Origin of the sequence: Streptomyces sp. NPDC007808, from assembly GCF_042868655.1 — a bacterium.
In the GTDB taxonomy this organism is placed as follows: domain Bacteria; phylum Actinomycetota; class Actinomycetes; order Streptomycetales; family Streptomycetaceae; genus Streptomyces.
Genome location: NZ_JBIAEQ010000006.1, coordinates 456,463 through 511,931, shown reverse-complemented (window position 1 = coordinate 511,931; position 55,469 = coordinate 456,463). Strand labels below are relative to the sequence as shown.

Genomic DNA, 55,469 nt, shown 5'->3' with positions numbered 1-55,469 from the left:
CGCTGGCCTTCCTGGGCCTCTATGCCGCCCGCGTCCTGGCCGAGAACATGCCGCACGGCCTGCGAACCCTGTGCTGGGTCTCGATGCTCGTGCTCTGGGCGCTGTTCGCCGCGGACTACCTGGTGCGCCGACACCTCAGTGGCGAGCGCTTCGCGCGCTTCGTCAGGACGCACGTCCTGCACACGGTGGTGGTCCTCCTGCCGCTGCTGCGGCCGCTGCGGATCGTGCCGCTCTACGACGCCATCCAGCGCCGGCAAGGGGAGCCCCGGCTCTCCCTGCACGCGCGCGTGATCGCCTACGCGAGCCTGTCGACCCTGCTCCTCGGCTTCGCCGGTGCCCTCGCGGTCTACCAGCAGGAGCGCGGAGCACCCGGTGCCACCATGCGGACCTTCGGGGACGCGGTGTGGTGGGCCGCGGCGACCCTCAGCACGGTCGGCTACGGCGACATCACCCCGGTGACCTCGGGCGGCCGGGTGATCGCGACCGGGATGATGGCCGGCGGGCTGGCCCTGCTCGGCGCGGTGACGGGCTCGTTCTCCTCGTGGCTCCTTCAGGTCTTCTCCCGTGAGAGCGACAAGAGGCCCCCGGAGAGCTGAACTCCGGGGGCCCTTTCGTCACGGCCTGATCAGACCTGCGTCCGCTCCTCGACGACCTGCGCGATCTTCGCGATGGCCTCGTCGAACGGGATGCCGTTCTCCTGCGAGCCGTCGCGGTAGCGGAAGGAGACGGCGTTGTTGGCCATGTCCTCGTCGCCCGCGATGACCATGAAGGGCACCTTCTGCTTCTGCGCGTTGCGGATCTTCTTCTGCATGCGGTCGGAGGAGGAGTCGACCTCGACGCGCAGGCCCTTCTTCTTGGCGGCCGCGGCGAACTTCTCCAGGTAGTCCACGTGCCCGTCGCCGATCGGGATGCCGATGGCCTGGACGGGGGCCAGCCACGCCGGGAAGGCGCCCGCGTAGTGCTCCAGGAGCACGGCGAAGAACCGCTCGATCGAGCCGAAGAGGGCCCGGTGGATCATGACGGGACGCTGCTTGGAGCCGTCCGCGGAGGTGTACTCCAGGTCGAAGCGCTCGGGCAGGTTGAAGTCGAGCTGGATCGTCGACATCTGCCAGGTGCGGCCGATGGCGTCCTTGGCCTGGACGGAGATCTTCGGGCCGTAGAAGGCGGCGCCGCCCGGGTCCGGGACCAGCGGCAGGCCCTGCTTCTCGGCGACCTCGCGCAGCGTCTCCGTGGCCTCCTCCCAGACCTCGTCGGAGCCGACGAACTTCTCCGGGTCCTTCGTCGACAGTTCGAGGTAGAAGTCGGTCAGGCCGTAGTCGCGCAGCAGGCCGAGGACGAAGGTGAGCGTCTTGTCGAGCTCCTCCGACATCTGCTCGCGCGTGCAGTAGATGTGCGCGTCGTCCTGCGTGAAACCGCGGGCGCGGGTGAGGCCGTGCACGACGCCCGACTTCTCGTACCGGTACACGGTCCCGAACTCGAAGAGGCGCAGCGGCAGTTCACGGTAGGAGCGGCCGCGCGCGTCGAAGATCAGGTTGTGCATCGGGCAGTTCATGGGCTTGAGGTAGTAGTCCACGCCCTCGTCGAGCTGCATGGGCGGGTACATGCCCTCGGCGTACCAGTCGAGGTGGCCGGACGTCTCGAAGAGCTTCCCCTTCGTGGCGTGCGGGGTGTAGACGAACTCGTAGCCCTCTTCCTCGTGGCGGCGCCGCGAGTAGTCCTCCATGACGCGGCGGACGATGCCGCCCTTGGGGTGGAAGACCGCGAGGCCGGAGCCGATCTGCTCCGGGACGGAGAACAGGTCGAGCTCGTTGCCGAGCTTGCGGTGGTCGCGCTTCTCGGCCTCGGCGAGGAAGTCCAGGTACTGCTTCAGCTCGTCCTTCGACGGCCAGGCGGTGCCGTAGATGCGCTGGAGCATCGGGTTCTTCTCGCTGCCCCGCCAGTAGGCGGCGGCGTTGCGCATCAGCTTGAAGGCCGGGATCGCGCGGGTCGACGGCAGGTGCGGACCGCGGCAGAGGTCCTTCCAGCACAGGTCGCCGGTCTTGGCGTCCAGGTTGTCGTAGATCGTGAGCTCACCGGCACCGACCTCGACGTCCGCGCCGTCGTCGCTGGAGGCGGCGCCCTTGAGGCCGATCAGCTCCAGCTTGTAGGGCTCGTTCGCGAGCTCCTCGCGGGCGCCCTCGTCGGTCACGACACGGCGGGCGAACTTCTGGCCCCGCTTCTGGATCTCCTGCATCTTCTTCTCGATGGCCTTGAGATCCTCGGGCGTGAACGGCTTCTCGACATCGAAGTCGTAGTAGAAGCCGTCCTTGACGGGCGGCCCGATGCCCAGCTTGGCCTCGGGGAAGAGCTCCTGCACGGCCTGCGCCATCACATGCGCGGTGGAGTGGCGCAGGATGTTCAGACCGTCCTCGGAGGAGATCTCGACGCCCTCGACCTCCTCGCCTTCGGAGAGCACGTACGACAGGTCCTTGAGCTCGCCGCCCACGCGCGCGGCGATGATCGAGCGCTCGCCGGCGAAGAGGTCGGCGGCCGTAGTGCCCGTCGTCACCACGCGCTCTTCCCGCTCGGAATCGCGTTGGATGATCACACGGACGTCTGACACCGGTCTCTCCTGACTGAAGGGGGAATGCGGCGCCATACCAGGAGCGCGCGCATTACGCGATCGTACCGACCCCGGACGGTCGACCGCGAAACGGTCACCCTTGGCCCCTGGGGGACTGCCGTCGGCGGCCGTCGGGATCTGCCCTCAGTCCTCCCGTTCCTCCCCGCCGAACGTCTCCTCGAAGAAGGCCGTCACGTCCGCCGTCTCCTGCAGCGACTTCATCAGCCGGTCCCGCTCCGCCTCGTCCACCTGTACCGGTGCGACCCCGCAGGCCCCGGTGAGCCTGCGGAAGCCGCCTCGGCTCTCCAGCCGCCCGTGCACCCGCACCGGCAACCCGACCAGGTGCGCGTGCCCGGCGATGCGGTACGCCTCCTCGTCCAGCGTCATCCGGACGTGCGGCACCTCGACGCCCGCGATGACCCGCAGCCGTACGGTGCCCTCCCCACGCGTGCCCGACCTGCGCATCCGCACGACCGCGCCCGTGAGCTTGACCGGCACGGAGGGTTCCGCGCGCAGATAGCGGGCCCCGGCCTCGCGCAGCACGGGCAGGTCCCCCGGCGAGAACTCGACGCTCTCCCCGCCGGCCGCGCAGTCCTCGGGCACCCCGGCCGCGGGCGCCCACTCGACGGCGATCCGCGCGCCCTCGGTGCCGCGTACCAGCGCGACCAGCGCCTCCGTGAGTTCACGGCTGACACCCGCCTCGACGGCACCGTCGAAGGCGTCCATGCCGCCGGTGGCCCGGCGGTAGTCGATGGCCTCCCGAGCCGCGTACAGGGCCTGGTGCAGGCGTACGGCGAGCGGGCGCCCGGTGCCCACGGGGACGAAGGCCGTGAGGCCGCGCCCGCCGGCGGCGGATCCGACGAGGACGTTCTCCAGCAGCGCGGCGGCCGAGCGGCGATGCCGGGCGCCGTGGTAGCCGGCCCGTGCGCGGGTGGCGAGCGCGGCGGCGAGGAGGGTCCGGCGGGCCGCGGTACGCAGCTCTTCCTCGGCGACCCAGGAGGCGGCACCGGCAGGTCCGGCGGGCGCGTCCCGCCACCAGCGGATCTCGTCGCTGGGCACGGCGAGCCCGACCAGCACCTCGCGCGCGCAGGGCAGGCCGCTGCGGGAGAGGGCGAGCAGGGCCTCGCCGAGCAGGTCGTCGCTGTCCGGGAAGGCGCGGGACTCGGGCACGAGCAGACTGGTGCCGTTGCCGCCCGGCCCGGGCGGGGTCCAGCGGCCGTAGCGCCCCGCCGCTCCCCCGCGTCGCTGCCAGCCGTGCCGGTGCAGCAGGGCGCTGAACACGGCCGGGTCGACCTCGCAGGCCTCGGGGGGACGGTCCCAGGCGGCGTCAACGGGGTGCGGTCTGGCCGGCCGTGCCGGCTCCTCCAGCGGGCGGTGGGTCATGGTCTGCCTCCCGTCCCGACCCGCGTCATGATCTCGCAGAGCGCCCGGTCGTCGAAGATGCGTGACGTCGGTATCCGCACATTGGTCCGGCGCCGGCCGTTGATCGGGTGGCCGGCCAGGTTGACCCAGTAGCAGCAGTGCCGCAGATCGAGCCGGTCGTGGCCGGCCCGCAGCCACTGCTCCCGGGACCGGGGGACGATCATCACGACCAGGATCTTGTGCACCGAGACGGGGGTGCGGGCGAGTTTCGCCAGGTGGTCGTTGTCGAGCGTGAAGGAGAAGAACCGGCCCGGTGGGTTCGGCGGCACCTGGAACGTGGCCTTGAGCTGCACCTTGATGGTGACCTCGTCGTCGACCGTGTGGCCGGGCGCGCTGTGGCTGACGTGCCAGTCGATGCCGTTGTCCGGGAACGGCTGCGACAGCGAGCACCCGGCGGCCGCCGCGACGGCGTGCAGATAGCCCACCTGCAGTGTCTCCATGCACGCGGTGGTGGCGAGTGAACCGCGATGAGGGCCCGTCCGCTCGGGCAGCAGCCCGCCCCGCTCGGGCTGCGCTATCACCATGACCAACAGCCTTCCAAGCAAAGTGAATCCCCGTTGCGGACCGCTGAACTGCAAGGACCCGCACTCCTGTTGTGTCCTTCCGGCGTACGGCGCAAACGGTCCGGGTATCACCAAACGGGCAGAAGACGGAACGTCAGCTGCCGTCGGTGAACGAGGGGTTGTGTAGGTATGGCGTGCTGGTATGAGGGCCCGCTGGCGGCATTCGACACGGAGACGACAGGCGTGGACGTCGAGACCGACCGGATCGTTTCGGCGGCCGTCGTCGTCCAGGACGCCCCGGGGACCCGGCCGCGGGTGACCCGGTGGCTGGTGAACCCGGGTGTGCCGGTGCCGGAAGCGGCGACGGCGGTGCACGGGCTGACGGAGGAGCACCTTCAGCGCAACGGCCGCTGGCCGGCGCCGGTGATCCACGAGATAGCCGCCGAACTGGCGGAACACGCGGCCCGGGGGCGGCCGGTGGTGGTGATGAACGCCCCGTTCGATCTGACGCTGCTGGACCGGGAGTTGCGTCGGCACCGGGCTTCGTCGCTCGACCGCTGGTTCGAGGCGACACCGCTGCTGGTGCTCGACCCGCGGGTCCTGGACAAGCATCTGGACCGCTACCGCAAGGGTCGCCGTACCCTGACCGACCTGTGCGCGCACTACGGCGTGACACTGGACGGCGCGCACGACGCGGCGGCCGACGCGCTGGCCTCCCTGGAGGTCGTCCGGGCGGTGGGGCGCCGTTTCGCCGCCCGTCTGGAGCGCCTGTCCCCCGCCGAACTGCACACGCTCCAGGCGGTGTGGCACGCGGCGCAGGCCCGCGGGCTGCAGGCGTGGTTCGCGCGCAGCGGCTCGGAGGAGGCGGTGGACCCGGCGTGGCCCCTGCGGCCGGACCTGCCGGCGGCTGCCGCCTAGCCAGGGCTCGTCGTTCGGATCGGGTCGGCCGAGACGAACGGTTCTGCTGAGCCGGCCCGGGCAGGGCCCGCGACGCCGGCATGGCTCGAACGACGGTCCTGGGCGGAACCACGGCCCCGGGCGGGTCGAGCACACGAAAAAGCCGGTCCGCTGCTGCGGACCGGCCCTTCCCGGTGGGCGATACTGGGTTCGAACCAGTGACCTCTTCGGTGTGAACGAAGCGCTCTCCCACTGAGCTAATCGCCCGGGAACGCACTGAACAATACAGGTCCCCGCGCGGTTCCTTCAAACCGCTTGCCGTCCGTCGGCGAGGTACGCGAGAAGCCCGCGCCGGCCGGCCCGCATCATCAGCCGGTGATTGACGCGGAAGACGGGCCGCCCGGGTACGGCGAGCCGCCTCAGCAGCGGCTTGTTCACGTCGACGACCTGGTCGTAGCGGGCGAGGCTCCCGCCGCCGCGCGGGAGGACGGTCCAGCGCGCCCAGCCGTCGATGTCGCCGGAGATGGTGATCTCCAGCACTCCCGCTTCCGGATCCCGCCGCGCCTCGCGCGCGGTGAAGGTCATGGCGTACGGCAGGGCGGAGCGGATCGTGATCACGCCGCTCGTCTCGTCGATCCGGTCCACCTGACGGACCTGGGGCCACCAGCGGGGGTAGTCCTCGGGCCGGGCCAGCACGTCGTAGACGGTGCCGGGGGCAACGGGCAGCGCCCACAGGCTGCGGAAGCGGTAGTGGCTCCAGTCCATGGCCCGAGTCTGCACCCGACCAGCGGGTTTCCGCCGCACTTGAGTACGTTCTGAGTACGCGCACTCATGCCGTACGACGTGACGCGAACCACACTGCAGCCATGACGCATTTTCCGCCACCGGCCGAGGAGTTGCGGCTCCTCGACGCCGAGCTGCTTCAACTGGACGCCCGCCGGGCCCAGTTGCTGCACCGCCGTGCCTGGCTGGTCTCCGCCCTGCACGCGGCGGCCGGGGTCGCCCCGGCTCCTGTCGCCACGCCACGTCCCGAAGCCTCGGCGCCCCGGGTCCAGAACGTCCTGCTGGTGCTCGGCGGTGTCCTGCTCACCATCGCCGCGGTGGCGTTCACGCTGGTCAGCTGGGGGCACATGGGGATCACCGGCAGGGCCCTGGTCCTCGGCGGGGTCACGGTGGCGGTGCTCGCCGCGCCCGTGATGCTGCTGAAGCGCGGGCTGCGCTCGACGGCGGAGTCGGTGGCGGGCCTCGGCCTCGCGCTGACCGTGCTCGACGCGTACGCGCTGCACGCGGTCATGTCGGCCGACGTGGACGCCACCGGGTACGTCGCGGCCGCTTCGGCGGCGCTGGCGGCGCTGTGGACGGCGTACGGTCTGCTGCCGCGCCTGTCCGGGCTGCGTCTGCCCCTGCCCGCCGCACTGGTCGTCGCCCAGCTTCCCCTGGCGCTCTGGGCGGTCGCCGCCGACCTGGGCCTCTACGCCGTCACGGCCGCCGTGCTCGTGACGGCCGGGATCGACGCGGGTGTGGCGCTCCGGGTGCCCGCCAGGTCCGTACGGATCACCGCGGTGATCGGTGCGTACGTCCTGGGCGCCTGGGGTGTGTGGGCCGCCGGCTGGCTGTCCTGGACGGCCACCGGCCCGAGCGCCGCCGCCCGTGCGGCGGCGCTCCTCCTCCTCGCGGCGGGCGTCGCGCTGGCGGTGGCGTGGCAGGAGACCGCCGCGAAGCACGCGGACGGCCTGGCGGTCGCCGCCGGTCTGCTCACGGTGGCCGCGTTCGGCGGCACGGCTCGCTCGGCGGTGCCGGACGGATGGACGGTTCCGGCCTGTCTGGCGTGCGGTGTCGCGCTGCTGGCGGCGGTACGGCCGGACCGGCTGCCGGACGCGGTACGGCGTGGGCTCGTCAGGGCCTCCGCAGTCGTACAGGGGCTCGCGCTGCTGTGGACGCTGCCCCTGCTGGGGATCGTGCTGCTGGGTCCGGTGGCGTGGGCGGAGCGGGTGTGGTCCGGTGCCCCGGCGGACCTGCGGCAGGCGGTGACGGTGGACGCGCCGTGGCCACCGGACGCCGCGGCGGTACCCGTCGTCTCGGCGGTCGTCGCCGCCGTGCTGTTCCTCGCGGTGCGGGACGCGGTGTGGCGGCCCCGGGCCCTGACCGGTGTGCTGGTCCTGGCGTGGGCGACGGTGCTGGTCCTTCCGGTGGTGCTCGAAGTCCCGTACGGGGTGGGCCTGGTGACGCTCGGGCTCACGACGGCGGGCGCGCTCGCGGCGGCCGCGTGGCTGCGTCCGGCCGCGGCCCCGGAGGCGGAACCGGCCCCTGAGCCGGCCACGGCTCCCGCCCCGGACGTCCCCGCCCCCGCCGCGACCGCCACGGTCCTCGCCCTGCTCACCTCTGTCCCCCTCGTCTTCCTCTCCTTGACCTCCGAGCCCGCGACCATCGCCGTACTGTGCGCGATGACGGCACTGTTCTCGCTCGCCTCCTCGAAGCCGCGCCTCGCCCCGGTGACGGCCCCGGCCGCACTCGCGTACGCCGCCGCGCTGGCCTGCTCGGTGGGTGCCGCGGCCGGCTGGCAGCCTCAGTACACCGCTCTGCTGGTGCTGGCCGTCCCGGTGGCGGCGGCCCTGCTCGCCGCACGGCTCGGGGGCTCGTCTGCGACGGTCCCGGTGGAGATCGCCGGCGCGGTCGCCGCGCTGCTCGCCGTCGTCCTGGTCGCGGCCGCGGCCGACCTGCCGATGCTCGCGCTGGTCCTGGCGCTGTGCGGGGTGATCACCGCCGGGACGGCGATCCGCCCCGACCGCCGTCCCGTCGCCTACGCCTCCGCCGCCCTGTTCGTCCTGGCCGCCTGGGTGCGCCTGGCGGCCTGGGACCTCGGGACGCCGGAGGCGTACACGCTCCCGGTCACCGCCCCCGCGCTGCTCGTCGGTGCCCTGCGCAGGCGAGCCGACACGCAGGTCTCGTCCTGGACGGCGTACGGCCCCGGACTGGCCGCCACGCTGCTGCCGAGCCTCGTCACGGCCTGGGGCGACCCGCACTGGACCCGCCCCCTGCTGCTGGGCGTCGCGGCCCTGGCGGTGACCCTGCTCGGCGCCCGGCACCACCTCCAGGCGCCCCTGCTGCTCGGCGGCGCGGTGCTCGCCCTGGACGCGCTGCACGAACTGGCCCCCTACCTGGTGCAGGTGACCGACGCGCTCCCCCGGTGGGTGCCGCCGGCCCTCGCCGGACTCCTGCTGCTGGCGATCGGAGCGACGTACGAGCAGCGCCTCAGGGACGCCCGGAGGATGCGGGACTTCCTGGGAACGATGCGCTGAGCCGCCCTACGGCATCCGGTCCCCGAGCAGCGCCAGGTTCTCGATGGCGGCGAGGCCGTACAGCGCGGTGTCGTTCGTCGACACCCACGCGGCCTCGTCGCCCGGCACCAGCGCGTCCGGACCGCTCAGCTTCTCCGTCCGCCAGGGGGCCGACTCCTTGTAACCGTCGGAGTTGTAGAACTTCTCCCACGCCCGCTTGGCGAGCTTCTCGTCACCGGTCTGCACGGCGGCGTACGCGTCCAGGCGCGAGTGGCCCTGGAACAGGATGAGGCTGCCGAAGTGGGAGCCGTAGCGCGCCGCCTGCTCGGCCTTGGTGGCGTTGAAGTAGCGGCAGTAGTCGAAGTAGGCCTCGTTGAACTTCGGCATGTCGACGAGGTCGATGAGCTCGGCGCACAGTTCGTTGAGGCCGAACACGGCGGAGAGGTGGGAGACGCTGACGACCGGCTTGTCGGCGACGGCGAACCTGCCCGTGTCGAGGTCGTACAGCCCGGTGCCCTGCACGAAGCCGTTGGGCTGGGCGGCGATCGTCTCCATGGTCGACAGCACGCGCGCCTTGGCCTTCTCCCATTTGGGGCCCTTGCGCTCCCACTCGGTCAGCCACGCCGACACGAGCCCGCTCCAGTCCGTGCCGAAGCCGATCGACAGGGCGTGCCGGTCGGGGGTGTACGGCTCGGTGCGGATCTTGCGGATCGGGTCGAGGACGAGGAAGGTCTCGTCGGAGTCGACGTTGGCGTGCATGAGGTCCCCGACGCGTTCGTCGGCGGTGAGGAAGTAGTAGTAGCGGCGATACGTGGTGTTGGCGATGCGCTGCTGCTTGGCGCTGTCGGCGTAGTGCTGCACGCCGTGCCGGGTGCCGAGTCCGGCCCACTTGCCCAGGTGGTAGACGTCGACCTCGCCGGTGTGCCGGGTCATCGCCTCGGCGAACCGGAAGATGTCCGCGCGGCCGGAGCGAAGGTAGGCGAACCACAGCCACAGGTCCGGCGACAGCTCGGAGTTGTCCCAGGCGTAGCCGCCGACGTCGTACCGCCACTGGTGCCGGACGGTGTCGTACGTGTGCATGATGTCGCCGTGGTCCCAGAAGCCGTACCAACGGCGCATCTCCACCTGGTCCTTGTAGTAGGTGAAGAGGAAGTCCAGGTGGTCCTCGATCTTCGCCTTGGCCGGGGTGGACCGGTCCGGCTCGGCGTACAGGCCGGGGCCGAAGACCTTGGCCTTGATGAGCTGCTCGGGCGGAGCGGCCAGCTGCGGCAGCACCCGGACGGCCTCGACCTGCCGGGCGAGCGTCTCGGGGCTCGGGGTGGACGCGTTGGCCCAGAAGAGGAGTTCGCTGGTGCGGGCGATGCCGTACGGCGTGCCGAAGCCGGGCTCGTAGTCCTCGTAGGTGATGTTGAGGCCTTCGAGCTGTTCGGGGTAGGTGTCCTGGCCCATGCCGTCGTGGTAGAAGCGCAGGTCCATGGGCTGTGCCTCGGGCGACCAGAGCCACAGGGTGACCTGGGCCTCGTCGGTGTGGGCGTCGCGGATGTCGAGCTGGGCGGGGAACCTCTCCCAGAAGTCCCGCAGCCCGAAGGAGAGTCCGCCGCCGACCCCGCCGACGTAGCCGAAGCCGGAGGCTCGCCGGCCGCCGCCCGCGCCGATCCAGCCGTGGCCCTTCTTGGTGCGCTTGCGCAGGGTGAAGCCGTCGGCGGACAGTTGGGAGAGGGTGTAGTCGCCCCACTCGGGGATGTACTGCAGGCGGGTCGTCACCCGCTGGTCCCAGGTGGCGGGGTCGGGCAGCTTCTGCCCCGCGAACTGCGCCGCCTGCACGGCCGCCCCCGGGTCGCGGCGCAGTCCGGTGATGCCCTTGACCGCCTCGCGGAGCATGCCGGTGCCCTCGCCGCCGATGCGGATGTGGCGGTCGTAGGACTCGTCGCGCATCGGCACGCTGAAGCGGACGCCGATGCCGCGGATGAAGTCGCCGCTCGCCTTGCCCGGCTCCTGGGTGCCGTCGTAGGTGAGGGTGTGCACCATGCGGAAGGAGTCGGCGCCCGCGTAGAAGTAGAGCCGGATGGAGAAGGGGAGCCAGCTGCGGCTGCCCTTGCGGTGCTTGCCGTCGATCTTGACGACCGCCCGGACCGGGCCCTCCTGTTCGACCTCGACCTTGGAGATGGCCCCCTCGAAGCGCTCGGTCCTGACCGCGCCCTGGTCCTCGTCCTCGATCTCCGGCTGGCGGATCAGCACCAGCCGCCCGTTCCTGGCGATCTCCGTGGAACCACGGGTGACCGACTTGACGAGGGTCGCGCCCGACTTGCCGATCTTCGCGGTGATGACGCCGGTGGACACGGTGATCACGCCACCGCCGGTGTCGACGGTCACCTTCCTGTCCGGTACCGCGGCCTTTCCGGCGGCGAGGGTGAGCTTGCCGTCGCCCGAGCTCACGGCGTGCGCGGTCCACTTGAGGGAGCCGTCCGGCCAGTACGCGATCGGCCAGGACTGCACCGGCACGGCTCTGCCGTCCGCGTCGGTCACCGCGAAGGCCTGGCCCGGCTGGTGCGTGCCCCTCGGCCACGGCACACCGACGGTGGAGCCGGGTGCGGCACCCAGGCCGCCGTCCTCCAGCCAGTTCAGGGTCACGGGGCCGTCGTCGGCCCCGGCGGCTCCGGGCGCGGCCTGCGCGGTCTTGGCTCCCGGTGCCCAGCTGAGCTGTGCTGCGGCTCCGGCGACGGCGGCCGCCTTGAGGAGGGACCTGCGGGGGATGGGGGACATGGCCTTTCCTTTCCGTGCGAGTGGCAAGGTGGTCAGGGGCATGACAGTGAGGGCTTCCGCACGGCCCTCGGGTTCTGTGCCGCGTGCGGGGCACCGCCGCTTCAGCGGTGCCGGTACCGCTCCTCCACGGCGACGGCGGCCGCCGCGACGGCCCCCAGGACGGGGACCGCCAGCGGGGTGACGAACCAGGCGGACAGGGCCACGACCGCCAGCCCGCAGACGATCAGGAACGACCCCGCGGGATCGAGCGCGGTCCGCCGGCCGGCGGCCGCGAGCAACGCCCGCCAGGCCGCGCCCGGCGTCCAGACCGCGGCCGCCCGCAGCAGGGCCACCGCGACCCCGATCAGGGCGAAGACGCCGACCGCCCCGACGACGGGTCCACCGGGAATCCCGGCGCGGGCGGCCAGGACGTCCACCCACACGGCGACGGCGACCGCCCACCCGCCGAGCCCGACGACCCAGCCGCGCCGCACGGCCGCCCGGAAGTCCTCGGCGAACTCCCGCAGGCCACCGCCGTCGTGGGCCGTACGACGCCGCAGATGCCGTGCTCCGGCGGCGAAGGCCGCGGGGTAGGTGACGACCCCGAGGCAGGCCACCGCGATCCAGACGCCGGTGAGCAGGCATTCGGCGAAGACCGCGAACCGCTCGCCGAACACCGACTCCCCGCGCGGGGCACGGGCCTTCACACGTGCGTGCGCCATGGTGACCGCCTCAGCCCTTCAGCCCGGAGGTCGCCATGCCGTCGATGAGGTACCGCTGGAAGGCCATGAAGAAGGCGATGACCGGCACGAGCGCCACCAGCGACATCGCGATCATGCTGCCGTAGTTGGAGATGCCCTCCTGGTCGCGGAACATCATCAGACCGAGCGAGACGGTGTACTTCTCGGGGGTGTTGAGGTAGATCAGCGGCCCCATGAAGTCGTTCCAGGCGTTGATGAAGGTGAAGATGGCGCTGGTGATGAGGGCGGGGCGGCTCAGCGGAAGCACGATGGACCAGTAGGTCCTGAGGTGCCCGCAGCCGTCGAGCTTGGCGGCCTCGTCCAGCTCGCGCGGCAGTCCGCGCATGAACTGCACCATCAGGAACACGAAGAACGCCTCCGTGGCCAGGAACTTGCCCGCCACGAGCGGCACCAGGGTGTCGGTGAGTTCGAGGTTGCGGAAGAGCACGTACTGCGGGATGAGCAGCACGTGGTACGGCAGCAGCAGCGTGCCGATCATCAGCGTGAAGAGCAGGTTCCGCCCGGCGAACCCGATCTTGGCGAAGGCGTACGCGGTCAGCGAGCTGGACAGCACCACACCGACCACGGCGAGCAGGGCGTACACCAGCGAGTTCCAGAAGAAGCTGCCGATGGAGATGCCCGAGATGCCGTCGGCGAGCCCGGAGAAGTTGGCCCAGACCGGCGCGGTGGGCAACAGGTCGAGGCTGGCGATGATGTCCTTGCTCGGCTTGAAGGAGGCGCCGACCACCCAGACCACGGGATACAGGACGACCGCGAGGACGACGAGCGCGCCCACGTGCCAGGCGATCGATCCGGCGCGCCGCCGCTCGTTCGCGGTGTGCGCGGCGGGGCTGGTGGCAGTGGTCACTTGGCGGCCTCCTCGTAGTGCACCCACTTCTTCTGCGACCAGAACAGGACCGCCGTGACGAGCGCCACCGCGACCACCAGCGTCCAGGCCATCGCGGAGGCGAAGCCCATCTGGGCCTCCTTGAAGCCCTTCTGGTAGAGGTAGCAGGTGTAGACGAGCGTGGCGTCGGCGGGCCCGCACCGGGTGTCGGAGACGACGTAGGCGGAACCGAACACCTGGAACGCGTGGATGGACTCCAGCAGCACGTTGAAGAACAGCACCGGGGAGATCATCGGCAGCGTGATGTTCCAGAAGCGGCGCAGGGGGCCCGCGCCGTCCACCTCGGCGGCCTCGTACAGCTCCTGCGGGACCTGCTTGAGCCCTGCCAGGAAGATGACCATGGGGGCGCCGAACTGCCAGATGCTCAGGGCCACGAGGGCGTAGATGACGTAGTCCGGGTTGCCGATCCAGCCGCCCACGTCGAGACCGAAGACCTTCTGCGTACGGTCCACGATCGCGTCGTCCGAGAACAGCGCCCGCCACACGAAGCCGACGGAGACGCTGGCGCCGATGAGCGAGGGCATGTAGAACGCGGCCCGGTACAGGCCCTGTCCGCGCCGCTTCTGCGCGAGCAGCAGCGCGACGCCGAGCGCCAGCAGCAGCTTCAGGGGGGTGGCCACGACGACGTACTTCAGCGTGACCTCGACCGACTTCTGCCAGCGCGGGTCCTGGAACATCGTCGTGAAGTTGTCCAGCCCCACCCACTTCGGCGGCGTGAACAGGTTGTAGCTGGTGAACGCGTAATACAGCGACGCGATCACCGGCCCCGCCGTGAGCAGCAGGAACCCCGCGATCCACGGCGACATGAAGAGGTAGCCGGCGAGGTTCTCGCGGCGCCGCCCGCGCCGCCCGGCGACGGGAGCGGCGGGCCGCCTCCCGGCCGGGCGCGCGGGCGCTTCCTTGACGAGCGTCATGGTGGTACGTCCCCTCAGCCCGCGAACGCGGCCTTGGCCTCGCTGAACAGCGCCTTGGCGGCGTCGGTCGGCTTGGTCTTGCCCTGGGCGACCTCGCCGCCGATGCGCAGGAACGCCGCCTCGATGACGTCGGCGCCCGACGGGTGCGGGGTGATCTTCCCGAGGACGCCGGCCTCGGCGACCTCCTCCTCGTACGCCTTGACGCCCTTGTTGTTGGCGTCGGTGGGCGTGAAGGCGTCGTACTGCTCGGTCGTGGCGAGGATGCCGCGGTCGTAGCCCATGATCTTTCCGACCTCGGGGTCGTGGACCATGAAGTCGATGAACTGGGCGACCTCCTTGGGGTGCTTGGTCCCGGAGAAGGCGCTCAGCATCAGCGAGCCGAGGTACTGGCCGGTCTGCTTGCCGTCCGTGGTGGGGATCGGCGCGAGCCCGTAGTCCGACTCGCCCTCACCCTCGTAGCGGATGGAGAAGTTGTCCCAGGTGAACTCGGACGCGGCGAGGCCCGCCGAGAGCGCGGACTTGGGCTTGACCTGCTCGACCTTCTTGGGGTCGGCGACGAGCCCGGACTTCACGCGCTTGTAGCCGTCCTCCCACCACTCGGTCAGGTCGTCCTCGGTGAAGCCGAGAGCGGTGTCGGTGAAGAAGGCCTTGCCGTTCTGACGCAGGTACAGGTCGTAGAGGTACATGATGCTGAAGTAGCCGGTGTCCCCGGCGATCTTCAGCTTGTCCTGGATCGTCTGGAGCGCGTCGAAGTACTCGTCCCAGGTCCAGCCGAACTTCGCCTCCACGCCGGCCTTCTCGAAGGCCTTGAGGTCGATGACGAGCGCCATGGTGTTGGCGCCGACGGGGATGCCGATCTGCTTGCCGTCGACCTGGCCGTTCGCCAGGACGCCGTTGCGGAAGCCGTCCAGGCTCAGATTCCCGGCGTCCGCCTGCGCCTTGAGGTCCATCAGGACACCGCGCTTGTCGTACTTGCGCAGGAAACCCACCGCATTCTGGAAAACGTCCGGCGGATTCCCGCCGGATGCCTGGGTCTGGAACTTCTCCCAGAACGCTTCGTAGTCGGTGAATTCAGGCTTGATCTTGATCTTCGGATACTTCTTCTCGAAGAGCGCGATCGTCTTCTTGATGGCGATGGTGCGCGGCTCACCACCCCACCACGCGTAACGGAGGGTGACCGTCCCGTCTCCGGAGCCGCTGTCACCGCCGCAGGCGGTCGTCGCACCCAGGCCGAGCACGGCCGCGGAGGCCCCCGCCGCCTTCAGGATCGTACGCCTCTCAACATTCCTGCTGGTTCCCATGGTTGGGCCCCCTCCCCGCAGCGTCGTCACCGACGGCATGAATCGTTTCAAGTAAGCGCTTGCTGGCACAAGCTACGAGGGGGCCAGTGGTGCGTCAATGATTCGGACAGGAATTTCTCGCGGGCCGGGACGGCGACTTGACGGGCCGTCGACAGGCGCCCCGGGACTCGGGCCACCCAACTCCGCAGGCAGGACGGGCGCGACCGAGGAACCGAACGTCAACCGGACCTGCGCACACGGCTGTCGGTCGGCCAGAACCGGCCCGTCCGGGCAACGCCACCGCAGGGCCCTCGCACACGGGGAGCGCACATACGACGGCGGCCCGTCCGCTCTGTCGCAGACGGGCCGCCGTATCCGGGTGGGCGATACTGGGTTCGAACCAGTGACCTCTTCGGTGTGAACGAAGCGCTCTCCCACTGAGCTAATCGCCCGGGCGCAGGGAGAACATTACCCCATGTCAGGGGGTGCGGGTGACCAGCGCGAAGCCGCAGCGACCGAGGCCCGCACCCCGTCGCGGATCACTGGTTCTCGATCTTCCAGGGCATCACGATGCCGAACTTCCACAGGTAGATCCCGACGAGCACGCCCACGATCACGAGACCGATCGACGTCAGGATGATGTTGCGGCGGCGCACCTTCGGGTCGAGGGCGCGCTGCGCAGCCTCGGTCACCTTGCGCTTGGTCCAGCGCAGGACGAGCTGGGCCCAGACGAACTCGGTCGCCCAGACCGCCATGCCGCCGAAGATCACGACCCAGCCGGGACCGGGCAGCGGCAGCATGATGATGCCGGCGACCACGATCGCCAAGCCGATGACGAAGACGCCCACCTGCCAGCTCAGGTGCAGCACCCGGCGCGCCTTGATGAACTCCGGCGCTCTGGAGCCGAGGCCCTGTTCGCTGTCGCCCTTCACACCGTCCACTTCAGCCTCGTCCGCCGCCACGGCAACCTCGCCCGGCTCGTCACTCCCCGTATTCATACGGCCAAACCCTACCGGACCGAAACCAGTCACCGGAATGGCCGTACCTCGCAAACGGGTTCTCGGCCGGAAGAGTTACGTAAACACACGCAAAACACTCAGAGGGGTTTACAACGGCACCGTAGGTGGCATGTCGATTTCGCCGACGTGCGAATCCCCGAGCGCACACTGAGCGAAAGGCCCTGGCGCTTATGAACACCACGGTCAGCTGCGAGCTGCACCTGCGCCTCGTTGTGTCGAGCGAGTCCTCCCTGCCTGTCCCCGCAGGCCTGCGGTACGACACGGCCGACCCCTACGCCGTGCACGCCACCTTCCACACCGGAGCCGAGGAGACCGTCGAGTGGGTGTTCGCCCGCGACCTCCTCGCGGAGGGCCTGCACCGGCCCACCGGAACCGGCGACGTCCGCGTCTGGCCGTCGCGCAGCCATGGCCAGGGCGTCGTGTGCATCGCCCTGAGCTCCCCGGAGGGCGAGGCCCTGCTTGAGGCACCTGCGCGCGCCCTGGAGTCCTTCCTGAAGCGAACAGACGCCGCCGTGCCTCCCGGCACGGAGCACCGGCACTTCGATCTCGATCAGGAGCTCTCGCACATCCTGGCGGAGAGCTAGGGCGAGGCCGCACAAGCCGCCCGGTGCCGTCGACTCGGGGAGACGGCTCGGGCCAAGACAGCCGTACAGCGGCATGCAGCAGCGCCGTCTCCGTTCCGCGGAGACGGCGCTGCTGCGCGTGCACGCCCATCCGTCGGGCCAGGGGCCCCGCGGGAACCGTCGGCGCTCCCCCGGCGTTGTAATCGACGTCACCAGTAGGGCCTGGGCCGGTACAGCCCGGGCAGATGCCGTTACCATCGGCCACCATCGGCGGGCGCCCGCCCGACCCTCAGGCCAGGGAGCGAAACGTGCTGATCACCCATGACACCCGGTGTGCGCTCGATGCCGTGGTGGACCTGGTGAACACCGCCCCGGAGGACGACACCGCCCCGGACGGCCTGCCGGACGTCACGGCCCTGGCCGAATTCGTACGAAAGCACGAAATCAGCGATGTCGGGGTGCTCTCGGAGCTCGATCTCTCGGCGGTGCGCAAGGTGCGCGGCCGGTTCGCCTCGATCTTCGAGGCGGCGGACGCGCGTGCCGCGGCCGGGTTGATCAACGAGCTGGTCGCCGCCGCGGGCACCACCCCCCGCCTCACGGACCACGACGGGTACGACTGGCACGTGCACTACTTCGCGCCCGGTGCCTCCGTCGCCGACCACCTGGCGGCCGACTGCGGGATGGCACTGGCGTTCTTCGTGGTGGCCGGGGAGCAGGAGCGACTGCGGCGCTGTGAGGCTCCGGACTGCCGCCATGCCTTCGTGGATCTCTCCCGCAACCGCTCACGGCGGTACTGCGACAGCCGTACCTGCGGAAACCGCCTGCATGTGGCCGCCTACCGGGCGCGCCGCAAGGAGGCGGCCGGCTGAGCGGCAGGGGCCCTGGACTGCGGGCACGGCCAGTGTGTCGACGCGGACCCCGGCGGGTGGCGCCGGGGACCGCGAGTACGGCTCAGAGCAGCAGCAGATCGTGCAGCGCAGCCATGAGCAGCAGACACCCGATCACCGCAAGGAAGATCATCAGCGGTGGCTGGGAAAGGGCGAAGAGGCACCCGCGAGGCTCGTCCTGAGGGGGCGCGGCCTCGCTTTGAGTCGTGTCCAGCATCTCGCGGCGATGATGACGCAGTTGCCCCTCACCGCGCGATCACCACACCCGCGATGAGCGGGTCTTCGCTGATTTCCGCGATCTCCGGTCCGAGTCGTGATCGCTTACGGACGCGCAGCGACCCACTGTGTCGTTTCCCCTCTGCCGAGGGGGTTCAGCCAAGGCTCATATGCCGTGCTTCTTGAGGATGGCCTCGATGTCGCTGAAGTCGTCCCCGGCGTCGGCTCGGGGGGCGGTCCCCGGGCGCTTCGCCTGCCCCGAGCCGGGGCCCAGGGAGGGCGCCGAGGCCGACGGGGCCACCGCCTCGCGCTGACGGGCCGCGCGCGCTTCCCCGCGCTCCTTGCCGGTGCCGCCGCGACGGCGCTCCACCGCCCGGGTGCCGGCGAACAGCAGCCAGGACGCGCCGAGGACTCCGAAGCCCGCCCATGCCGTCGGGCTGAACGCGGTGTCGGCCAGCCAGTCGACGACCCCGGTCATCACCAGGCCGAGCGGCACCAGGGAGTACGCAACCAGACGCGTGGCCGCGAGGAACCTCTTGCGGTAGGCCGTGACCGCCGCGATGCCCAGGCCGGCCGCGGCGACGGCGGAACAGACTGTCTCGGCAATCATCCGGGCCTCCAGGGCAGGCAGGGTCGAGGTCACGGCACTTCGTCCCTTCCATCCTGCACCGCGGCCACCCCGCCCGGCCATGCCTGGCCCCGACATCAGGGACATCTCCGGGTCGCCTCCTCCGCAGGTGCCGGTACGACGGGCCTGCCGGCACGGCCCGGCCCGGGGCGCCTGCGCGATCGGACCGTGCCTCCCTGCGCAGAGGCACGGCCAAGGGGGGCGTCCCAGCGCGGGCTCCCGCTTCGGCCTCAGCCCGCCCGTGTCCCCGCGGCGGTGCCGGCCCTCGTCCGCGCCGGATCCGCCCTCGGAGGGCCTCTCGTCGACAGCGGTCCCCGCCGGTGAGTCCCGGCGCCTCACATCCCGCGGTTCGGGCCGTGCCCAGCCTCGGGTACGGACGCCGGTCCGCCCGCGGCGGAGCACGAGGCCGGGTTGGGCCGTCCGCGCCGGTGCTGGGAGACTGGCGCCATGAGCGACTCCTTGCCCTACCGTCCCGCCGCCGTACTGGAGGTCTGGTGCGAGCTGCAGTGCCCGGACTGCCGCAGCGCCCTGGACGATCTGCGTGCCCTGCGCGCCCGCTACGGCGACCGGCTGGAGCTGCGGCTGCGGCACTTCCCGCTGGAGAAGCACAAGCATGCCTTCGCCGCCGCCCAGGCCGCCGAGGAGGCCCTGGAGCAGGGGCAGGGGTGGCCCTACGTCGAGGCCGTGCTGGACCAGGTCGAGGAACTGGACCGCAAGGGAGAGTCGTTCCTGGTCGAGGTGGCGCGCCGGCTCGGCCTGGACGCCGAGGAGTTCGACACGGCCCTGATCGACGGCCGGCACACCCTGATCGTCGACGCCGACCAGGCCGAGGGCAAGGCCATCGGCGTGACCGGCACCCCGACGTACGTGATCGACGGCGAGCGCCTCGACGGCGGCAAGAGCCAGGAGGGGCTGCGCCGGCGCATCGAGGAGATCGCCGACCGGCTGCTCGCCGAACAGACGGCCTGACCGAACCCCTCCGGCCCCGGCGCCGACCGCCTTCCGCTACAGCAGCGTCTTGTAGAGGCTGTACTGCTTCGTCTCGTAACCGAGCGACGCGTAGAGCCGCTCGGCCGGGGTGTTGTCCGCGAAGACGTTCAGACCGAGGATCCGCTGCCCGGCGGCGATCGCCTGGGCCTCGGCCAGCAGCATCAGCGTGCGGCCGTGGCCCCTGCCGCGGTGGGGCGCCTCGGTCTCGACGTCGAAGACGTAGGCGCGGCCCTCGACCGAGGCCAACCACAGCGTGCCGACCCGTGTCCCCTCGTGTTCGAGGACGCTGAGGTACACGTCCGGCGTGCGCGGGCCGTCCGGCAGCAGCGCGGCGTGGTCGCGCTCGGACCTGGCCCGGGCCTCGTCCTGCGGGACCCCGCGCCGCACCCAGTCCCGGATGTAGTTCTCGCGCCCCCTGGCGAGCCACGGCCCGTACTCGGCGTCCGTCATGGGGCGCGCCCGGCTGCCCGCCGGCAGTCGGGGCGCAGTGTCGCCGAGCGCCTTCTCCATGCCGCGGTTGCGCACGACATAGCCCAGCGCCGTCGCGAGCCGGAGTGCCGCGGCGGCGTCCGCGGGGACCGCCACCTCGATGCGCTTGCAGCCCCAGCCGCGCGCCACCTCCTCCGCCGCGAGGGCCGCCACGGTGCCCCGGCCGCGCCGTCGGTCCGGCACCTCGATGCACAGCCGCGTCACCCGGGCCACCGCGTCCCCGAAGACAGGGTGCGTGCCGAGGTGGAGGCCGCCCACGGGACGGCCGTTCACACACACCTGGTAGCGGCGCGAGCGCGTCCCGTCCGCATTGCGCTGAAGCGGCTCGGTCGGCCGCAGGGTCGTGGTCATCAGGGGTGTTCTACCCACCGTTGCGGACCACGGCAGCCCCTTTTCCCGACGCTTACGGGTCCAGGTCGTCGCCGGACCGCTCGTCGAAGACGCGCATCGCCTTGGCGGTCACCGGGCCCGGGGCGCCCGGCAGTTCGCGAGCGTCGACGCGGTGCACGGCCTGGACGTCGCGCAGGGTGGAGGTGAGGAAGATCTCGTCGGCCCGCTGGAGGACGTCCAGCGGCAGGTCGGTCTCCCTGGCGCCGGTCCACTCGATCGTCAACTGGCGGGTGATGCCCGCGAGACAGCCCGAGGCGAGCGGCGGGGTGTGGATCTCGCCGTCCAGGACGACGAAGACGTTCGACCCCGTGCCCTCGCAGAGTTGCCCCACCGTGTTGCCGAACAGGGCCTCGCTGGCGCCGTGTTGGTGGGCGCGAGCGAGTGCGACGACGTTCTCGGCGTACGAGGTGGTCTTCAGGCCGGTGAGGGCGCCACGCTCGTTACGGGTCCAGGGAACGGTGATCACAGCCGTGGAGGCGGCGTGCCGGGTCGTCTCGCCGAGGGCGACGACGAGGGTCGGGCCGTGCTCGCCGCGGTCGGAGCCGAGGGGGCCGTGGCCGCCGGTGTAGGTGATGCGCAGCCGGCCCAGCGGCATCGGGTTGGCGTCGATGACGGCGGCGCAGGCGCGGCGCACCTCGTCGTGGTCGGGCTCGGGCAGACCGAGCCCGTTCGCCGAGCGGGTCAGCCGGTCCAGGTGCCGGGTCAGCGCGAACGGACGGCCGTCCACCACCTTCAGCGTCTCGAAGATGCCGTCGCCCACGGTCAGCCCGTGGTCGAAGACGGAGACACGGGCGGACTCGATGTCCTGCAGTCCGCCGTCGAGCCAGATCCTCACGATTGCAGTCCCTCTCCACTCACCTCGTACGCTCCCGACGCTACCGCGAGCAGCCGGGCGGCCTTCAGCTCGGTCTCCCGCCACTCCCCCTCGGGGTCCGACCCCCAGGTGATCCCGGCGCCGGTTCCGAACCGCAGCACCCCCTCGGCGCGGTCGATCCAGAAGGTACGGATCCCCACGGCCAGCTCGCCCACGCCCCGGTCGGCGTCGACCCAGCCGATGCCGCCGCAGTAGGGCCCGCGGGGCGCCGTCTCCAGCGCGTCGATGATCCGCAGGGCGCTGGACTTGGGCGCGCCGGTCACCGAGCCGGGCGGGAAGGCGGCGTCGAGCAGCTGCGGCCAGCCGGCACCGGGGCGCAGCTCACCCCGGACGGTGGACACCAGGTGGACGAGCCCCGGGTGCTTCTCCACGGCGCACAGGTCGGGGACGGTGACGGTCCCGGTGGCGCACACCCGGCCGATGTCGTTGCGCACGAGGTCCACGATCATCACGTTCTCGGCGTAGTCCTTGTCCAGCAGGTCCGCCTCGGTACGTCCGGTGCCCTTGATCGGCCCGGACTCGACGGTCCGCCCGCCCCGCCGCAGGAAGAGCTCGGGGGACGCGGTGGCGATCTCCACACCGTGCCGCGGCAGCCGAATCGTTCCGGCGTACGGCGCCGGATTGCCGCGCGCGAGCAGCGCGGTCAGGGCGTCCACGTCCGCCTGCGGACCGATCGGCGCGCTCAGTACGCGGCAGAGGTTCGCCTGGTAGACCTCGCCGGCCGCTATGTACGCGCGGATGCGCCGCACGCCCTCCGTGTACGCGGCGCGGTCGAGCGAGGACGTCCAGTCCCCGTCGGCCGGGCCCCGCCAGTGCCCGGGGACCGGCGCCGGGACCGGTTCCTCTCGTACGTCGCGGAAGCGCGCGCAGGTCAGACGGCCCTCGAAGTCGGCACAGACCGCCCAGAAGCCGCTGGAGTCCAGGGCGGCGGGATCGCTGGTGACGTCGAGGAGACCGGTGGCGACACGGTCGCCGAAGCGGGCGAGAGGAGCAAGGTCGGGCACGCAGTCGAGTCTATGGCGGGCGTCCCCCGGGTGACCTGGCCATGTCGGTTCCGGGACCGTCGGCCGGTCCCGGAGCGGGTGCAGCGCAGCACGCTGCACAAACGCGTTTTTGTACTGGCCCCGGAATCCGCTAGAGTTCAACTCGTCGCCGGGCCGCGAGAGCGGAACGAAACGACAAGCGGACGTAGCTCAGTTGGTAGAGCGCAACCTTGCCAAGGTTGAGGTCGCGAGTTCGAGCCTCGTCGTCCGCTCGAAGGAACAAGGGGATCTTCCCGAACCCCTACACTCCTGGTGGAGTGGCCGAGAGGCGAGGCAACGGCCTGCAAAGCCGTCTACACGGGTTCAAATCCCGTCTCCACCTCCAAGGACGATTAGCTCAGCGGGAGAGCGCTTCCCTGACACGGAAGAGGTCACTGGTTCAATCCCAGTATCGTCCACTGGATCTTCGACAGATCATCGAAGGTCTGACCCGCGCGATTAGCTCAGCGGGAGAGCGCTTCCCTGACACGGAAGAGGTCACTGGTTCAATCCCAGTATCGCGCACGCAGTAGTCCGTGATCTTCGGTTCGATGGTCGATCACGGTCCCGAGGACGATTAGCTCAGCGGGAGAGCGCTTCCCTGACACGGAAGAGGTCACTGGTTCAATCCCAGTATCGTCCACAGCCAGAAGCCCCCGGTCGTGACCGGGGGCTTCTTCGTTGCTCGGTGCTCAGCTGGAGAACAGCATGTGACCGAAGCTCTTGTGGCGGCGGTGGCCGTGGTGACCGCCGTGGTGGCCGCCGTGCGGGGCACCCCAGGCCGGGGCCTGCGGGGCCGCCGGGTAGGCCTGCGGGGCGGGGGCGGCCGGAGGCGGCGGGGCCGGCTGCGACCACTGGGACTCCAGGCGGGTCAGCGCCTCCAGCTCCCCGTAGTCGAGAAAGATGCCGCGGCAGCCGCTGCACTGCTCGATCTGGACGCCGTTGCGGTTGTACGTGTGCATCGGGGCTCGGCACTTCGGACACTGCATGGTCGGGTCAACTCCTCGCCGGTCGGTCCTGTTTCGCGTATCGCCAGGACAGACTCTGTCCGGCTGCGGTCGGTTGCACCCTACTTTGCGTATCCCTGGGTCAACTCAAGGGGGACGGAAGTCATTCGGTCACAGGCGTCGACGAGGCACTGCTCGACCTCGTCCAGGAGACGGCCTTCGGCCAGGGCTTTGGTGATCGCCCGAGCGGCGGTCTGCACGGTGAGGGCGCGGGCCGGAACGTCCAGGGCGGGCCAGGGGTCGGCGTCGTGTGGGACGGCAGGGCCGCCGGCGTCGCGGTACGCGGTGAGGAAGCGGTCCCATTCGTCCGGCGGGAGCAGCCCGACGGCGTACCAGGCCGCGGGCCGCCCGAGGTCCCAGGTGGGCACGCCCACACCGAGGTCGTCGACGTCGATGAGGAGCCAGGGGCCGTCCGGGGCCGGGTGGCGGACGAGTTGCCCGAGGTGGAGGTCGCCGTGGCAGAGGGTGCTGGTGTCGGGCTGGGGCGCCTCGGCGCGCGCCCAGGCGGGGAGGGTGTCCCAGGCGCGGAGAACGGCGGTGGCCTCGGCGGTGAGGGCGGTGCCGGGCGCGGCCGCCGCGGTGGCCGTGCGCAGACGGGACACCGCGAGCGCGGCCTTGACGGGGCCGCGCATGGGAGGAAGGGGGGCCGGGGCGGGCGTTCGATGCAGGCGGGCGAGAAGGCCGGCGGCGGCTTCCCAGGGGGCCGAGTCGGGATCGGCCGGGTCCACCGGGGCGCCGTACGGCCAGCAGGTCACCAGCCTGCCGTGCAGGTCGACGGGGGTGGGGGTGAGCGGGGGGAGGAGAAGGCCGGGAAGGTGAGCGGCGGCGGTGAGGCGGGGTGTGAGATCGGCGGGGGTGCTGTCGGGGGCGTGGGCCTTGGCGACGGTGTCGGCATGGCGGACGACGGTCGCGTCGGGGCGGTCGGCGAGGGTGACGGTGGCTCCGCAGGGACAGGCGGAGGTACGGGAGTGTGCCGCTGCTTCGGCTCGTGCGGTGAGGGCGGGCAGCAGGGGGTTCGCGGTCACTGGGATCCCTTGGGTGCGGATGCTCTGGCGCGAGGGTACGCGGGAGGGCCGGTGAGCCGACCCGCGGGTGCACGGGGCCACGTGTCCCGCGGAGCCATCGCTCGCGGGCAAGAGCAATGCCGGCGCAGCTCCCCAGCTGCGCCGGCATCTGTGCCGTCCGCCGCACCCCCGTCCCCACGGGGTTTCATGGGTGGATGTCCCCGCCCGGACCGCTCTTCCGGGCCTGGGGTCGCCGCTCAGCGCCCCAGCATCACGCCCACGGACGACGCCTGTGTGGCCACTGTCTCCCAGCCGTCGAAGACGACGAGGAGCAGGACCGCCAGGGGAAGGGCCATGATCGTCGCCACCAAGGGGTGGCGGCGGCCCTGGCGACGGGGGCGCAGCGTGATGCGCTGCTGCGTGCGGATCAGCGTCCGCGGTGCCGTCTGGGCCATGGCCCCTCTCCCGACCTGTGTCAGTTGTCGTTGGCAGCGGCGGGTGTCTGACCTCGGGGGACGAGTGCTGCACCCGCCGCTTGACCTCAAATCTAGGCGGGCGACGCCTCCGGCACGTCATGCCCTCGTACCCATTGCCGGGCCTCCCCGAGGATGAGCCATGACGTGCGGAGTACTCCCCTGGGTGGAGACGAGGTCCCGGGTCTCGGGGTCTTCCCCGAGGGGACGCCCGGAACGGTCAGCTTTGCCCTACTTCGCCTCCGACCTCTTCTCCGGACCGTCCTCCCGCGGAACCGGCTGTTCGACCAGGGCGAGCACCCGGTTCGCCATGAAGCGGGCGGTACGGACCACCGCCCCACTTCGGGTGACTTCGCTCACTTCGACGACACCCCGGCGCACCGCCGTCTCCACCCTGCGGCCCGCCCTGCTCGCCACCACCTCGTACGTGCGCGTCGTGTCCCCCGCGTCCACGACTATCTCCACGCGGTCACCCTTCACAGGATCAATCCCCCTTCTGCGATGGCTGGTTGGGGGCGCCGAACAGGTTAAGTCGCCCTGCTCACCCGCCCTCTGACCACTCTTCAAGTCTCTCACCCACCACTGACAATCGATCGCGTCGAGAGGGCGCGGCCTCTGCGCACCGCGGCCCGTGGAAACGTAAGCTGTGGCTCGTCAGACGGACCGGGCAGCGGGGATGAACATGGCGATGATGCGCCTGAGGCGCGAGGACCCGCGCGTCGTCGGCTCCTTCAGGCTTCACAGACGGCTCGGCGCGGGCGGAATGGGCGTCGTCTACCTGGGTTCCGACAAGAAGGGGCAGCGGGTCGCACTGAAGGTGATCCGGCCCGACCTGGCGGAGGACCAGGAGTTCCGCTCGCGGTTCGCGCGTGAGGTCTCGGCGGCACGGCGGATTCGCGGCGGCTGTACGGCACGGCTGGTGGCCGCCGACCTGGAAGCGGACCGCCCCTGGTTCGCCACCCAGTACGTACCCGGCCCCTCCCTGCACGACAAGGTCGTGGACGAGGGCCCGCTCGGTGCGGCGGAGGTCGCCGCCATCGGCGCGGCCCTGTCCGAGGGCCTGGTCGCCGTGCACGAGGCCGGGGTCGTCCACCGCGACCTGAAGCCCTCGAACATCCTGCTGTCCCCCAAGGGCCCACGGATCATCGACTTCGGCATCGCCTGGGCGACGGGGGCCTCGACCCTCACCCACGTCGGTACGGCGGTCGGCTCCCCCGGCTTCCTCGCCCCTGAGCAGGTGCGCGGCGCCGCCGTCACCCCGGCCACGGACGTCTTCTCCCTGGGCGCCACGCTCGCGTACGCGTCGATGGCCGACTCACCCTTCGGGCACGGCAGTTCGGAGGTGATGCTGTACCGCGTCGTCCACGAGGAGCCCCAGCTGTACGGCGTACCCGACGCACTGGCTCCGCTGGTCCGGGCCTGTCTGGCGAAGGACCCCGAGGAGCGGCCCAGCACGCTCCAGCTGTCGCTTCGCCTCAAGGAGATCGCGGCCCGGGAGGCGCAGGGACTGTCGGACGTACGTCCGCCCGCGCCTCGTAGCGCCGAGGCGGACCGCCCCACCGGGCGGCTCGCCGACACCTACGCGCAGCAGCCGCGCGCCCAGCGACGCGCTCAGGGCACTCCCCCGCCGCGCGGCGCCGGGATGTCGCGGGGCAGCGGCGCTCCGCGCGTGCCCGGGCCCGCCCGCGACGGGGCCACCTCACGCGGCGGCGGTGCCCCGCACAGCGGTACCGGGGCGTCCCGGTCCGGCGCGCGGCCGATTCCCGCCTCGCGGAACCAGCCACGGTCCGGCAGCGGGAACCGGCCCGCGCCGCGCAGCGGCACCGGTCGTCCGGCGCCGCGGAACACCGGGACCGGGCGCCGGCCCGCCAACCCGCAGCTGCTGCGGCAGCGGCTGTTCGTGTTCGTCGTGGTCACGCTGCTCGTGGCGCTCGGCATCGCCGCGGCGCAGGGCTGCCAGGGCCCGCAGCGCGGGCTCGGCGACGACGGGAACGGCGTACGGGAGCGGCAGGAGCACGTGGACCCGGGCTATGTGCCGCTCGACGGGGACTCGATGTCCGAGCGGTACGACTCGACGTTCGAGATCACCGAGTAGCCCTCCCCCGGGGAATGCGAGGCTTCACAGGCCGGGCAGGACGCGCTCGAAGAACTCGCGGTCGCCGTCGAAGACGGGGTCCAGGGCCAGGAACTCCCGCGGGGTGACCCAGCGGGCCTCGGCGACCTCACCCGGGTCGGGGACCACCTCGCCGGCGTCGGCCCGTGCCGTCCACCAGTGCAGGCGGAACGACCCGTCGTCGGTCTCGGACTCCCAGACCTTCGCCAGGGGTACGACGGTGAGCCCCACCTCTTCGCGGACCTCCCGGACGACGGCCTCCCGCTGCGTCTCCCCCGGTTCGATCCTGCCGCTGACCGGCTGCCAGTACCCGGGGCGGGGCACGGCGGGGCCGCGGCGGATCGCGAGGATCCGGTCCGCGCGCAGCAGCACCGCGACCACCGCCTGACGCCGCGCCGTCACCGAGCTCTCACTCCCGCGGGCGGCCCGACGCCACGGCGTAGAAGGCGACCGCGGCCGCCGCGCCGACGTTGAGGGAGTCGACGCCGTGGGACATCGGGATGCGCACCCATTCGTCGGCGGCCACCAGGGCCTGGGTGGACAGCCCGTCCCCCTCGGCGCCGAGCATCAGCGCGACCCGGTCCATCCGGTGCGGGGCGGCCTCGTCCAGGGTCTTGGCCTTCTCGTCGGGGGTCAGGGCGAGGAGGGTGAAGCCGGCCTCGCGGACCGACTCAAGGCTCTTGGGCCAGGTGTCCAGGCGGGCGTAGGGGACGGAGAAGACCGCGCCCATGGAGACCTTGACGCTGCGTCGGTAGAGCGGGTCGGCACAGTCCGGTGAGAGCAGGACCGCGTCCATGCCGAGGGCGGCCGCCGAGCGGAAGATGGCGCCTATGTTGGTGTGGTCGTTGACCGACTCCATGACCACCACGCGGCGGGCGCCGCGCAGGAGTTCGGTGGCGGTCGGCAACGGCTTGCGCTGCATGGAGGCGAGCGCACCGCGGTGCACGTGGTAGCCGGTGACCTGCTCGGCGAGGTCCGGGCTGACCGCGTACACCGGAGCCGGGAGCTCGTCGATGACGTCGCGCATGACGTCGACCCACTTCGCCGAGAGCAGCATGGACCGCATCTCGTAGCCGGCTTCCTTGGCTCGTCTGATGACCTTCTCGCCCTCGGCGATGAACAGGCCCTCGGCCGGCTCGCGCTTACGGCGCAGGTCGACGTCGGTCAGGCCCGTGTAGTCGCGCAGGCGCGGGTCGGCGGGGTCATCGACGGTGATGAGATCGGCCACAGGGTGATACTGCCTTGTCCTGGGTGCGGTGCCAACGGCTCGGTACGGGTTGTGTTACCCGGGGTTACTCGCGGGGCGCGACGGCTTCGGGGCCGACCTTGACGACGTCGCCGATGACGATGACCGCCGGGGGCTTCACGTCCTCGGCACGTACGGTCTCCCCGACCGTCGCCAGGGTCGCGTCGACACGACGCTGGGTCGCCGTCGTGCCCTCCTGGATCAGGGCGACGGGCGCGTCCGGGGACTTGCCGTGCGCGATGAGCGTCTCGGCGACCTTCCCGATGGTGCCGACGCCCATGAGGATCACCAGGGTGCCGGTCAGCTTGGCGAGGGACGGCCAGTCGACCAGGGAGCGCTCGTCGTCGGGGGCGACGTGGCCGCTGACCACCGTGAACTCATGGGCGACGCCCCGGTGGGTGACCGGGATGCCGGCGGCGCCGGGCACCGAGATCGAGCTGGAGATGCCGGGGACGACCGTGCACGGGATGCCGGCCTCGGCCAGCGCCTGGACCTCCTCCATCCCGCGCCCGTAGACGAAGGGGTCGCCGCCCTTGAGGCGCACGACCGACTTGCCCTGCTTGGCGTACTCGATCAGCGCGTTGTTGATGGCCTCCTGGGCCATGAACCGGCCGTACGGCAGCTTCGCCGCGTCGATCACCTCGACGTGCGGGGAGAGTTCCGCGAGGAGGTCGCGGGGGCCCAGGTGGTCGGTGATGACCACGTCGGCCGCGGCGAGCAGGCGGCGGCCGCGGACGGTGATGAGATCCGGATCGCCGGGGCCGCCGCCGACCAGGGCGACTCCGGGGGTGCGGGTGCGGTGGTGCGGGGCGACCAGAGTGCCGTCGCGCAGTCCTTCCACGACCGCGTCACGGATGGCGGCGGTGTGACGGGGGTCGCGGTCGCTCGCCTCGGTCGTCAGGACGGCGACGGTGACGCCTTCGCTGTGACCGGTGGCGGGGGTCCAGGCCGTCGCCTCGTCGGCGTCGTCGGAGCGGACGCACCAGACGCGGTGGCGCTCGGCCTCGGCGGAAGCCCGGGTGTTCGCCTCCGTGTCGCCGGTGGCGATCAGCGCGTACCAGGAGTCGGCGAGGTCGCCTTCCTCGTAGCGGCGGGGGAGCCAGGTGAGTTCACCCGCGTCCGCCATCGCCTCCACGGAGGGAGTCACCTCGGGGGACACGAGGAGGATGTCGGCGCCCGCTGCGATGAGGGCCGGAAGGCGGCGCTGGGCGACCTGACCGCCGCCGAGGACGACGACCTTGCGGCCGGTGAGGCGGAGGCCTACCGGGTAGGCGGGGTTTTCGGCCATGAGGGTGCGGCTCCTCTGGTGCGCGGTGCGAGGCCCTGACGTGCGGATTTTACGGTGCGTGCGGAAGGGGCGGTTCGGGTGTCCGGTGGCTGGGCGCCGTCGCCCGGGCGGCGGTGGGTCCGTGCCGTCCGCTCCACGGTGCGCAAACGACCGGCCACGGACCCGCGGACCGCCCGGGAGCCACCGGCGAAGGAGGCTCGGAACCTGTGGTGCGGCTCCCGCTACTTCTCGGTCACTCCCGCCGAGTCGAACGTCGCCACCTCGTGCATCGCCCTCGCCGTGCTCTGCACCAGCGGCAGGGCCAGCAGCGCTCCGGTGCCCTCACCGAGGCGGAGGTCGAGGTCGACCAGCGGGCGCAGACCCAGCTTGTTGAGCGCGGCCACGTGACCGGGCTCGGCACTGCGGTGGCCGGCGATACAGGCCGCGAGGACCTCGGGGGCGATCGCCCGGGCGACCAGGGCCGCGGCGCCCGCGCTCACGCCGTCCAGGATCACCGGGGTGCGCAGGGAGGCGCCGCCCAGCAGGAGGCCGACCAGCGCTGCGTGCTCGAAGCCGCCGATCGCCGCCAGGACGCCGACGGGGTCGGCGGGGTCGGGCTGGTGGAGCTCGATCGCCCGGCGCACGACCTCGGTCTTGCGGGCGAGGGTCTCGTCGTTGATGCCGGTGCCACGGCCCGTCACCTCGGCCGGGTCGGTGTCGGTGAAGACCGAGATCAGGGCCGCCGACGCGGTCGTGTTGGCGATGCCCATCTCGCCCGTCAGCAGCGCCTTGTTGCCGGCCGCGACCAGGTCACGGGCCGTCTCGATGCCGACCTCGATGGCCTGCTTGGCCTCCTCACGGGTCATCGCGGGACCGGTCGTCATGTCCGAGGTGCCCGCGCGGACCTTGCGGGGCAGCAGACCGGGGGTGGCCGGCAGATCGGCCGCCACGCCCACGTCGACGACGCACACCTCCGCGCCCACCTGGCCGGCGAAGGCGTTGCACACCGCTCCCCCGCCGAGGAAGTTGGCGACCATCTGGGCCGTCACCTCCTGTGGCCAGGGCGTGACGCCCTGGGCGTGCACGCCGTGGTCGCCGGCGAAGATCGCGACGGCCGCGGGCTCCGGGATCGGCGGCGGGCACTGGCGGGACAGACCGGACAGCTGCGCGGAGATGATCTCCAGCATGCCCAGCGCGCCGGCCGGCTTCGTCATGCGCTTCTGCCGCTCCCAGGCCTCGCCGAGCGCCTTGGCGTCCAGCGGGCGGATCTGGGCGACGGTCTCGGCTAGCAGGTCGTGCGGCTCCTCGCCGGGCAGGGCGCGACGGCCGTACGTCTCCTCGTGCACGACCCACGACAGCGGGCGGCGCTTGGACCAGCCCGCCTGCATCAGCTCGGGCTCCTCCGGGAACTCGTCGACGTACCCGACGCACAGGTAGGCGATGACCTCCAGGTGCTCGGGCAGGCCGAGGGCGCGGACCATCTCGCGCTCGTCGAAGAAGCTGACCCAGCCGACGCCGAGGCCCTCGGCGCGGGCGGCGAGCCAGAGGTTCTCCACCGCGAGCGCGGCGGAGTACGGCGCCATCTGCGGCTGGGTGTGCCGGCCGAGGGTGTGGCGGCCGCCGCGGGTCGGGTCGGCGGTGACGACGATGTTCACCGGGGTGTCGAGGATCGCCTCGATCTTCAGTTCCTTGAACTGCTTGGCGCGGCCCTTGGGCAGGGACCTGGCGTACGCCTCGCGCTGGCGCTGGGCCAGTTCGTGCATCGCGCGCCGGGTGTCGGCGGACCGGATGACGACGAAGTCCCACGGCTGCGAGTGGCCGACGGAGGGCGCGGTGTGCGCCGCCTCCAGGACGCGGAGCAGCACCTCGTGCGGGATCGGGTCGCTGCGGAAGCCGTTGCGGATGTCGCGGCGCTCGCGCATGACCTTGAGGACGGCCTCGCGCTCGGCGTCGTCATATGCGGGCGCGGCCGGCCCGGTGGACCGGCGTGCTTCTTCCGCCACGGTGGTGCTCTCTTCTGCGGTGTCTTCCTGGTCGGCCACCCGGGTCTCCAGGTCCTCCGCGTGCTGGACGAGTTCGGGGTCGCCCGCACGGGGGGCGGGGACGGTCGCGTCCTCCGGGGGAAGCACGATCGGCTGCGGCGGGGTGGGCGCGAGGTGCGGGGCGGTCGGCACCGTGCCCTCCACCGGGACGAACCGACCCAGGGGCTGGTCCGGCGCGGGTTCCAGTGGCACCCCGGACGGCAGGCCCGAGACGGCCTCGCCCGTACCGGACGTGTGCTCGACCGGCGGTCCGGCCGGGACCTCGCCGGCCTGCGCGGACCGCAACTGCGGGCCGGCGGGTTCGGCGACGTACGGCTCGGGGGCCTCGGCCGCGGCGGATGCGGCGTCCGGCGCCTGCGGGTCGACCGCTTCGGGCGCGACGGCGGCCGCGGCGAGCGGCTGCGGGGCGTCGGCCGGTACGGCGTCGACCTCCGCGGTCCGCCCGGCGTCCGACGCCTGTGCGGCGGGGTCGTCCGTGACGGCGGCCTCCGGCTGCGGGGCCTGCGCGTCGGGGACGCTCGCGTCCGCCGGGACGGACTCGGCGCTGTCCGGGACGGCGTCGGCGACCGGCGTGGGCGGCTCGGCCTGCGCGAGATTCGGGTCGGCCATGGCTGCGGGCACCTGCTGCGGGTCCGCAACGGGCTGCTCGACCTGGACGGCGGGCTCCTGCGGCGGTACGGCCGACTCCGCGTCCGCGGGGTGCGCAACCGCTTCGGGGGCTACGACGGCGGAGGCGTCGTCCGCCGGTACGGCAGCGGCGTCCGCGGGCTGGGGTGCCGGAGCGGCCTGCTCGGCGTCCACGGACCCGTCGGCCTGCGCCGCGTCCGGTGCCGTCCGGACGGCGACGGCCTGCGGGTCGCCATGGGCGATCGCGGTTGCCGCGGGAGCGGCGTCCTGGGCGGCATCGGGCACCTGGGTGCCCTCAGCGGCCTCGGGAGCGGGGGCCCCGGAGGGCTGCGGGGTGCCATCGGGAGCGGGTGCGTCCGGGCTCTGGCCGGTCTCGGCAGCGGCGGCGGCCGGGACCTGCTCGGTCTCAGGGGAGACCGCCTGCGCGGGCTGGGGGGCCGTCTCCGGGGCGGTGGCCTCCGGCACGTGGACGGTTTCCGGGGCGATGGCCTCCGGCACGTGAACGGTCTCGGGGGCGGCTTCCTCGGCAAGCTGCGGGGCCTCGGGGGCGACTCCCTCGGCAGGCTGCGGGGCCTCGGGGCCGGCGGCCTCGGGCACCTCGCCGGTCTCGGGGGCAGGCACCTCGGCGGCCTGAACGGCCTCGGGGGCGGGCACCTCGGCGGCGGGGGCGACCGCAGCCGGGTCCGCCTCGGTCTGCGCGGCCTCGGCCGCGGGGGCCTCCGTGCCCGCAGCGGCGACCGAGCCCGCAACGTCCGTGATCTCCACGGCACTTGCGTCGGTCTCGCTCAGCGGGCCGCCCGGGGTGTCCGTGTCGACGGCGTTCCCGGGGGCGGCGATCTCACCGGCGCCGGCGTCGGCGCCACCGGTCGCGGCGTCGTCGGCCTCCGGAGCAGGCGCTGCCACCGCGATCTCTTCGGCTTCCGCAGCGGGTGCGACCGCCACGGCCTCGTCGGTCTCGCCCACGGCAGCGCCCGGTACCTCGCCGTCGCCCGGGACAGGCCCGCCCTCGGCGCCCGCCCCGGCGTCACCGGCCGACGGCCCCGCCGCGCCGTTCCCGGCGTCACGCGGGACCGGGACACCGGCCTCGGCGCTCTGGGCGGCACCCGTCTCCTCGGGGCCGGGGCCCGTCGCGGCACCGGCCTCGGTGGCCACCCGGGCCACCACCGCCTGGGCGACGCCTCCCTGCTCACCGGCCGGGACAACCGTTTCGGCAGCCGACACCTCGACGCTCACCGGCGCGGGGGCTGGGGCGTGCGCGGCCTGCGCGTGCGCCCCCCAGGGCGTCGCCGCCTGCGGGGCCGCCGCCTCGCGGTGCTGCGGGGCTTCGAAGTACTCGGGGCCCGGCTGGCGGGCGGGGGCACCGACGGCGCCGCGGTCGGCGAGGGAGCGGACCGGGCTGGCGGAGGCGTCGGGGATGGGCGGGCCGAGATGCAGCGGACGGCGCGGGGTGATCGGTGGAATCGGCGTCGTGGGGGCCGTCGGAGCCGGCGTGCGGACGGCGCTGAGGTCGACGGAGCCGCTGTCGCGGCCGGAGAGTTCGTGCGCCTCCGGCTGATGCACGGCCTCCACGACCGGCTCGGGCGCGGGCGGGGCCACCTCGTTGCCCCAGGCACCCTGGGAGCCGGGCAGCAGCAGGTCCTCGTCCTCGACGGTGGTCTCGGAGAGGTAGGGGTACGAACCGTGCGCCGCGGAGGCGCCCGGCTGCTCCACCATGCCTGCGCTCTCCGGCTGTCCCTCGGCCGGGACCTGGCCGGTGTCGGTCATGCGTACCCCTCGCCCATCGGTTAGTGCTCCTACGACCAGCTCACCGGGAACGGCGCACCGACCGCCCCCGCAGTGAAGAACGAGCGTGCGTGCCCAGCGGCACGAACGACCCGCCCAAAAAGGCGACAAAGCCATTGAGTGGCATTGTCGTGGCCGTTCGGCCGTCGCGACAGGCTGATCCGCGACAGGCCGCTGTGGACTGCGCCACGTTGCGCGTCCTCCGGTTCCGCCGTACCACACCCACCCCAAACGGGGCGCGTTTTTCCGGACATTGACCGACGAAGTGCCGGGCGACCGAGTGCGGTACAACGATCGGCCAGCCTACCGCGCGCGGTAGGACAACCCGATCACGGGGACGGCGGTGCGCTCACGCCGTACGGTCCGGCAGCACGCCGCTGAGCAGGAACGCGACACTGCGCTCCCGCTCCGTCCAGGCCCGCGTGTCGAGTTCCACGGACTGCAGGAGGGCGCACTCGACCTCGTAGCCGTGCTGGGCGAGGTCCCGGCCGACGAGTTCGGCGGCGTCACGGGTCGCGGCGTGCGTGACGATGCGCTGCGGGCGTCGGTCCGCGACGGCGGAGACGACGTCCGGTCCCCCGCCGCCGACGCGGACGACGTCCGGTTCCGGGAGGTTCTCCAGGACGTGCGGGGCGGTGCCGTGGACGATCTGGAGCTGGACGCCGAAGGCGCGCGCGTTGGCCTCGGTGCGGGAGCAGGCCCGGGGGTCGCGGTCGACGGCGATGACGGCGGCGCCGGCCCGGGCGGCCTCGGTGGCGAAGGCGCCGCTGCCGCAGCCGATGTCCCACACGAGGTCGCCGAGCCGCGGGCCGAGCCGGGCGAGTTGGGCCGCCCGCAGCCGTTCCAGCTCGCCCTCGCCCATGAGGCCGCCGTAGGACTCGGCGGGCAGCGTCCAGCCGCGCGGTCCGGCGGCCGGGTCGCGTCCGGCGATCCAGTCCCCTGACTCCCCCGCGGCGGCCGTGCCGCCGATGACGATGACGACGTTCGGATCGCGCCAGGTGTGGTCGGCGGCCTTGTCGGAGGTGACGACGCTGACCTGCTCCCGATTGCTGCCGAGCGCCTCGCAGATGACGAAGGTGCGGTGGACGCCCTCAAGCAGCAGTCCGAGTTCGGCCGGGCCGGCGCCGGGTGAGGTGAGTACGGCGACCTTGGTGTGAGCGCGGCACACATTGACCGCGCGTCGCAGGGTGCGTCGGTGTGCGACGACCACCTGTGCGTCGTCCCAGGGCATGCCGGCACGGGCGAAGGCGGCGGCGACCGAGGAGACCGCGGGGACGACCTCGACCTCCAGCCCGAACTCGGGTGCGCGCAGCGTCCGTACCACTCCGAAGAACCCCGGGTCGCCGTCGGCGAGCACCACGGCCGTGCCGCGGTGCGCGGCGATCCGGCGGGCGGCGAGGGCGACGCTGCCCAGCCGGATGCGCTCGGCGGCGGGCGGCACCTCGGGAAGCGCCAGGTGGTGGGCGGCGCCGGCAACCAGCGTGGCGGCGCCCAGGGCGGAGCGGGCCGCGGCGGTCAGCGGCGAGCCGTCCCAGCCGATCACCGTGACGCGGTCGGCCATCGTCGTCAGTCTCCAGGTTTCGCGCAGGTCGTCGTGGGCAGCCCGCGGGGCAGGCTTGGTGAGGGTACCCGGTCGTACGGGCCGGGCATTCGGTGCCCGAGGGCTCGTTTCCCGTCAGTTCCACTCGCCGAACGAGGTGAAACCGCCGGTGTCGGCCAGCTGCTCGCCGGCGCCGTCGAGGTCCTCCGGCAGGAGGCTCCACACGATGAAGTCGGTGCGTACGTCGGTCCAGGTGCCGTCCTCGGCGCGGACGCGCGCTATGCATGCGTTGCGCAGGACGCCTTCGCTGATACAGCCGATCTTCTGCGCGACCTGCTGGGAGGCGGTGTTGTCGGCGGCCGTGCGCAGCTCGATGCGCTCGAACTTCTGGTCGGTGAACAGCCACTGGGCGGTCGCGAGAGCCGCCTCGCAGGCGTAGCCCTCGCCGCGCGCCCACGGGGCGATGATGTACGACAGCTCGGTGGCACGCACCTGCCAGTTGGTCTTGGTCAGCTGGACGACGCCGACCAGCCGCTGGGTGAGGAACTCGGTGACGGCGAGGTCGAGCCCGCGGCCGGCCTCCCGTTCGGCGGGGGCGTACTCGGTGATCCAGGTGCGGGCGCCGTCCTCGGTGAACGGCTGGGGCACGTCCGTCCACGCGCCGACCTGCTCGTCGTTCATCATCTCGGCCAGGGCGGGCACATCGTCCTCGTCGAGGGGGCGCAGCACCAACCGCTCCGTGCTGATGGAGATGTTGGGGAAGGTGCTAGTCATGCGCCGCTCCGTAACCTTCGGAAAATCCTTCAAGACCTGCTGAACTGCCCAGCATGCAGCATGAAAGCACCGAACTGCACCACGGGGTCCACACCAGGTGAAGGAGTGGACCCCGTGCGTGGCGATACGCGGTAAACGCACCGTCAGACGGAAGTTGGCCTCTCAGAACGCCGCGACGACAGCCCCGTCGTACTTCTCCTCGATGAACTTCTTCACCTCGGGCGAGGTCAGCAGCTTCGCGAGCTTCTCGACGCGCGGGTCGCTCTCGTCGCCCTTCTTCACGGCGAGGAAGTTGCCGTACGGGTTGTCCTCGGGCGACTCGGCGGCGATGGCGTCCTTCGCCGGGCTGAGGTCGGCCTCCAGCGCGTAGTTGCCGTTGATGACGGCGGCGTCGACGTCGCCGAGGGAGCGCGGCAGCTGGGCCGCCTCCAGCTCCTTGAACCGGAGGTTCTTCGGGTTGGCGGCGACGTCCTTGGGGGTCGCGTCGTAGCCCGCGCCCGCCTTGAGCTCGATCAATCCGTTGGCTTCCAGCAGCTTGAGCGCGCGGGCCTCGTTGGTGGTGTCGTTCGGCAGGGCGATCGTCGCGCCCTTCTCAAGATCCGTGAGCTTCTTGACGCCCTGGGAGTACACGCCGAGCGGTTCCAGGTGCACCGTGGCGTTCGGCACGGCGACGATGTCGGTGCCGTTCTTCTTGTTGAAGTCGTCCAGATACGGCTGGTGCTGGAAGTAGTTGGCGTCGACCTCGCCCTGCTGGACGGCCGTGTTGGGCGTCACGTAGTCGGTGAACTCCTTGACCTCCAGGTCGAGGCCGGCCTTCTTCGCGAGCTTGTCCTTGACGTAGGTGAGGATCTCGCCCTGCGGGGTGGGCGTGGCGGCGACCTTCAGCGGGGCGTTCGCGTCGGAACCGGAGTCCGAGCCGCACGCGGTGAGCCCGAGGGTGAGGGCTCCGACGGCGAGGGCGGCGGTGGTGATCTTGGCGGTGTTACGCACGAAAAGTGCCTTTCCTATGGGTGGTGCGACCCCGACATGGGTGTGCGGGGAGTTCTGGGTGTCCGGCCGAGGGCTCGGACGGTCTTCTCAGACGGTCTTGCTGGTGGCGGTGGCGGCCTTCAGCAGGCGCAGCTTGGGCGCCGGGCCCGACTGGCCGCCGCGGCGGTGCAGGGAGCGGGCCGCGTAGTCGCCGGCGAACTGGATGAGGGAGATCACGACGGCGAGGATCGCGACGGTGAGCCACATCAGCTCGGTCTCGAAGCGCTGGTAGCCGTAGCGGATGGCGATGTCCCCGAGCCCGCCGGCGCCGACCGTGCCGGCCATGGCCGAGTAGCCGATGAGGGCGACGATCGTGGTGGTGGTGCCGGCGATCAGCGAGGGCAGGGACTCGGGTACGAGGACCTTGCGGACGACGGTCCAGGTGTTGCCGCCCATCGACTGCACGGCCTCGACGAGCCCGCCGTCCACTTCCCGGACAGCCGTCTCGACCAGGCGCGCGAAGAACGGGATCGCGCCGATCGCGAGCGGCACGATGGCGGCCTCGCGGCCGATGGTCGTCCCGGTGACCCAGCGTGTGAAGCTCATCAGGGCCACCATGAGGATGATGAACGGCATCGAGCGGGCCACGTTCACGATCTGCCCGATGACCTTGTTGGCGACGACGTTCTGCAGCAGGCCGCCCCGGTCGGTGAGGACGAGGAGCACGCCGAGCGGAAGGCCGCCGACGACGGCGATGAGCGTGGACCAGCCGACCATGTAGAGGGTGTCCCAACACGCCTGCTCCAGCAGGGGCCGCATCTCCGACCAGGTCACTTGGCACCTTCCTTCACCAGCACGGGCTCCCGCTCCGAAGCGCCCAGGACGTCGATCTGCAGGCCCTGTTCGCGCAGGAAGCCGATCGGCACGACGTTGTCCTCGTAGCGGCCGGGCAGTTCGATGCGCATCCGGCCGACCTGCAGGCCGCCGACGGTGTCGATGGCGGCGCCGAGGATCGAGATGTCGATGTTGTAGGTCCGCGAGAGCTTCGAGATGACCGGCTGGGTGGCGGCCTCCCCCTGGAAGGTGACGTCGACGACGGTGCGGTCGTCGCCGGAGGCCTCGCCGCCCACCGGGAAGAGAGCGGAGGTCAGTTCGGAGCCGGGCGTCGCGAGCAGCTCGCTGACCGTGCCGGACTCGACGATGCGGCCCTGCTCCATGAGCGCGGCGGAGTCGCAGATCGACTTCACCACGTCCATCTCGTGGGTGATGAGCAGGACGGTCAGGCCCAGCTGCCGGTTGAGGTCGCGCAGCAGCTGCAGGATGGAGCGGGTGGTCTCCGGGTCGAGGGCGCTGGTGGCCTCGTCGGAGAGCAGCACCTTGGGGTCGCCGGCCAGCGCGCGGGCGATGCCGACGCGCTGCTTCTGGCCGCCGGAGAGCTGGGCGGGGTAGGCCTTGGCCTTGTCGGCGAGCCCTACCAGGTCGAGCAGTTCGAGCGCCTTGCGCGAGCGCTCCTTGCCGGACCTGCCGAGGATCTCCAGCGGAAGTTCGACGTTGTCCTGGACCGTGCGGGAGGACAGCAGGTTGAAGTGCTGGAAGACCATGCCGATGCGGCTGCGCGCCTGCCGCAGTTCGCGGCCGGCCCGGGGGCCGCGGCCGGCCAGGGCGGTGAGGTCCTGTCCGGCGACGGTCACCGTGCCGGCGGTGGGGCGTTCCAGGAGGTTGACGCAGCGGATGAGGGAGGACTTGCCGGCGCCGGACTGGCCGATGACGCCGTACACCTCGCCCTCGCGGACATGGAGGTCGACGCCGTCGAGGGCGGTGACCTCGCGGCCGCGTGAGCGGTAGACCTTGGTCAGGCCCGTTGTGGTGATCACTGGGTTTTCCGTCACTGTCGAGTGCGCGGCACATCGTGGGCGCCGGGCACGTGGCGTTCATGGTCGAAGGCGGCCAGGACGCAGCACAGTTCTCGCGGGCACGGTGGGACCGGGGAGGAGAATGTGTGCGCGGGGCGGGTCTCAGTCCCGTACGCCGGGCGTACGCGTGGACATGAGCGGGCTCTCGCTTCGGGGCGCGAGGCTCAGGGTGGTGCGGGGGCCCTCTAGAAGGCGCACATTCGACACATACAACGAGCACCGGGCGTCATGGTCGCCTCGGTCGCAAAGGTGCGGCAGCTCGTCGTGGTCATGCGATCAGTAAACCAGACGTACGGTCCTTACCGGCCGCCGCTGTCCGCATGCCGGACAGCGGCGGACAGCTGTCAGCCGCGGACGGAGATCTCCACGCCCGCGTCCGTGACCAGGACGGACAGGGCCGACAGATCCTGCACCACCAGATCGGCGTCGAGCTCGTGGGCCTGGTGGGTTGTGGTCAACGCCACGGTGGTCATGCCGGCGGCGCGACCGGCCGCGAGACCGGCGGGGGCGTCCTCGAAGACGACGCAACGGGCCGGGTCGACGCCGAGTTCGCGGGCGGCGAGGAGATAGGGCTCGGGGTCGGGCTTGCCGCGGGTGATGTCGTCGGCGGTGATCATCGTCTTGGGGAGGATCCCGACGGCGTCGAGCCGGGCCTCGGCGAGCCGCCGGGTGGCGGAGGTGACGACGGCCCAGCGGTCGGCGGGCAGTGCGCCGAGGAGGGCCTTCGTGCCGGGAAGCAGGTGGACGCCGCCGTTCGGCACGTCCTCCACCTCCAGCGCCTCGATCCGGGCGAGCGCCTCCGGCACGACATCGGCGGGGAGCAGGTCGGCGACTATCTCGACGGCCGGACGCCCGTGCAGCTCGACCCGAGCGAACTCCCGTGTGACGCCGTGCTCCTCGGCCCATCGCGCCCAGCAGCGGTCCACGGAGGCCAGGGAGGAGACGAGGGTGCCGTCGTTGTCGAACAGGAGAGCGTGCGCATGGATCGTCATGGTCTAGACCCTACGGGCCGACCGCGGTCCGCCCGGCGGGGAGGCCGGCTGACCGACGGGGGTGCCGACGGGGGTGGCCGCATCAGGTCTTTTGGCCCGTAATAGGCTCGCCACATGCTTGATGCCCTGACGCTGGTGACCGGTGTCGCCGCGCTGCTGCTCGCCGCCTGGTGCGGGTGGGCGGCCTACCGTGACCAGCCGACGAAGGACTGGCACTTCATCGGGATGGCCGTGGTGACGGTGCTGGCCCTGGTGCAGTTGGTGGCCGGGATCGTGCTGCTGGCGCAGGGCGAGAAGCCGGAGCAGGGCACGACGATCTTCGTGGCGTATCTGCTGGGCGCGTTCGCGTGCGTCCCCGCCGCCGGGTTCATGTCACTGGCCGAGCGGAGCAAGTGGGGTTCGGTGACGGTCGCCGCGGGCGGTGTGGTGTTGGCCGTGCTGGAGGTGCGGCTCCATGACATCTGGGGAGGCTGATGTGGCCGCGACGCAGGAGAGGCGGACGCGGCTGATCAGCGGGCCGGGGATGCTGCTGGTCTGGCTGTACGGCGTGATGGTCGTCGGGGCCGTGTCGCGCTCGGCGTACCAGATCGCGACGGAGTTCGACCGGGCGCCGCTCGCCTACACGCTGTCGGCGGTGGCGGGGCTCGTGTACGGCTTCATCACGTACACCCTGGTCCGCGGCGGGGAGACGGCCCGCAAGGCGGCGCTGGTGTGCTGCGCCGCCGAACTCGCGGGCGTCGTGGTCGTCGGCACCTGGACCCTGGTGGAGCCCTCGGCGTTCCCCGACGCGACCGTCTGGTCCGACTACGGCATGGGGTACCTGTTCATCCCGGTACTGCTGCCCCTGTCGGCCCTGTACTGGCTCCGCAAGGCACGCACGGTCACGCGGTAGCGGCGAACGCGCCCGCCTGCTTCTCCAGGACGATCATCGGGACGCCGTCGGCACCCTTGGACGTGCCCACCGCCTCGTAGCCGACCTTGCGGTACAGACGGAGGTTGCCCTCGCTGCGGTGGCCCGCTTCGAGGCGGAACGTCCTGGCTCCGCGCTGCTCGGCCAGGGCCGCTTCCGCGGCGCGCAGGAGGCGGGCGCCGATGCCGTGCCCCTGGAGACGGGGGTGTACGCAGAGTTTGCCGATGGCTGCGGCGCCGTCCTCGGTGACGCTGCCGCGGACCGAGCCGACCACCTCGTCGCCGAGCCGTGCCACGAAGACGCAGTCCGCGGCGACCTCGGCCCGGACCGAGTCCAGAGTCTGGACCAGCGGGTCGATGCGGTAGTTGCCGTACAGCGCCGCTTCGCTCTGGAAGCACAGGTACTGCAGCCTGAAGATCTGCTCCGCGTCCTGCTCGGCCGCCGCAGAGATGGTCACGCTCATGCCCATGTGCGCACGCCTCCCGCTCACCTGATCGCCTGTCGTCCCTCACTCCTATCCCCGCGCTCCGCGGGCCGCAACCTCCGGTGCAAGCAATCGCCGCAGACATCCCAGGCATCTGGAACGTTCCGGGCCGAGACTGCCCTGTGAGATACCCAACTCCCCCGCGATTTCCCGGTATGTCAGGTCGTCCGGGGAGAGAAGGGCCTCCATCAGGCGGGGGCAGCGGCCCGGCAGGCGGCGCACCGCCTCGCGCAGGGCCCGGTGGTGGGCGGCCGCCAGCGCGAGGTGTTCGGGGCCGGCGGCGCCTTCGTCCGCGGGCTCGTTCTCGTACGGCCGCTCCCGGTGGTTCGTACGGCGGTTGCGGCGTGCCTCGGAGCGCACGGCCCTGCGCAGCCACCGGTGGGGGTCCGGGGGCGGGCCGTGCGCGTCGAGGCGTTCCAGGAGGCGGAGCCAGACCGCCTGCTCCAGGTCGCCCGGTTCCGCTCCGCAGGCGCGGGCCTCGGCACCGGCCTCGGCGGTGAGCAGGGGTAGCAGGGTGGCGACCAGGTCGTTCCTCATATCCGGCACGACGCGGCCGCCCGGGCACGGGGTTGCCCGGGCGGCCGGCCGTCACCCTGACCGGGGCCGAGTGCTCAGTCGTTGACGAAGTCCTGGCGGGCCAGCAGGCCCGTGTCCGGCTGGTCGGTGAACACACCGTCGATGCCGGTGGCGAAGTACGCCTTGTAGGCGCCGAACACGTCACCGTAGGCGTCGGCGTCGGTGCCCTTGCGGAAGTTCGCGGGCAGGAAGGGGTTCTCGTTGCGCAGCGTCCAGGGGTGCAGGAGCAGGCCGACCTTGTGCGCGTCGTTCACCAGGGTGGTGGGCGTGGTGAGGTTGCCGCTCGCGTCCTTCGGGATGATCAGGTCCAGGGTGGGGCCGATGCCCTGGGCGTAGGAGGCGATCTCCCTGAGGCCGGCCGGCTCGACCAGGTCGGCGACGGTGCGCGGGTCGCCCGTCTCGACGAAGTCCCAGGGGCGGGTGGTCGGGCCGGAGAGCAGGACCACCAGCGGGTTGTCGACCAGCTTGTTCAGGCGCTGGATGCTGGTCGGCTCGAAGGACTGCAGGACGACCGGCGAGTTCCGCCGGTCCTTGCGGTGCTTGTGCAGCACCTTGGCGACCCGCTCCTCCAGGGGAAGGCCGAGCTTGCGGAAGTAGGTGGGGTGCTTGAGTTCAGGGTAGATCCAGACCTGCTTGCCGCGCTTACGGGTCTGCTCGTCCTGCCAGCGCAGCACCTCTTCGAAGGTGGGGATCTCCCAGCGGCCGTCGTAGAGGGTGTTGTGCGGCCGGTTGGCCGGGATGCGCTCGGTGGCGCGCAGGGTCTTCAGTTCGGCGAGCGTGAAGTCCTCGGTGAACCAGCCGGTCGTGGCGACGCCGTCCAGGGACTTGGTCTTCTTGCGGTCGGCGAACTCGGGATGGTTCGCGACGTCGGTGGTGCCGCCGATCTCCGGCTCGTGCCGGCAGACGAGGTGGCCGTCCCTGGTCGGCACCAGGTCGCCCGCCTCGACGATGTCGGCGCCCATGTCGAGCGCCAGCTGGTAGGCGGCGAGGGTGTGCTCGGGCCGGTACCCGCTGGCGCCGCGGTGGCCGATGATCGTGGGCTTGGGCAGGCTCCGCAGACCGCCACCGCCGCCGTGTCTGCTCTCGGCCGCGCGGGCCGTGCCGGACAGCCCGAGGACCGCTCCGCCGGCGCCGAGCACGGCCGCGCCGAGAACCATCCGCCGTCCGGTCACGCCCATCTGCTCATCGTCCTGCGTTCCCATGGGGCCCTCCCTGGCCGTCTTTCGTTCGGTGCGGGCCGATCGTAGGTGCGTGTACATGACGGATGGGAGACGTGCGGCGAAACTCGCCGGTGACGCTGGATGTCGTACGGGAACGAAGTGATGACGTCCCGTCGGATTCGGACGGGCGATCGAGGGGAGTCGTTCGGCAGGGCCTGTCGTGTGAACGCAGGGGTGACCCGACGACGGGCTTCAGGGCTTCAGGGCGATGTCCGTCACATCATGGCGGGAGCGTTACGCGCCGTCCTCGGCGCGGCACCGCAGGTAAACGTGCGTCAACAGTGCGTAAGACCTCGGTGAAGTCGACGCACCCGATGTGCGGGACCCCCGGGTCCGCGAGTATCGTCCTCACCTGCACAGACTCATACAGAACCCCTTGACACCGGAGGGCCCGTTGTCCCGCTTCGCGCTCATCAAGGCAGTGCTCGGACCGATCATGCGCCTGATGTTCCGCCCACAGGTGGAGGGCGCGGAGCACATCCCGGGCGACGGCCCGGTCATCCTGGCCGGCAACCACCTGACCTTCATCGACTCGATGATCCTGCCGCTGGTCTGCGACCGGCAGGTGCTCTTCATCGGCAAGGACGAGTACGTCACCGGCAAGGGCCTCAAGGGCCGTCTGATGGCCTGGTTCTTCACCGGCGTCGGCATGATCCCGGTCGACCGGGACGGCGGTCGGGGCGGCGTGGCGGCGCTGATGACGGGCCGCCGGATCCTGGAGGAGGGCAAGGTCTTCGGCATCTACCCCGAGGGCACGCGGTCTCCCGACGGCCGGCTGTACCGGGGCCGTACCGGCATCGCGCGCCTGACGTTGATGACCGGGGCGCCGGTCGTTCCCTTCGCCATGATCGGCACGGACAAGATCCAGCCGGGCGGGGCCGGGATTCCCCGGCCCCGCAAGGTGACGGTTCGCTTCGGTGAGGCGATGGAGTTCTCGCGGTACGAGGGGATGGACCGGGACCGTTACGTGCTGCGGGCCGTGACCGACTCCGTGATGGCGGAGGTCATGCGGCTGTCCGGGCAGGAGTACGTGGACATGTACGCGAGCAAGGCCAAAGAGGCCGCGTAAGGCCGGTTCGAACGGCGGGTCGCCCATCGGGCGGCCCGCCGTTCGTGTGTTCCTGACCGCCGTGACCGCAGATCGGTCACGGCTCCGCGCCCGTCAGCCGACGCTGTCCAGCCGTTGACCCCGGAGCATGAACCAGGCCGCGACCGCCGCGGCCAGCAGCACCGCCGCGCCGCTGCCCGCCGCGAGGGACAGGCCGTCCACGAAGGACTGCCGGGCAGCGTCCAGCAGCGCCTCGGACGTGTGGGCGGGCAGGCCCGCCGCCGCCTCCACGGCTCCGCCCAGCGACTCGTGCGCCGCGGCCGGAGTGCCCGCGGGGCCGACGAAGTCCCGGTACACACCGGTCACGATCGAACCCAGCACCGCGATGCCCAGGGCCGCGCCCAGTTCGTATGCCGTCTCCGAGACGGCCGACGCCGCGCCCGCCTGCTCCTTGGGGACGGACGAGAGGATCACGTCGGACGTCACCGTGAAGGACAGGCCCGCGCCGACGCCGACCACCAGCAGGGCGGCCCCGAGCAGGGGGTACCCCGTGGTGCGGTCGATCACGGTGAGCACGGCCAGGGCGAGGCCGATCGCCGCGAGGCCGCCGGAGACGACGGCCCGTACCGAGAAACGACGGGCGACACGGCCGGCGATCAGGCCGGCGACCACCGCGCCGATCGCGGCGGGCAGTTCGGCGAGACCCGCCTCGAAGGGGCCCCTGCCCTGCACGAGTTGCAGGAACTGGGAGAGGAAGAACACCAGCCCGGACAGGCCGAGGACGGTCAGCAGATCGGCCAGTACCGCGCCGCTGAGGCCGCGGTGGCGGAACAGCCGCATGTCCAGCAGCGGGGTCGGCAGGGTCAGCTGGCGGCGTACGAAGCCGTACAGCGCGGCCGCGCCCAGCAGACCCGCGCCGAGCGTGGCCCAGGCGACGCCGTGCGTGGCGGCCTCCTTGACGGCGTACACGACGCCGACCATGCCGACGAGGGACAGCACGACGCTGGCCAGGTCCCACGGACCGGAACCCGGGTTCCGCGATTCGGGCAGCAGCTTGATGCCGACCAGGACGAGGACCGCCATCACGGGCAGGTTGATCAGGAAGACCGAGCCCCACCAGAAGTGTTCGAGCAGGAAACCGCCGACGATGGGGCCGACGGCCGTGCCGGCGGAGGCGGTGGCGCCCCAGATGCCGACGGCGAGGCTGCGCTCGCGCGGGTCGTGGAAGAGGTTGCGGATCAGGGCGAGGGTGGCGGGCATCAGGGTGGCGCCCGCGACACCGAGCAACGCCCGCGCCAGGATCATCAGTTCGGGGGTCGTCGCGTAGGCGTTGAGCACGGATATCGCGCCGAACGCCGTGGCGCCGACGAGCAGGATGCGCTTGCGGCCGATGCGGTCGCCGAGGCTGCCCATCGACACCAGCAGACCGGCGATGACGAAGGAGTAGACGTCGCCGATCCACAGCAGCTGGGTGCCGGAGGGGTTGAGGTCCTCGCTGATGTAGGGGGTCGCGAGACCGAGGACGGTCGCGTCGACGGCCACCAGCAGCACGGCGAGCACGAGGACGGACAGCGCGAGCCAGCGGCCGGGACGCTTCACCGCCTCGGTCGCGCTTGCCGGCTGCAGGGTGCTGGTCATGGTTCCTCTCTCCGTAGTGCGCCGCCGAGCAGCAGCTCGACGATCATGTGCTGGAAGTCCTTGGGTGCGCCCTTGCCGCTGTGCACCATCCAGGCGCCGGAGGCCATGAGCCCGTACAGCGCTTCGGTGAGCCAGGTCGGCGTGAGGTCGATACGGAACTCGCCGCTGAGCTGGCCGCGCCGGAACACGGCGGCGATGCGGTCGTCGATCCGGGTCCAGCCCGCGTCCTGCTCCTCGCCCTCGAAGAGCTGGTTCTCGGTGTAGAGGAAGGCGAGCAGCCCGGCGGCCGGCTCGATCGCGCCCACCAGACGGCGTACGGCGTCCGTCGCCGTGCCGGTGTCCAGGTCGGCCGCGTCCAGAGCGGCCTCGCACTCGGCGATGCCGAGCGCCTCCAGTGCCCGTACCAGGGCGTCGCGTCCGGCGAAGTGGCGGTGCAGGGTGGCCCTGCTGATCCCGGCGGCCTTCGCGACCTCGTCCATGGTCGCGGTGGATTTGCGGGTCAGCAGGGCCGCGGCGCTGCGCAGTACGTGATCACGGTCGACAGCCATGAGACGATCATAGCGCATGTGAGACATCAATGTCTCACATTGGGCATGCGTGACTCATCGACGCGCGGTTCGCGCTGGTCGAAGAGGGTGACTCAGTGCCAGGGCAGCTGCCCGCGGCGCGCCCAGTACGCGCCCGGCTCCTCCACCAGCTTGGCGAGCCGCTCCAGCTGGTCGTCGTCGAGGTCGACGACCGCCGCGTGCAGGTTGGACGTGAGCTGCACGGTCGTCGCGGCGCCCGAAAGCACCACGCCGACCCAGGGCCGGCGCAGGATCAGCGCCAGCGCCACGGCATCGCATCCGAGGAACGTCTCCCGCGCCACGGCCTGCAGTGCGTCCGGGGCGTGCGGGGCCGCGAGCCGCCCGTTGGCCATGCCCTCCTTGACGATCACCGTGAGCCCCGCCTCGTGCGCCTCGGCGAGGGCGGGGCCCGCCGAGGTCTCCAGGGCGTTGTACGTCGACTGGACGGTACGGAAGAGGGGTTCGCCGTCGACCGTCACGGCGAGGGCGGCCCGGATCACGTCGGCCTGGGCGGGGCCGCTGGTGGAGAAGCCGATGGTGAGGCCCTGGGAGGCGGCCTCGGCCAGTCCGGCGTGGAGGTCCTTGTCGGTGAGGGCCGGGCTGTCCGGCGTGACCGAGTGGATCTGGTAGAGGTCCAGCCGGTCGCCGAGCAGGGCGTGGGTCTCGGCGCGCTGACGCTCGTACGTGGCGAGGCTGTGGTCCTTGACCTCGTGCTTCTCGGCGTCGGTCGTCCAGCCGGCGGTGTAGGTGTAGCCCCACTTGCTGCCGACGACGATGTCGTCGATGTCGGGGCGGGCGCTCAGCCAGTCCGCGAGGAACTCTTCCGAACGGCCGTAGGAGCGGGCGACGTCGAAGTAGCGGACGCCTTGGGCGTAGGCGGCGTCGAGGAGTTCGTGAGTGCGGGAGCGCAGGGCATCGACGGTGCGCTCGGCCGGGAGGTCGTCCTCCCGGCCGAGATTGATGTACCCCGGGCGTCCCACGGCGGCCAGGCCGAGTCCCAGATGCGCGGTGGGCGTGGTCGCGGCGGCCAGACGGCTGAACGGCATGGCGGGCTCCGTGCACGGTCGGCGGACGGGTAACCCGCACCAATCTACCGACGCCGGTCCGTCACGGCTCCGGCGGACGCGTCCGGTTCAGCCCATACTGACGCAGCGCGGCCCGAAGGCGGGGTCGGCCGGTCCACTGCGCCCGAGGGCGTTGAGCACCCATTGCCGGACCAGCGTGGACTTGGGCGCCTGGTCGTGCTCGGTGAGGTCGAGCGGGCAGCGGTCCTGGAGCAGGACGTTGGTGACGTAGGAGGCGGGGCCGCTGAGGAAGGAGCTGGTGTACGGCAGCACGACCTCGTCGTACTTCGTGGCGATCGCCGTGTAGTCGGGGCCGACCGGGGTCTCCGGGTCGGCGTTGAGCTTCTGGAGGAAGTCCGAGCCGGCGGTCTGGTCGACGCAGGAGGGGCAGACGGTGGCGCCGGCGACGAGGGCGAGCGGGTTGGTGGTGCCGTGGTTGGAGGGCACGATGCCGACGAGGTCGTCGACCTTGGTCGCGCCGCCCAGGAACTTGACGTAGTAGCGGGGCATCATGCCGCCCTGGCTGTGGCCGACGACGTCGACCTTCTTGGCGCCGGTCGCGCCGAGCACGGCGTTCACGAAGTCGCGCAGTTCGGCCGCCGAGTCCGGGATCGGGGCGGTCTCCAGGCCGCCGTACCCGAAGGAGAAGACGCAGTAGCCGGCGTCCGCGAGGGCGGGCGAGAGGGTCAGCCAGTTCTCGTACGAGGTCTTGAAGGTGCCGTTCACCAGGACCACGGGCTGCGGATGAGCGGAATCCGGCTTGCAGGACCAGTTGTTGGCGCCGGGCGGCGGAGTGTCGGCGGCGCTCGCGGGGGCCGTGAGGCCGAGGGCGCACAGGGCGGCGGTCGCGACGGCGGCCAGGAGGCGGGCGGTTCGTCTTGTTCGTCTCGCGCGCATGATGTCCCTTTCATGCTCGACCATGATCGACCGGTGTTCGGCAATGTCGACCGGGAACCGGAATACTTACTTCCGAGTAGGAGCAAGTCAAGGATTCGGCCAATGGCCGAATCCTTACTGTTACCGGCACGCCCGGACAGCACGAAGGGCCCGGACGTGATGTCCGGGCCCTTTCCGAATGGCGGTCCGACGACCGCGGAAGGCTAGCCGCGCTCGGCCGTCGCCCACGCGTACTGCGCCGCCACGTCCGCCTTCACCTCGGCCAGCTGCACGGCGACCGCGCTGGGCGCCGTACCACCGCGGCCGTTGCGGGACGCCAAGGCGCCCGGGACGTTCAGGACCGAGCGGACCTCCGGGGTGAGGTGGGAGGAGATCTTGGCGAACTGCTCGTCGGTCAGGCCGTCCAGCTCCTTGCCCTCGGCCTCGGCGACCTTGACGCACTCGCCGGCGACCTCGTGCGCGACCCGGAAGGGCACGCCCTGCTTGACCAGCCACTCGGCGATGTCGGTGGCGAGGGAGAAGCCGGCCGGGGCCAGTTCCTCCATGCGCTCGCGGTTGACGGTGAGGGTCGCCATCATGCCGGTGAAGGCGGGCAGGAGGACCTCCAGCTGGTCGCAGGAGTCGAAGACGGGCTCCTTGTCCTCCTGGAGGTCGCGGTTGTAGGCGAGGGGCAGCGCCTTCAAGGTCGCCATCAGACCGGTCAGGTTGCCGATCAGGCGGCCGCTCTTGCCGCGGGCCAGCTCCGCGATGTCCGGGTTCTTCTTCTGCGGCATGATCGACGAGCCCGTGGAGAACGCGTCGTGCAGGGTCACGAAGGAGAACTCCTTCGTGTTCCAGATGATGACCTCCTCGGCGATCCGGGAGAGGTTCACACCGATCATCGCGGTGATGAAGGCGAACTCGGCGACGAAGTCACGCGAGGCCGTGCCGTCGATGGAGTTGGCGGCGGAGCCGTGCTCGAAGCCGAGGTCCTTCGCCACCGCCTCCGGGTCCAGACCGAGGGAGGAACCCGCCAGGGCTCCCGAGCCGTACGGCGAGACCGCCGTGCGCTCGTCCCACTGGCGCAGCCGCTCGGCGTCCCGGGACAGCGACTGCACGTGGGCCAGGACATGGTGGGCGAACAGCACCGGCTGGGCGTGCTGGAGGTGGGTGCGGCCGGGCATCGCCACGTCCGGGTGGGCCTCGGCGAGGCCGATCAGCGCGTCCTGGAGATCGGCGATCAGGCCGCCGATGATCCGGGCGTGGTCGCGCAGGTACATCCGGAAGAGGGTCGCGACCTGGTCGTTGCGGGAGCGTCCGGCGCGCAGCTTGCCGCCGAGGTCGGGCCCGAGGCGCTCCAGCAGCCCGCGCTCCAGGGCGGTGTGCACGTCCTCGTCGGCGATGGTGCCCACGAAGGACCCGTCGGCGACGTCCGCTTCGAGCTGGTCCAGCCCGGCGATCATCCGGGTCAGCTCGTCCTGCGTGAGCAGCCCCGCCTTGTGCAGCACGCGTGCGTGGGCACGGGAACCGGCGATGTCGTACGGCGCCAGCCGCCAGTCGAAGTGGACGGACGCGGACAGCTTCGCCAGGGCCTCGGCGGGACCGTCGGCGAAACGGCCGCCCCAGAGCCGTACGTCACCGCTGTTGCTGCTCACTTGCTGTGCTCCTTGGGAGGTCCGGGTGTGGCACCGCCTCCCCGTGGCGTGAACGGGGAGGCGGTCGTCAGGTTAGTGCGTCGCAGGTCCTGTGACCTGGACGCGCGTGACCGAGGTCCGCGTCAGGTTCCGCCGGCGAGATCGCGCCGTGCCGCGAGCTTCGACGACAGGCTGTGGATGTCGATGAAGCCCTTGGCCGCGGACTGGTCGAAGGTGTCGCCCGTGTCGTAGGTGGCGAGCTCGAAGTCGTACAGCGACTGCGCCGAGCGCCGGCCGGTGACGACCGCGCGACCGCCGTGCAGGGTCATGCGGATGTCGCCGGAGACGTACCGGTTGGCCTCGTCGACGAAGCCGTCGAGGGCCCGCTTGAGCGGGGAGAACCACTGGCCGTCGTAGACGAGTTCGCCCCAGCGCTGCTCGACCTGGCGCTTGTAGCGGGCGAGTTCGCGCTCGACGGTGACGTTCTCCAGCTCCTGGTGGGCGGTGATCAGGGCGATCGCGCCGGGGGCCTCGTAGACCTCGCGGGACTTGATGCCGACGAGGCGGTCCTCGACCATGTCGATCCGGCCGACACCCTGGGCGCCCGCGCGCTCGTTGAGCTGCTGGACCGCCTGGAGGACGGTGACGGGCCTGCCGTCGATGGCGACGGGGGCGCCCTGCTCGAAGGTGATGATCACCTCGTCGGGGGCCCGCTGGACGGCCGGGTTCTGGGTGTACTCGTAGATGTCCTCGATCGGGCCGTTCCAGATGTCCTCCAGGAAGCCCGTCTCGACCGCGCGACCGAAGACGTTCTGGTCGACGGAGTACGGGGACTTCTTGGTGGTCGCGATCGGGAGCTGCTTCTCCTCGCTGAAAGCGATTGCCCTGTCCCTGGTCATCGCGTAGTCGCGGACCGGGGCGAGGCACCTGAGGTCGGGGGCGAGGGCGACGATGCCGGCCTCGAAGCGGACCTGGTCGTTGCCCTTGCCGGTGCAGCCGTGGGCGACGGTCGTGGCGCCGTGCTTCTTCGCGGCGGCGACGAGGTGCTTGACGATCGCCGGCCGGGAGAGCGCCGAGACCAGCGGGTAGCGGTCCATGTAGAGCGCGTTGGCCTTGATCGCCGGGAGGCAGTACTCGTCGGCGAACTCGTCCTTGGCGTCGGCCACTTCGGCCTCCACCGCGCCGCAGGCGAGAGCGCGCTTGCGGATGACGTCGAGGTCCTCGCCGCCCTGACCGACGTCCACCGCGACGGCGATGACCTCGGCGCCCGTCTCCTCGGCGATCCAGCCGATGGCGACGGAGGTGTCCAGACCGCCCGAGTAGGCGAGTACGACGCGCTCGGTCACGGGATTCTCCTCAGCACCGCATTCCCTGTCCTGCATGAGTATGCAGAGCAATGCATGATTCGTCAATCGAGGGTGGTGAACCGGCCGGGCCATCGGCCCACCGAGGAGGCCGGAGAGGGCAGGCGTGAAGGTTTTTCCTCTCCCCTTGAACGCGAGCAACCGCTTTCCCGTACCTCTCGCCGAACGCAGGCGCCGCGTTTCACGACCACGACCAACCTGACCCGAGTGAGGCATCCGCATGTCCAGGGCTCTTCCGAAGTACAACAAGCGTCGCGTCGCGTTCATCGGCGGCGCTGCCGCGGTGGCGCTGTCCGGCACGGTGATCGCCGGCTTCGCCCTCGCGGGGGAGACGTCCAAGAGCAACGGGACCAGCGCCCGCACACTGGCGAGCCCGGGCACGATCACATGCCCGGACGTCAGGTCGAAGCTGCCCGCGATCCCGGCCTCCGCCAGGGCCGAGGTCGACCGCAACCTCGCGCTGCTGAACACCCAGATCCAGGAGGCCAACCAGCGCCTGGTCAACACGGTCGGCCAGGGCGGGCCCAACTTCGTCCAGAACGCCATCCTCGGCCCCCTGAAGGACAAGCGGGTGGCTACGGTCAACCGCATCGCCACCGCGATCGGGCGGACGGCGGCCAAGCCGCAGGGGCTGGACGCGCTGGCCCCGTGCGCCCTCAACCGCGCCGGCACCAACGCGGGCGGCGGCGCCAAGGCCACGCCTGCGGCACCCGCACAGCAGCAGGGCGGCGGCAACACCGGCAATGCCGGCGCCGGCAACAACGCCAACGCGGGCGCGGCCGGCACCATCAGCTGCCCGGACGTCACCGGCCGGCTGCCCGCGATCCCGGCCTCCGCCAGGGCCGAGGTCGACCGCAACCTCGCCCAGCTCCAGACGCAGATCAACGAGGCCAACAAGCGCCTCGTCGACACGGTCGGCCAGGGCGGGCCCAACTTCGTCCAGAACGCCATCCTCGGCCCCCTGAAGGACAAGCGCGTCGCCGCGCTCAACCGCATCGAGACCGCGATCGGCCGAGCGGCCGCCAAGCCCGAGGGACTGGAGGCGTTCGCCACCTGCACGCTGAACAAGTGACGTGACAGTCGGCCATGGCCGCCCCGTCGGTACGCCGGCCGGGGCGGCCATGGCGTCGCCGAACGGAACACGCAATTCCTTAGACAGCCGAAGGACCCCCGCCCATACTCGGTTGACGTGGGAAAAACTTACGAACGCATAGACGGCAGGCTCCGCAGGTTCATCGAGGAGCAGCCCCTCTTCTTCACGGCGACCGCTCCGCTCTCCGAGGAGGGGACGGTCAACCTCTCCCCCAAGGGCCTCAAGGGTTCCCTCGTCGTCCTCGACGAACTCACCCTGGCCTACCTCGACTTCGCCGGGTCCAACGCCGAGACCGTCGCGCATCTGCGGGAGAACGGCCGGATCACCCTCATGTGGTGCGCGTTCCAGGGCCCGCCCAACATCGTCCGTGTGCACGGCCGCGGTGAGGCCGTCCTCCGCGACGATCCGCGGTTCGAGGAACTCCTCGCCCATTTCCCCGACATCGACCCCTCCCGGCACGGCCTGCGCGCGATCATCGTGGTGCGGGCCGAACTCGTCCGTGACTCGTGCGGGTACGCGGTGCCCCTGATGACGTACGACGAGGACCGCGACCTGCATGCCAAGCGGTTCGCGCGCGAGGACACCGAATCCCTCAGCGCGTACTTCGCCAAGAAGGAGCACATCGCGACCAGCCTGGACGGCCTGCCAGGCCTGCCGCTGCCGCTGCCGCCGTCCAGCGTGTGAGCCACGCGCCCCGGTGCCGTGGTCGCCCGCGCGTCCGCGCCCCTGCTCCTGCCCGGCGAGCCGCCCGGGGGCGCGGGCCCGGCTTCCCGCGACGCACGACCGGCACCGGGGCGACCGAGCACCCCTGTCCGGCACGGGCTGCCGCGCGCACTCGTCACCGCAGCGGCGGGCGAACCGACCGCGAACGCCCGGCACTGGACGAGCGGCACTGAACACACGGGCCTCCCCGCACGTATCTCTGGGCCAAGGGACCACGTCGATAGCCCCTTGCTCCCGTCCCCGGAGGAACCGTGACCACCACGCTCGCAGGCGGCCGTGCCGCCCGCCGCCAGACGATGCGCCGCATCCGACCGCGCCGATCCCCGGCCGTTCCGCTGGTCGTCGCCCTATGGGCGGGCGCGGCGGCGGTGTTGTGGCTCTGGTGGGACAACACGCCTTCCCTGGCCGACAACACCGCCAGGATCCTCGCCGCGGGGCGGATCACCGGTCTGCTCGCCGGATACCTCATGGCACTCGTGGTGCTCCAGATGGCCCGGGTACCCGCCCTCGAACGGCGGGTGGGCTCGGACCGGGTGGCGCGCTGGCACGCGATGAGCGGCCGCTACACGGTCTGCCTGGTCATCGCGCACGTGTTCCTCACGATGTGGGCGTACGCGCTGCAGGCCGGCAAGACGCTCGGGGACGTCGTCCAGCAGACGATCGACTCGGTGAACACGCTGCCGGACATGGGCAAGGCGGCCATCGGCACCGGGCTGCTGTTCTTCATCGCGTTCATCTCGATCGGGGGCGTCCGCCGCCGCATCCCCTACGACACCTGGTACCACGTGCACCTGCTGACGTACGCGGCGGTGTACCTGACGTTCTGGCACCAGATCACCACCGGCAACGAGTTCGCCGTCGAACCCGCGGCGAAGACCTTCTGGTACGGGCTGTACGGCGTGGTCACCGCGCTGGTGTTCTGGTACCGGATCCTCACCCCGATCCGGCTGAACCTGCGGCACCGGATGTACGTCGAGGCGGTGATCGAGGAGACGCCGGGCATCGTGTCGGTGCTGATCGGCGGGCGCAAACTGCACCGGATGGGAGCGGAGGCCGGGCAGTTCTTCCGGTGGCGGTTCAAGGCGCCCGGCATGCGGTTCAGCTCGCACCCGTACTCGCTGTCGGCGGCGCCCCGCCCGGACATGCTGCGGATCACGGTCAAGGCCATCGGTGACCACACCTCACGGCTGCGCGACCTCGAACCCGGCACCAAGGTGTGGGCCGAGGGCCCGTACGGTGCCCTGACCGCCCAGCGCCGCAGCCGGGGCAAGGTGCTGCTGGTGGCGGGCGGCGTCGGCATCACGCCGATGCGGGCCCTGTTCGAGACACTGCCCGGCGCGGCCGGTGACATCACCCTGCTCTACCGGGCCAACAGCACCCAGGACCTGGCGCTGTGGGACGAGCTCGCGGCCATCGCCGACGAGCGCGGCGCCCGGCTGATGTACGCGGTCAACAGCCCGGACGGGGAACGGCCCGACATCTCGGCGGAGCGGTTGCGGCAGAAGCTGCCGGACATCGACGAGCACGACGTGTTCATGTGCGGGCCGCCCGGCTTCGCGCAGTCCGTGTACGAAGCACTGCGCGGCGCGGGTGTGCCCGCCCGCCGCATCCATCACGAGTCGTTCGAGATGTGAGCGACGGGATCTCACAGAACAGACTTTCGGACTTCAGGAGCTGTAGGACCGATGAGGAAGAGTCACCCCATCCGGCGTGTCGTGCTGGCCGGCGCCGCCACCGTCTCCGGGATCGTGCTGCTGCTGTCGCTGAAACCGGCGTCGGACCCCGGTTCCGCGCAGGCGGCCGGCGTCGGGGTACCACCGGCGGCCTCGGCTCAGGGCGGCGCCCAGGCGGCCGGGACCGGCACGGTCACCGGTGACGCGGCGCAGACCCAGTACGGGGCCGTGCAGGTACGGCTGACCGTGAGCAACGGCAAGATCACCCAGGCGGAGGCCGTCCAGGCTCCCAAGGGCGGCCAGAGCGACCAGATCACCGCGAACGCCGTACCGAAACTCAACCAGGCGGCCGTGGCAGCGCAGAGCGCCGACATCGACGCGGTCTCCGGAGCCACCTACACCAGCGCCGCGTACAAGAAGTCCCTTCAGTCGGCCATCGACAAGGCCAACGCGAGCGCCGGCTCCGCGCAGGGCTCGGGGGCCGCCCA

The 55,469-nt window shown here is 71.5% G+C and carries 52 protein-coding genes and 7 tRNA genes (2 of these 59 only partly in view); 19 read left to right on the top strand and 40 right to left on the bottom strand.

The window, feature by feature from the left end:
- Positions 1–596: the 3' portion of a potassium channel family protein gene (locus ACFYNL_RS24700; protein ID WP_388807048.1), read on the top strand. The gene continues 64 nt to the left of window position 1, outside the view; only the last 596 of its 660 coding nucleotides appear in the window; its start codon lies off the left edge, out of view; it ends in the stop codon at positions 594–596.
- A gap of 29 nt (positions 597–625) precedes the next feature.
- Here ACFYNL_RS24700 and thrS read toward each other — a convergent pair whose 3' ends face one another.
- From thrS to ACFYNL_RS24685, 3 genes are all read right to left on the bottom strand, one after another.
- The gene (gene thrS, locus ACFYNL_RS24695) at positions 626–2,602 is read right to left on the bottom strand and encodes a threonine--tRNA ligase (RefSeq protein WP_388807046.1); all 1,977 of its coding nucleotides are present in this window, start codon (positions 2,600–2,602) and stop codon (positions 626–628) included.
- A gap of 144 nt (positions 2,603–2,746) precedes the next feature.
- On the bottom strand, positions 2,747–3,985 hold the full coding sequence (locus tag ACFYNL_RS24690) for a hypothetical protein (protein WP_388807044.1): 1,239 nt from the start codon (positions 3,983–3,985) through the stop codon (positions 2,747–2,749).
- Positions 3,982–4,548, bottom strand: coding sequence for a DUF4365 domain-containing protein (locus ACFYNL_RS24685; protein ID WP_388807042.1), 567 nt, complete (start codon positions 4,546–4,548; stop codon positions 3,982–3,984). Before ACFYNL_RS24685 ends, ACFYNL_RS24690 begins: the two co-directional genes overlap by 4 nt.
- Before the next feature lie 168 nt (positions 4,549–4,716).
- Here ACFYNL_RS24685 and ACFYNL_RS24680 point away from each other — a divergent pair, with 168 nt between their 5' ends.
- Positions 4,717–5,445, top strand: a complete 729-nt coding sequence (locus ACFYNL_RS24680; RefSeq protein ID WP_388807040.1) for a 3'-5' exonuclease — start codon at positions 4,717–4,719, stop codon at positions 5,443–5,445.
- Between the two features lie 174 nt (positions 5,446–5,619).
- On the opposite strand, the gene ACFYNL_RS24675 is transcribed toward ACFYNL_RS24680, so the two are convergent.
- A tRNA-Val gene (locus ACFYNL_RS24675) sits at positions 5,620–5,691 on the bottom strand.
- 39 nt (positions 5,692–5,730) lie between these two features.
- Positions 5,731–6,189, bottom strand: coding sequence for an SRPBCC family protein (locus ACFYNL_RS24670; protein ID WP_388807038.1), 459 nt, complete (start codon positions 6,187–6,189; stop codon positions 5,731–5,733).
- Positions 6,190–6,290: 101 nt separating this feature from the next.
- Here ACFYNL_RS24670 and ACFYNL_RS24665 point away from each other — a divergent pair, with 101 nt between their 5' ends.
- Positions 6,291–8,723: an SCO7613 C-terminal domain-containing membrane protein gene (locus ACFYNL_RS24665; RefSeq protein ID WP_388807036.1), complete on the top strand. Its 2,433-nt coding sequence runs from the start codon at positions 6,291–6,293 to the stop codon at positions 8,721–8,723.
- A gap of 6 nt (positions 8,724–8,729) precedes the next feature.
- Here ACFYNL_RS24665 and ACFYNL_RS24660 read toward each other — a convergent pair whose 3' ends face one another.
- The 7 genes from ACFYNL_RS24660 to ACFYNL_RS24630 form a co-directional block, all read right to left on the bottom strand.
- Entirely contained in the window at positions 8,730–11,465 is a 2,736-nt protein-coding gene (locus ACFYNL_RS24660; RefSeq protein WP_388807034.1) for a Tat pathway signal sequence domain protein, read from the bottom strand.
- A 101-nt stretch (positions 11,466–11,566) separates the two neighbouring features.
- The gene (locus tag ACFYNL_RS24655) at positions 11,567–12,166 is read right to left on the bottom strand and encodes a hypothetical protein (RefSeq protein WP_388807032.1); all 600 of its coding nucleotides are present in this window, start codon (positions 12,164–12,166) and stop codon (positions 11,567–11,569) included.
- A gap of 10 nt (positions 12,167–12,176) precedes the next feature.
- On the bottom strand, positions 12,177–13,052 hold the full coding sequence (locus ACFYNL_RS24650; protein WP_388807029.1) for a carbohydrate ABC transporter permease: 876 nt from the start codon (positions 13,050–13,052) through the stop codon (positions 12,177–12,179).
- Positions 13,049–14,005, bottom strand: a complete 957-nt coding sequence (locus ACFYNL_RS24645; protein ID WP_388807027.1) for a carbohydrate ABC transporter permease — start codon at positions 14,003–14,005, stop codon at positions 13,049–13,051. Before ACFYNL_RS24645 ends, ACFYNL_RS24650 begins: the two co-directional genes overlap by 4 nt.
- A gap of 14 nt (positions 14,006–14,019) precedes the next feature.
- Positions 14,020–15,306 (bottom strand): extracellular solute-binding protein, encoded by a 1,287-nt coding sequence (locus ACFYNL_RS24640; protein ID WP_388807025.1) that lies wholly within the window; start codon positions 15,304–15,306, stop codon positions 14,020–14,022.
- A 359-nt stretch (positions 15,307–15,665) separates the two neighbouring features.
- Positions 15,666–15,737 (bottom strand) — tRNA-Val (locus ACFYNL_RS24635).
- Positions 15,738–15,824: 87 nt separating this feature from the next.
- Complete coding sequence (locus ACFYNL_RS24630) at positions 15,825–16,283, bottom strand: TIGR02611 family protein (RefSeq protein ID WP_388807023.1); 459 nt, start codon at positions 16,281–16,283, stop codon at positions 15,825–15,827.
- 191 nt (positions 16,284–16,474) lie between these two features.
- On the opposite strand from ACFYNL_RS24630, the gene ACFYNL_RS24625 reads away from it, so the two are divergent.
- Complete coding sequence (locus ACFYNL_RS24625; RefSeq protein WP_004002642.1) at positions 16,475–16,888, top strand: SsgA family sporulation/cell division regulator; 414 nt, start codon at positions 16,475–16,477, stop codon at positions 16,886–16,888.
- 287 nt (positions 16,889–17,175) lie between these two features.
- Complete coding sequence (locus ACFYNL_RS24620; protein WP_388807021.1) at positions 17,176–17,736, top strand: CGNR zinc finger domain-containing protein; 561 nt, start codon at positions 17,176–17,178, stop codon at positions 17,734–17,736.
- Positions 17,737–17,818: 82 nt separating this feature from the next.
- Here ACFYNL_RS24620 and ACFYNL_RS24615 read toward each other — a convergent pair whose 3' ends face one another.
- Both ACFYNL_RS24615 and ACFYNL_RS24610 read right to left on the bottom strand, forming a co-directional pair.
- The gene (locus ACFYNL_RS24615) at positions 17,819–17,971 is read right to left on the bottom strand and encodes a hypothetical protein (protein ID WP_004002639.1); all 153 of its coding nucleotides are present in this window, start codon (positions 17,969–17,971) and stop codon (positions 17,819–17,821) included.
- A 165-nt stretch (positions 17,972–18,136) separates the two neighbouring features.
- Positions 18,137–18,580: a hypothetical protein gene (locus tag ACFYNL_RS24610; RefSeq protein WP_388807019.1), complete on the bottom strand. Its 444-nt coding sequence runs from the start codon at positions 18,578–18,580 to the stop codon at positions 18,137–18,139.
- A 465-nt stretch (positions 18,581–19,045) separates the two neighbouring features.
- On the opposite strand from ACFYNL_RS24610, the gene ACFYNL_RS24605 reads away from it, so the two are divergent.
- Positions 19,046–19,567: a DsbA family protein gene (locus tag ACFYNL_RS24605; protein ID WP_388807017.1), complete on the top strand. Its 522-nt coding sequence runs from the start codon at positions 19,046–19,048 to the stop codon at positions 19,565–19,567.
- Positions 19,568–19,603: 36 nt separating this feature from the next.
- On the opposite strand, the gene ACFYNL_RS24600 is transcribed toward ACFYNL_RS24605, so the two are convergent.
- Genes ACFYNL_RS24600 through ACFYNL_RS24590 form a run of 3 tightly spaced genes read right to left on the bottom strand, consistent with a single transcriptional unit; the run spans position 19,604 to position 22,345 of the window.
- Positions 19,604–20,428 carry a GNAT family N-acetyltransferase gene (locus ACFYNL_RS24600; protein ID WP_388807014.1) on the bottom strand — a complete coding sequence of 275 codons (825 nt, stop codon included), beginning with the start codon at positions 20,426–20,428 and terminating at the stop codon, positions 19,604–19,606.
- A 52-nt stretch (positions 20,429–20,480) separates the two neighbouring features.
- A complete protein-coding gene (locus tag ACFYNL_RS24595; protein WP_388807011.1) occupies positions 20,481–21,302 on the bottom strand; it encodes an aminotransferase class IV in 822 nt (273 codons plus the stop codon).
- Positions 21,299–22,345: a chorismate-binding protein gene (locus ACFYNL_RS24590; RefSeq protein ID WP_388807009.1), complete on the bottom strand. Its 1,047-nt coding sequence runs from the start codon at positions 22,343–22,345 to the stop codon at positions 21,299–21,301. Before ACFYNL_RS24590 ends, ACFYNL_RS24595 begins: the two co-directional genes overlap by 4 nt.
- A gap of 178 nt (positions 22,346–22,523) precedes the next feature.
- Between ACFYNL_RS24590 and ACFYNL_RS24585 the strand changes: the two genes are divergently transcribed.
- From ACFYNL_RS24585 to ACFYNL_RS24565, 5 genes are all read left to right on the top strand, one after another.
- Positions 22,524–22,596 (top strand) — tRNA-Gly (locus ACFYNL_RS24585).
- Positions 22,597–22,635: 39 nt separating this feature from the next.
- Positions 22,636–22,709, top strand: a tRNA-Cys gene (locus ACFYNL_RS24580).
- Position 22,710: 1 nt separating this feature from the next.
- Positions 22,711–22,782 (top strand) — tRNA-Val (locus ACFYNL_RS24575).
- 34 nt (positions 22,783–22,816) lie between these two features.
- A tRNA-Val gene (locus ACFYNL_RS24570) sits at positions 22,817–22,888 on the top strand.
- A 46-nt stretch (positions 22,889–22,934) separates the two neighbouring features.
- A tRNA-Val gene (locus ACFYNL_RS24565) sits at positions 22,935–23,006 on the top strand.
- A 49-nt stretch (positions 23,007–23,055) separates the two neighbouring features.
- On the opposite strand, the gene ACFYNL_RS24560 is transcribed toward ACFYNL_RS24565, so the two are convergent.
- The 4 genes from ACFYNL_RS24560 to ACFYNL_RS24545 all read right to left on the bottom strand — a co-directional run bounded on the left by ACFYNL_RS24560 (position 23,056) and on the right by ACFYNL_RS24545 (position 25,327).
- On the bottom strand, positions 23,056–23,352 hold the full coding sequence (locus ACFYNL_RS24560; protein WP_388807007.1) for a zf-TFIIB domain-containing protein: 297 nt from the start codon (positions 23,350–23,352) through the stop codon (positions 23,056–23,058).
- Positions 23,353–23,432: 80 nt separating this feature from the next.
- The gene (locus tag ACFYNL_RS24555; protein WP_388807005.1) at positions 23,433–24,395 is read right to left on the bottom strand and encodes a phosphotransferase family protein; all 963 of its coding nucleotides are present in this window, start codon (positions 24,393–24,395) and stop codon (positions 23,433–23,435) included.
- A 236-nt stretch (positions 24,396–24,631) separates the two neighbouring features.
- Complete coding sequence (locus ACFYNL_RS24550) at positions 24,632–24,829, bottom strand: hypothetical protein (protein WP_388807003.1); 198 nt, start codon at positions 24,827–24,829, stop codon at positions 24,632–24,634.
- Positions 24,830–25,078: 249 nt separating this feature from the next.
- Positions 25,079–25,327 carry a hypothetical protein gene (locus tag ACFYNL_RS24545; protein WP_388807001.1) on the bottom strand — a complete coding sequence of 83 codons (249 nt, stop codon included), beginning with the start codon at positions 25,325–25,327 and terminating at the stop codon, positions 25,079–25,081.
- Positions 25,328–25,523: 196 nt separating this feature from the next.
- Between ACFYNL_RS24545 and ACFYNL_RS24540 the strand changes: the two genes are divergently transcribed.
- Positions 25,524–26,942: a protein kinase gene (locus tag ACFYNL_RS24540; protein WP_388807295.1), complete on the top strand. Its 1,419-nt coding sequence runs from the start codon at positions 25,524–25,526 to the stop codon at positions 26,940–26,942.
- Between the two features lie 24 nt (positions 26,943–26,966).
- On the opposite strand, the gene ACFYNL_RS24535 is transcribed toward ACFYNL_RS24540, so the two are convergent.
- The 10 genes from ACFYNL_RS24535 to ACFYNL_RS24490 form a co-directional block, all read right to left on the bottom strand.
- A complete protein-coding gene (locus tag ACFYNL_RS24535; protein ID WP_388806999.1) occupies positions 26,967–27,362 on the bottom strand; it encodes an NUDIX domain-containing protein in 396 nt (131 codons plus the stop codon).
- Between the two features lie 7 nt (positions 27,363–27,369).
- The gene (locus ACFYNL_RS24530) at positions 27,370–28,188 is read right to left on the bottom strand and encodes a TrmH family RNA methyltransferase (RefSeq protein ID WP_388806997.1); all 819 of its coding nucleotides are present in this window, start codon (positions 28,186–28,188) and stop codon (positions 27,370–27,372) included.
- 64 nt (positions 28,189–28,252) lie between these two features.
- Positions 28,253–29,494: a uroporphyrinogen-III C-methyltransferase gene (gene cobA / locus ACFYNL_RS24525; protein ID WP_388806995.1), complete on the bottom strand. Its 1,242-nt coding sequence runs from the start codon at positions 29,492–29,494 to the stop codon at positions 28,253–28,255.
- Positions 29,495–29,715: 221 nt separating this feature from the next.
- Complete coding sequence (gene cobT, locus ACFYNL_RS24520) at positions 29,716–33,906, bottom strand: nicotinate-nucleotide--dimethylbenzimidazole phosphoribosyltransferase (protein ID WP_388806993.1); 4,191 nt, start codon at positions 33,904–33,906, stop codon at positions 29,716–29,718.
- 367 nt (positions 33,907–34,273) lie between these two features.
- Positions 34,274–35,485, bottom strand: coding sequence for a precorrin-6y C5,15-methyltransferase (decarboxylating) subunit CbiE (cbiE, locus tag ACFYNL_RS24515; protein ID WP_388806991.1), 1,212 nt, complete (start codon positions 35,483–35,485; stop codon positions 34,274–34,276).
- A 114-nt stretch (positions 35,486–35,599) separates the two neighbouring features.
- Entirely contained in the window at positions 35,600–36,238 is a 639-nt protein-coding gene (locus ACFYNL_RS24510; protein ID WP_388806989.1) for a GNAT family N-acetyltransferase, read from the bottom strand.
- A 162-nt stretch (positions 36,239–36,400) separates the two neighbouring features.
- Positions 36,401–37,228 (bottom strand): MetQ/NlpA family ABC transporter substrate-binding protein, encoded by an 828-nt coding sequence (locus ACFYNL_RS24505; RefSeq protein ID WP_388806987.1) that lies wholly within the window; start codon positions 37,226–37,228, stop codon positions 36,401–36,403.
- Between the two features lie 87 nt (positions 37,229–37,315).
- Positions 37,316–38,041, bottom strand: coding sequence for a methionine ABC transporter permease (locus ACFYNL_RS24500; protein ID WP_388806985.1), 726 nt, complete (start codon positions 38,039–38,041; stop codon positions 37,316–37,318).
- Positions 38,038–39,081, bottom strand: coding sequence for a methionine ABC transporter ATP-binding protein (locus tag ACFYNL_RS24495; protein ID WP_388806983.1), 1,044 nt, complete (start codon positions 39,079–39,081; stop codon positions 38,038–38,040). The genes ACFYNL_RS24500 and ACFYNL_RS24495 overlap by 4 nt, the downstream gene beginning before the upstream one ends.
- A 383-nt stretch (positions 39,082–39,464) precedes the next feature.
- Positions 39,465–40,112, bottom strand: coding sequence for an HAD-IA family hydrolase (locus ACFYNL_RS24490; RefSeq protein WP_388806980.1), 648 nt, complete (start codon positions 40,110–40,112; stop codon positions 39,465–39,467).
- A gap of 114 nt (positions 40,113–40,226) precedes the next feature.
- Here ACFYNL_RS24490 and ACFYNL_RS24485 point away from each other — a divergent pair, with 114 nt between their 5' ends.
- Both ACFYNL_RS24485 and ACFYNL_RS24480 read left to right on the top strand, forming a co-directional pair.
- Positions 40,227–40,586 (top strand): hypothetical protein, encoded by a 360-nt coding sequence (locus ACFYNL_RS24485; RefSeq protein WP_388806978.1) that lies wholly within the window; start codon positions 40,227–40,229, stop codon positions 40,584–40,586.
- Positions 40,567–41,004 (top strand): hypothetical protein, encoded by a 438-nt coding sequence (locus ACFYNL_RS24480; RefSeq protein WP_388806976.1) that lies wholly within the window; start codon positions 40,567–40,569, stop codon positions 41,002–41,004. The genes ACFYNL_RS24485 and ACFYNL_RS24480 overlap by 20 nt, the downstream gene beginning before the upstream one ends.
- On the opposite strand, the gene ACFYNL_RS24475 is transcribed toward ACFYNL_RS24480, so the two are convergent.
- From ACFYNL_RS24475 to ACFYNL_RS24465, 3 genes are all read right to left on the bottom strand, one after another.
- Positions 40,994–41,491 (bottom strand): GNAT family N-acetyltransferase, encoded by a 498-nt coding sequence (locus ACFYNL_RS24475; RefSeq protein ID WP_388806974.1) that lies wholly within the window; start codon positions 41,489–41,491, stop codon positions 40,994–40,996. The two genes, ACFYNL_RS24480 and ACFYNL_RS24475, sit on opposite strands and share 11 nt — an antisense overlap.
- A gap of 45 nt (positions 41,492–41,536) precedes the next feature.
- Positions 41,537–42,043, bottom strand: a complete 507-nt coding sequence (locus ACFYNL_RS24470; protein ID WP_388806972.1) for an RNA polymerase sigma factor — start codon at positions 42,041–42,043, stop codon at positions 41,537–41,539.
- A gap of 74 nt (positions 42,044–42,117) precedes the next feature.
- Entirely contained in the window at positions 42,118–43,284 is a 1,167-nt protein-coding gene (locus ACFYNL_RS24465; RefSeq protein ID WP_388806971.1) for a glycerophosphodiester phosphodiesterase, read from the bottom strand.
- 412 nt (positions 43,285–43,696) lie between these two features.
- On the opposite strand from ACFYNL_RS24465, the gene ACFYNL_RS24460 reads away from it, so the two are divergent.
- Positions 43,697–44,371 carry a lysophospholipid acyltransferase family protein gene (locus ACFYNL_RS24460; RefSeq protein WP_388806969.1) on the top strand — a complete coding sequence of 225 codons (675 nt, stop codon included), beginning with the start codon at positions 43,697–43,699 and terminating at the stop codon, positions 44,369–44,371.
- A gap of 93 nt (positions 44,372–44,464) precedes the next feature.
- Here ACFYNL_RS24460 and ACFYNL_RS24455 read toward each other — a convergent pair whose 3' ends face one another.
- The 6 genes from ACFYNL_RS24455 to ACFYNL_RS24430 form a co-directional block, all read right to left on the bottom strand.
- Entirely contained in the window at positions 44,465–45,988 is a 1,524-nt protein-coding gene (locus ACFYNL_RS24455) for an MFS transporter (protein WP_388806967.1), read from the bottom strand.
- A complete protein-coding gene (locus tag ACFYNL_RS24450) occupies positions 45,985–46,536 on the bottom strand; it encodes a TetR/AcrR family transcriptional regulator (RefSeq protein ID WP_388806965.1) in 552 nt (183 codons plus the stop codon). Before ACFYNL_RS24450 ends, ACFYNL_RS24455 begins: the two co-directional genes overlap by 4 nt.
- Before the next feature lie 92 nt (positions 46,537–46,628).
- Positions 46,629–47,600 (bottom strand): aldo/keto reductase, encoded by a 972-nt coding sequence (locus ACFYNL_RS24445; RefSeq protein WP_388806963.1) that lies wholly within the window; start codon positions 47,598–47,600, stop codon positions 46,629–46,631.
- An 87-nt stretch (positions 47,601–47,687) separates the two neighbouring features.
- Positions 47,688–48,515, bottom strand: a complete 828-nt coding sequence (locus tag ACFYNL_RS24440) for an alpha/beta fold hydrolase (protein ID WP_388806961.1) — start codon at positions 48,513–48,515, stop codon at positions 47,688–47,690.
- A 203-nt stretch (positions 48,516–48,718) separates the two neighbouring features.
- A complete protein-coding gene (argH, locus tag ACFYNL_RS24435) occupies positions 48,719–50,149 on the bottom strand; it encodes an argininosuccinate lyase (protein WP_388806959.1) in 1,431 nt (476 codons plus the stop codon).
- A 122-nt stretch (positions 50,150–50,271) separates the two neighbouring features.
- A complete protein-coding gene (locus ACFYNL_RS24430) occupies positions 50,272–51,474 on the bottom strand; it encodes an argininosuccinate synthase (RefSeq protein ID WP_388806957.1) in 1,203 nt (400 codons plus the stop codon).
- 238 nt (positions 51,475–51,712) lie between these two features.
- Between ACFYNL_RS24430 and ACFYNL_RS24425 the strand changes: the two genes are divergently transcribed.
- The 4 genes from ACFYNL_RS24425 to ACFYNL_RS24410 all read left to right on the top strand — a co-directional run.
- Positions 51,713–52,564 carry a hypothetical protein gene (locus ACFYNL_RS24425; RefSeq protein ID WP_388806955.1) on the top strand — a complete coding sequence of 284 codons (852 nt, stop codon included), beginning with the start codon at positions 51,713–51,715 and terminating at the stop codon, positions 52,562–52,564.
- Positions 52,565–52,681: 117 nt separating this feature from the next.
- Positions 52,682–53,269 (top strand): pyridoxamine 5'-phosphate oxidase family protein, encoded by a 588-nt coding sequence (locus ACFYNL_RS24420; protein WP_388806953.1) that lies wholly within the window; start codon positions 52,682–52,684, stop codon positions 53,267–53,269.
- A 290-nt stretch (positions 53,270–53,559) separates the two neighbouring features.
- Positions 53,560–54,942, top strand: coding sequence for a ferric reductase-like transmembrane domain-containing protein (locus ACFYNL_RS24415; RefSeq protein WP_388806951.1), 1,383 nt, complete (start codon positions 53,560–53,562; stop codon positions 54,940–54,942).
- A 51-nt stretch (positions 54,943–54,993) separates the two neighbouring features.
- On the top strand, positions 54,994–55,469 hold the start of the coding sequence (locus ACFYNL_RS24410) for an FMN-binding protein (RefSeq protein WP_388806949.1). 625 nt of this gene lie beyond the right edge of the window; the window shows 476 of its 1,101 coding nt (coding positions 1–476); it begins with the start codon at positions 54,994–54,996; the stop codon falls past the right edge of the window.

Excerpts from the sequence above, each read along its gene's own strand:
- ACFYNL_RS24690 (WP_388807044.1), bottom strand. The coding sequence starts at position 3,985 with ATGACCCACCGCCCGCTGGAGGAGCCGGCACGGCCGGCCAGACCGCAC.
- ACFYNL_RS24685 (WP_388807042.1), bottom strand. The coding sequence starts at position 4,548 with ATGGTGATAGCGCAGCCCGAGCGGGGCGGGCTGCTGCCCGAGCGGACG.
- ACFYNL_RS24680 (WP_388807040.1), top strand. The coding sequence starts at position 4,717 with ATGGCGTGCTGGTATGAGGGCCCGCTGGCGGCATTCGACACGGAGACG.
- ACFYNL_RS24670 (WP_388807038.1), bottom strand. The coding sequence starts at position 6,189 with ATGGACTGGAGCCACTACCGCTTCCGCAGCCTGTGGGCGCTGCCCGTT.
- ACFYNL_RS24665 (WP_388807036.1), top strand. The coding sequence starts at position 6,291 with ATGACGCATTTTCCGCCACCGGCCGAGGAGTTGCGGCTCCTCGACGCC.
- ACFYNL_RS24660 (WP_388807034.1), bottom strand. The coding sequence starts at position 11,465 with ATGTCCCCCATCCCCCGCAGGTCCCTCCTCAAGGCGGCCGCCGTCGCC.
- ACFYNL_RS24655 (WP_388807032.1), bottom strand. The coding sequence starts at position 12,166 with ATGGCGCACGCACGTGTGAAGGCCCGTGCCCCGCGCGGGGAGTCGGTG.
- ACFYNL_RS24645 (WP_388807027.1), bottom strand. The coding sequence starts at position 14,005 with ATGACGCTCGTCAAGGAAGCGCCCGCGCGCCCGGCCGGGAGGCGGCCC.
- ACFYNL_RS24640 (WP_388807025.1), bottom strand. The coding sequence starts at position 15,306 with ATGGGAACCAGCAGGAATGTTGAGAGGCGTACGATCCTGAAGGCGGCG.
- ACFYNL_RS24630 (WP_388807023.1), bottom strand. The coding sequence starts at position 16,283 with ATGAATACGGGGAGTGACGAGCCGGGCGAGGTTGCCGTGGCGGCGGAC.
- ACFYNL_RS24625 (WP_004002642.1), top strand. The coding sequence starts at position 16,475 with ATGAACACCACGGTCAGCTGCGAGCTGCACCTGCGCCTCGTTGTGTCG.
- ACFYNL_RS24615 (WP_004002639.1), bottom strand. The coding sequence starts at position 17,971 with ATGCTGGACACGACTCAAAGCGAGGCCGCGCCCCCTCAGGACGAGCCT.
- ACFYNL_RS24610 (WP_388807019.1), bottom strand. The coding sequence starts at position 18,580 with ATGATTGCCGAGACAGTCTGTTCCGCCGTCGCCGCGGCCGGCCTGGGC.
- ACFYNL_RS24605 (WP_388807017.1), top strand. The coding sequence starts at position 19,046 with ATGAGCGACTCCTTGCCCTACCGTCCCGCCGCCGTACTGGAGGTCTGG.
- ACFYNL_RS24600 (WP_388807014.1), bottom strand. The coding sequence starts at position 20,428 with ATGACCACGACCCTGCGGCCGACCGAGCCGCTTCAGCGCAATGCGGAC.
- ACFYNL_RS24560 (WP_388807007.1), bottom strand. The coding sequence starts at position 23,352 with ATGCAGTGTCCGAAGTGCCGAGCCCCGATGCACACGTACAACCGCAAC.
- ACFYNL_RS24550 (WP_388807003.1), bottom strand. The coding sequence starts at position 24,829 with ATGGCCCAGACGGCACCGCGGACGCTGATCCGCACGCAGCAGCGCATC.
- ACFYNL_RS24540 (WP_388807295.1), top strand. The coding sequence starts at position 25,524 with ATGAACATGGCGATGATGCGCCTGAGGCGCGAGGACCCGCGCGTCGTC.
- cobA (WP_388806995.1), bottom strand. The coding sequence starts at position 29,494 with ATGGCCGAAAACCCCGCCTACCCGGTAGGCCTCCGCCTCACCGGCCGC.
- cobT (WP_388806993.1), bottom strand. The coding sequence starts at position 33,906 with ATGACCGACACCGGCCAGGTCCCGGCCGAGGGACAGCCGGAGAGCGCA.
- cbiE (WP_388806991.1), bottom strand. The coding sequence starts at position 35,485 with ATGGCCGACCGCGTCACGGTGATCGGCTGGGACGGCTCGCCGCTGACC.
- ACFYNL_RS24510 (WP_388806989.1), bottom strand. The coding sequence starts at position 36,238 with ATGACTAGCACCTTCCCCAACATCTCCATCAGCACGGAGCGGTTGGTG.
- ACFYNL_RS24490 (WP_388806980.1), bottom strand. The coding sequence starts at position 40,112 with ATGACGATCCATGCGCACGCTCTCCTGTTCGACAACGACGGCACCCTC.
- ACFYNL_RS24485 (WP_388806978.1), top strand. The coding sequence starts at position 40,227 with ATGCTTGATGCCCTGACGCTGGTGACCGGTGTCGCCGCGCTGCTGCTC.
- ACFYNL_RS24480 (WP_388806976.1), top strand. The coding sequence starts at position 40,567 with ATGACATCTGGGGAGGCTGATGTGGCCGCGACGCAGGAGAGGCGGACG.
- ACFYNL_RS24475 (WP_388806974.1), bottom strand. The coding sequence starts at position 41,491 with ATGGGCATGAGCGTGACCATCTCTGCGGCGGCCGAGCAGGACGCGGAG.
- ACFYNL_RS24470 (WP_388806972.1), bottom strand. The coding sequence starts at position 42,043 with ATGAGGAACGACCTGGTCGCCACCCTGCTACCCCTGCTCACCGCCGAG.
- ACFYNL_RS24465 (WP_388806971.1), bottom strand. The coding sequence starts at position 43,284 with ATGGGAACGCAGGACGATGAGCAGATGGGCGTGACCGGACGGCGGATG.
- ACFYNL_RS24455 (WP_388806967.1), bottom strand. The coding sequence starts at position 45,988 with ATGACCAGCACCCTGCAGCCGGCAAGCGCGACCGAGGCGGTGAAGCGT.
- ACFYNL_RS24450 (WP_388806965.1), bottom strand. The coding sequence starts at position 46,536 with ATGGCTGTCGACCGTGATCACGTACTGCGCAGCGCCGCGGCCCTGCTG.
- ACFYNL_RS24445 (WP_388806963.1), bottom strand. The coding sequence starts at position 47,600 with ATGCCGTTCAGCCGTCTGGCCGCCGCGACCACGCCCACCGCGCATCTG.
- ACFYNL_RS24440 (WP_388806961.1), bottom strand. The coding sequence starts at position 48,515 with ATGCGCGCGAGACGAACAAGACGAACCGCCCGCCTCCTGGCCGCCGTC.
- ACFYNL_RS24425 (WP_388806955.1), top strand. The coding sequence starts at position 51,713 with ATGTCCAGGGCTCTTCCGAAGTACAACAAGCGTCGCGTCGCGTTCATC.